This window comes from Rothia sp. 11273D007AR, from assembly GCF_053547255.1.
Map to the genome: position 1 here is coordinate 1 of NZ_JBPPWJ010000011.1, position 57671 is coordinate 57671.

Annotated in this window: 53 protein-coding genes (1 of these 53 running past the window's edge); 46 read left to right on the forward strand and 7 right to left on the reverse strand. The window is 60.4% G+C overall.

What is annotated here, in order from left to right; translation table 11 throughout:
- Nucleotides 1-361: 361 nt before the first annotated feature.
- Nucleotides 362-859, reverse strand: coding sequence for an N-acetyltransferase family protein (locus ACED88_RS07355; RefSeq protein ID WP_449109214.1), 498 nt, complete (start codon nt 857-859; stop codon nt 362-364).
- Complete coding sequence (locus ACED88_RS07360; protein ID WP_449109215.1) at nt 856-1350, reverse strand: FBP domain-containing protein; 495 nt, start codon at nt 1348-1350, stop codon at nt 856-858. Before ACED88_RS07360 ends, ACED88_RS07355 begins: the two co-directional genes overlap by 4 nt.
- 90 nt (nt 1351-1440) lie before the next feature.
- Here ACED88_RS07360 and ACED88_RS07365 point away from each other — a divergent pair, with 90 nt between their 5' ends.
- The 4 genes from ACED88_RS07365 to ACED88_RS07380 all read left to right on the forward strand — a co-directional run bounded on the left by ACED88_RS07365 (nt 1441) and on the right by ACED88_RS07380 (nt 4310).
- Nucleotides 1441-2526 carry an NADH:flavin oxidoreductase/NADH oxidase gene (locus ACED88_RS07365; RefSeq protein WP_449109216.1) on the forward strand — a complete coding sequence of 362 codons (1086 nt, stop codon included), beginning with the start codon at nt 1441-1443 and terminating at the stop codon, nt 2524-2526.
- 76 nt (nt 2527-2602) lie between these two features.
- Nucleotides 2603-3127 (forward strand): hypothetical protein, encoded by a 525-nt coding sequence (locus ACED88_RS07370; RefSeq protein ID WP_449109217.1) that lies wholly within the window; start codon nt 2603-2605, stop codon nt 3125-3127.
- Nucleotides 3124-3753: an RES family NAD+ phosphorylase gene (locus ACED88_RS07375; RefSeq protein WP_449109218.1), complete on the forward strand. Its 630-nt coding sequence runs from the start codon at nt 3124-3126 to the stop codon at nt 3751-3753. The genes ACED88_RS07370 and ACED88_RS07375 overlap by 4 nt, the downstream gene beginning before the upstream one ends.
- Before the next feature lie 2 nt (nt 3754-3755).
- Nucleotides 3756-4310, forward strand: a complete 555-nt coding sequence (locus tag ACED88_RS07380; RefSeq protein WP_449109219.1) for an HIT family protein — start codon at nt 3756-3758, stop codon at nt 4308-4310.
- Nucleotides 4311-4414: 104 nt separating this feature from the next.
- Here ACED88_RS07380 and ACED88_RS07385 read toward each other — a convergent pair whose 3' ends face one another.
- Nucleotides 4415-5392 carry a hypothetical protein gene (locus ACED88_RS07385; RefSeq protein WP_449109220.1) on the reverse strand — a complete coding sequence of 326 codons (978 nt, stop codon included), beginning with the start codon at nt 5390-5392 and terminating at the stop codon, nt 4415-4417.
- A 44-nt stretch (nt 5393-5436) separates the two neighbouring features.
- On the opposite strand from ACED88_RS07385, the gene ACED88_RS07390 reads away from it, so the two are divergent.
- From ACED88_RS07390 to ACED88_RS07435, 10 genes are all read left to right on the forward strand, one after another.
- Nucleotides 5437-6744, forward strand: a complete 1308-nt coding sequence (locus ACED88_RS07390) for a MurT ligase domain-containing protein (RefSeq protein ID WP_449109253.1) — start codon at nt 5437-5439, stop codon at nt 6742-6744.
- Nucleotides 6744-7523 (forward strand): type 1 glutamine amidotransferase, encoded by a 780-nt coding sequence (locus ACED88_RS07395; protein WP_272878463.1) that lies wholly within the window; start codon nt 6744-6746, stop codon nt 7521-7523. Before ACED88_RS07390 ends, ACED88_RS07395 begins: the two co-directional genes overlap by 1 nt.
- 61 nt (nt 7524-7584) lie before the next feature.
- Entirely contained in the window at nt 7585-8343 is a 759-nt protein-coding gene (locus ACED88_RS07400; RefSeq protein WP_237199417.1) for a YebC/PmpR family DNA-binding transcriptional regulator, read from the forward strand.
- A gap of 22 nt (nt 8344-8365) precedes the next feature.
- On the forward strand, nt 8366-9037 hold the full coding sequence (ruvC, locus tag ACED88_RS07405; RefSeq protein ID WP_449107125.1) for a crossover junction endodeoxyribonuclease RuvC: 672 nt from the start codon (nt 8366-8368) through the stop codon (nt 9035-9037).
- A gap of 237 nt (nt 9038-9274) precedes the next feature.
- Nucleotides 9275-9892 (forward strand): Holliday junction branch migration protein RuvA, encoded by a 618-nt coding sequence (ruvA, locus tag ACED88_RS07410; protein WP_449109221.1) that lies wholly within the window; start codon nt 9275-9277, stop codon nt 9890-9892.
- Nucleotides 9893-9899: 7 nt separating this feature from the next.
- Entirely contained in the window at nt 9900-10937 is a 1038-nt protein-coding gene (gene ruvB / locus ACED88_RS07415) for a Holliday junction branch migration DNA helicase RuvB (protein WP_237193873.1), read from the forward strand.
- Between the two features lie 112 nt (nt 10938-11049).
- On the forward strand, nt 11050-11397 hold the full coding sequence (locus ACED88_RS07420) for a preprotein translocase subunit YajC (RefSeq protein WP_237185745.1): 348 nt from the start codon (nt 11050-11052) through the stop codon (nt 11395-11397).
- A gap of 86 nt (nt 11398-11483) precedes the next feature.
- Nucleotides 11484-13229: a protein translocase subunit SecD gene (gene secD / locus ACED88_RS07425; protein ID WP_449109222.1), complete on the forward strand. Its 1746-nt coding sequence runs from the start codon at nt 11484-11486 to the stop codon at nt 13227-13229.
- The gene (gene secF / locus ACED88_RS07430; RefSeq protein ID WP_449109223.1) at nt 13222-14298 is read left to right on the forward strand and encodes a protein translocase subunit SecF; all 1077 of its coding nucleotides are present in this window, start codon (nt 13222-13224) and stop codon (nt 14296-14298) included. The genes secD and secF overlap by 8 nt, the downstream gene beginning before the upstream one ends.
- Before the next feature lie 130 nt (nt 14299-14428).
- Entirely contained in the window at nt 14429-16807 is a 2379-nt protein-coding gene (locus ACED88_RS07435) for a RelA/SpoT family protein (RefSeq protein ID WP_449107130.1), read from the forward strand.
- On the opposite strand, the gene ACED88_RS07440 is transcribed toward ACED88_RS07435, so the two are convergent.
- Complete coding sequence (locus ACED88_RS07440) at nt 16788-17558, reverse strand: hypothetical protein (protein WP_449107131.1); 771 nt, start codon at nt 17556-17558, stop codon at nt 16788-16790. The two genes, ACED88_RS07435 and ACED88_RS07440, sit on opposite strands and share 20 nt — an antisense overlap.
- A gap of 159 nt (nt 17559-17717) precedes the next feature.
- Nucleotides 17718-19007: a DUF349 domain-containing protein gene (locus ACED88_RS07445; protein ID WP_237242207.1), complete on the reverse strand. Its 1290-nt coding sequence runs from the start codon at nt 19005-19007 to the stop codon at nt 17718-17720.
- Nucleotides 19008-19306: 299 nt separating this feature from the next.
- Here ACED88_RS07445 and hisS point away from each other — a divergent pair, with 299 nt between their 5' ends.
- The 31 genes from hisS to ACED88_RS07600 all read left to right on the forward strand — a co-directional run bounded on the left by hisS (nt 19307) and on the right by ACED88_RS07600 (nt 53067).
- Nucleotides 19307-20659, forward strand: coding sequence for a histidine--tRNA ligase (gene hisS / locus ACED88_RS07450; protein WP_449107132.1), 1353 nt, complete (start codon nt 19307-19309; stop codon nt 20657-20659).
- A gap of 108 nt (nt 20660-20767) precedes the next feature.
- A complete protein-coding gene (aspS, locus tag ACED88_RS07455) occupies nt 20768-22540 on the forward strand; it encodes an aspartate--tRNA ligase (protein ID WP_449107133.1) in 1773 nt (590 codons plus the stop codon).
- Between the two features lie 134 nt (nt 22541-22674).
- Nucleotides 22675-23109, forward strand: a complete 435-nt coding sequence (gene dtd, locus ACED88_RS07460) for a D-aminoacyl-tRNA deacylase (protein WP_449107134.1) — start codon at nt 22675-22677, stop codon at nt 23107-23109.
- A 69-nt stretch (nt 23110-23178) separates the two neighbouring features.
- Nucleotides 23179-24528, forward strand: a complete 1350-nt coding sequence (locus ACED88_RS07465) for a replication-associated recombination protein A (protein WP_449109254.1) — start codon at nt 23179-23181, stop codon at nt 24526-24528.
- Nucleotides 24529-24903: 375 nt separating this feature from the next.
- Nucleotides 24904-25518 carry a hypothetical protein gene (locus ACED88_RS07470; RefSeq protein WP_449109224.1) on the forward strand — a complete coding sequence of 205 codons (615 nt, stop codon included), beginning with the start codon at nt 24904-24906 and terminating at the stop codon, nt 25516-25518.
- 304 nt (nt 25519-25822) lie between these two features.
- Entirely contained in the window at nt 25823-26026 is a 204-nt protein-coding gene (locus ACED88_RS07475) for a hypothetical protein (protein WP_449109225.1), read from the forward strand.
- Between the two features lie 397 nt (nt 26027-26423).
- Nucleotides 26424-27056, forward strand: a complete 633-nt coding sequence (rpsD, locus tag ACED88_RS07480; protein ID WP_083091092.1) for a 30S ribosomal protein S4 — start codon at nt 26424-26426, stop codon at nt 27054-27056.
- 143 nt (nt 27057-27199) lie between these two features.
- Nucleotides 27200-27625 carry a DUF948 domain-containing protein gene (locus tag ACED88_RS07485; protein ID WP_449109226.1) on the forward strand — a complete coding sequence of 142 codons (426 nt, stop codon included), beginning with the start codon at nt 27200-27202 and terminating at the stop codon, nt 27623-27625.
- Nucleotides 27626-28096, forward strand: coding sequence for a peptide chain release factor 4 (locus tag ACED88_RS07490; RefSeq protein WP_449106839.1), 471 nt, complete (start codon nt 27626-27628; stop codon nt 28094-28096).
- A 46-nt stretch (nt 28097-28142) separates the two neighbouring features.
- The gene (gene alaS, locus ACED88_RS07495; protein WP_449109227.1) at nt 28143-30830 is read left to right on the forward strand and encodes an alanine--tRNA ligase; all 2688 of its coding nucleotides are present in this window, start codon (nt 28143-28145) and stop codon (nt 30828-30830) included.
- Nucleotides 30831-30858: 28 nt separating this feature from the next.
- Entirely contained in the window at nt 30859-31377 is a 519-nt protein-coding gene (ruvX, locus tag ACED88_RS07500) for a Holliday junction resolvase RuvX (protein ID WP_185174790.1), read from the forward strand.
- Complete coding sequence (gene mltG / locus ACED88_RS07505) at nt 31370-32587, forward strand: endolytic transglycosylase MltG (protein ID WP_449109228.1); 1218 nt, start codon at nt 31370-31372, stop codon at nt 32585-32587. Before ruvX ends, mltG begins: the two co-directional genes overlap by 8 nt.
- Complete coding sequence (locus tag ACED88_RS07510) at nt 32587-33516, forward strand: shikimate dehydrogenase (protein WP_449109229.1); 930 nt, start codon at nt 32587-32589, stop codon at nt 33514-33516. The genes mltG and ACED88_RS07510 overlap by 1 nt, the downstream gene beginning before the upstream one ends.
- A gap of 101 nt (nt 33517-33617) precedes the next feature.
- On the forward strand, nt 33618-34832 hold the full coding sequence (gene aroC, locus ACED88_RS07515) for a chorismate synthase (RefSeq protein WP_449106843.1): 1215 nt from the start codon (nt 33618-33620) through the stop codon (nt 34830-34832).
- Between the two features lie 2 nt (nt 34833-34834).
- A complete protein-coding gene (locus tag ACED88_RS07520; protein ID WP_237199007.1) occupies nt 34835-35455 on the forward strand; it encodes a shikimate kinase in 621 nt (206 codons plus the stop codon).
- The gene (gene aroB, locus ACED88_RS07525; protein WP_449106844.1) at nt 35452-36546 is read left to right on the forward strand and encodes a 3-dehydroquinate synthase; all 1095 of its coding nucleotides are present in this window, start codon (nt 35452-35454) and stop codon (nt 36544-36546) included. Before ACED88_RS07520 ends, aroB begins: the two co-directional genes overlap by 4 nt.
- Nucleotides 36547-36749: 203 nt before the next feature.
- Nucleotides 36750-37313: an elongation factor P gene (gene efp, locus ACED88_RS07530; protein WP_237205265.1), complete on the forward strand. Its 564-nt coding sequence runs from the start codon at nt 36750-36752 to the stop codon at nt 37311-37313.
- Nucleotides 37314-37318: 5 nt separating this feature from the next.
- Entirely contained in the window at nt 37319-37729 is a 411-nt protein-coding gene (gene nusB / locus ACED88_RS07535) for a transcription antitermination factor NusB (RefSeq protein ID WP_135012288.1), read from the forward strand.
- Nucleotides 37730-37904: 175 nt separating this feature from the next.
- Nucleotides 37905-38525, forward strand: coding sequence for a bifunctional pyr operon transcriptional regulator/uracil phosphoribosyltransferase PyrR (pyrR, locus tag ACED88_RS07540; RefSeq protein ID WP_449109230.1), 621 nt, complete (start codon nt 37905-37907; stop codon nt 38523-38525).
- Between the two features lie 2 nt (nt 38526-38527).
- On the forward strand, nt 38528-39511 hold the full coding sequence (locus ACED88_RS07545; RefSeq protein ID WP_237185721.1) for an aspartate carbamoyltransferase catalytic subunit: 984 nt from the start codon (nt 38528-38530) through the stop codon (nt 39509-39511).
- Between the two features lie 21 nt (nt 39512-39532).
- Nucleotides 39533-40840 (forward strand): dihydroorotase, encoded by a 1308-nt coding sequence (locus ACED88_RS07550; protein WP_449109231.1) that lies wholly within the window; start codon nt 39533-39535, stop codon nt 40838-40840.
- Nucleotides 40841-40858: 18 nt separating this feature from the next.
- Nucleotides 40859-41389, forward strand: coding sequence for a PH-like domain-containing protein (locus tag ACED88_RS07555; protein ID WP_449109232.1), 531 nt, complete (start codon nt 40859-40861; stop codon nt 41387-41389).
- A 52-nt stretch (nt 41390-41441) separates the two neighbouring features.
- Nucleotides 41442-42605: a glutamine-hydrolyzing carbamoyl-phosphate synthase small subunit gene (carA, locus tag ACED88_RS07560; protein ID WP_449109233.1), complete on the forward strand. Its 1164-nt coding sequence runs from the start codon at nt 41442-41444 to the stop codon at nt 42603-42605.
- A gap of 12 nt (nt 42606-42617) precedes the next feature.
- Nucleotides 42618-45923 (forward strand): carbamoyl-phosphate synthase large subunit, encoded by a 3306-nt coding sequence (gene carB / locus ACED88_RS07565; protein WP_449109234.1) that lies wholly within the window; start codon nt 42618-42620, stop codon nt 45921-45923.
- On the forward strand, nt 45923-46765 hold the full coding sequence (gene pyrF, locus ACED88_RS07570) for an orotidine-5'-phosphate decarboxylase (RefSeq protein ID WP_449109235.1): 843 nt from the start codon (nt 45923-45925) through the stop codon (nt 46763-46765). The genes carB and pyrF overlap by 1 nt, the downstream gene beginning before the upstream one ends.
- Before the next feature lie 239 nt (nt 46766-47004).
- Nucleotides 47005-47319, forward strand: coding sequence for an integration host factor, actinobacterial type (mihF, locus tag ACED88_RS07575; protein WP_237193816.1), 315 nt, complete (start codon nt 47005-47007; stop codon nt 47317-47319).
- A gap of 8 nt (nt 47320-47327) precedes the next feature.
- Nucleotides 47328-47903, forward strand: coding sequence for a guanylate kinase (gmk, locus tag ACED88_RS07580; protein ID WP_449109236.1), 576 nt, complete (start codon nt 47328-47330; stop codon nt 47901-47903).
- Between the two features lie 155 nt (nt 47904-48058).
- Nucleotides 48059-48445: a DNA-directed RNA polymerase subunit omega gene (rpoZ, locus tag ACED88_RS07585; protein ID WP_377129350.1), complete on the forward strand. Its 387-nt coding sequence runs from the start codon at nt 48059-48061 to the stop codon at nt 48443-48445.
- 13 nt (nt 48446-48458) lie between these two features.
- Nucleotides 48459-49757: a bifunctional phosphopantothenoylcysteine decarboxylase/phosphopantothenate--cysteine ligase CoaBC gene (coaBC, locus tag ACED88_RS07590; protein ID WP_449109237.1), complete on the forward strand. Its 1299-nt coding sequence runs from the start codon at nt 48459-48461 to the stop codon at nt 49755-49757.
- A gap of 5 nt (nt 49758-49762) precedes the next feature.
- Nucleotides 49763-50968, forward strand: a complete 1206-nt coding sequence (gene metK / locus ACED88_RS07595; RefSeq protein ID WP_449109238.1) for a methionine adenosyltransferase — start codon at nt 49763-49765, stop codon at nt 50966-50968.
- Between the two features lie 14 nt (nt 50969-50982).
- On the forward strand, nt 50983-53067 hold the full coding sequence (locus ACED88_RS07600) for a primosomal protein N' (RefSeq protein ID WP_449109239.1): 2085 nt from the start codon (nt 50983-50985) through the stop codon (nt 53065-53067).
- Nucleotides 53068-53118: 51 nt separating this feature from the next.
- Here the strand turns inward: ACED88_RS07600 and ACED88_RS07605 are convergent, their stop codons facing one another.
- Both ACED88_RS07605 and ACED88_RS07610 read right to left on the reverse strand, forming a co-directional pair.
- Nucleotides 53119-54231: a glycosyltransferase family 4 protein gene (locus ACED88_RS07605; protein WP_449109240.1), complete on the reverse strand. Its 1113-nt coding sequence runs from the start codon at nt 54229-54231 to the stop codon at nt 53119-53121.
- Nucleotides 54228-55151 (reverse strand): alpha/beta fold hydrolase, encoded by a 924-nt coding sequence (locus tag ACED88_RS07610; protein ID WP_237193806.1) that lies wholly within the window; start codon nt 55149-55151, stop codon nt 54228-54230. Before ACED88_RS07610 ends, ACED88_RS07605 begins: the two co-directional genes overlap by 4 nt.
- A gap of 232 nt (nt 55152-55383) precedes the next feature.
- Here ACED88_RS07610 and leuS point away from each other — a divergent pair, with 232 nt between their 5' ends.
- On the forward strand, nt 55384-57671 hold the 5' portion of the coding sequence (gene leuS, locus ACED88_RS07615) for a leucine--tRNA ligase (protein ID WP_237206658.1). It continues 151 nt past the right edge of the window; the window shows 2288 of its 2439 coding nt (coding positions 1-2288); it begins with the start codon at nt 55384-55386; its stop codon lies beyond the right edge, outside the window.

Consider the following 57671-nt stretch of genomic DNA (forward strand, 5'->3'; position numbering starts at 1 on the left):
ATCGGACTCCGCAGGAGGTGGTTGATGGTGCTTTAGTGGTCTTATAATTGTCGGAACTAAAGCCAGTACATATCAGTAAACTCAACCATCGTTATCTCAACGATGGCCATGAAGCTACCAGAGGGGATGAGCATAGAAGATCTGGCAGTAATCATGAGAGGCTACCGAGATAGAGCTTTGAACCAACCCACAGTAGAAGGGCCTGAAAACCAAGAGGCTGATACTGAGTGCTAAGTTTGGGAAAACTACCATTCTGGCCGCGTCCGTTCGGCCTCAACTTCGAGTCGCGATCTGTGAACAACCCTGCATTGCAGCGATGGCCTAAGAAACAGTACTCCGACCAGCTTTTTATGAGGTCATGCTAGTTGGCCGGCCGAGTAAAAACCTCCACCGTTGAAACCACATCACCCTGGGAAAAGTCCTTGACCTGACCACTGGGGGTATAGCCTAGGGCCCTCCAGAAAGGTTCGGCGACCTCGGCGTTAGTTGCCACAATTCCCAAACGTAAAGTGCTGATATTTGGGTGCTGCCGAACCCCACCCAAGTAAGCGTCGTGCAGGGCCCTACCCACCCCGCGTCCTTGCGTCTGCCCATCAACCAGGGCCAGGGCCACATGGGCAAACTCCTCGCTTGGAAAACCCATCACAGCAATCAAAACCCCAACCAGGCGTCCGCCCTCAAAAGCTCCCAGCAAAACAGGGGAGTGGGATAAACCGGGTGGGAAGACCGTCAGGTTTTCCAACGCAGAACCGGGCTCGGCGGGGTGGCCAGAAATCCGCAGGAAGTAATCGGGGTTCTGATCATAGAGCTCCTGAACCAGATCAGCCTGGGTGGGTGCGAGCGTCGCAACCTGAATCATGCGGCTCCCTCCACCAGTCGCTCAACAAACCTGACCGCATTATCGCGGGTGCGAGCTATACGCTCTTCGAGGGATAGGGTCTCGTCCATCTGACGGATACCCGCCGGCTTTTTCTTGCCCCGCACATAGTCGGTGCAGGCCAGGTTGGAGCACAGGTAGGTGCCGATGGTGTTGCCGCGGCGCCCCGACTCGCCCGGCCGGGCCGCCGTATACAGCGAGATCCCCGACCCTGGGTGCAGAGTTAGGCAGAACTGGCACATCTGAGCGGCTTTACTCTGTGCCTTAGACTTTTGCAGCAGCACGCCCTGCACCTGCCCCTCGTGTTCCACGACCAGGCAGCCCTTGAGCGGGCTTTTCGGGTCAAGCCAGGACAGGAAAATTAGGTCGCCCCAGTTCTGCTCCTTGAGACTGGGTAGGTTGAGGCGTTTAGCCTCGCCCTTAGAGCAGTTAATAAAAGATGAGCGGACGGCAGCTTCGGTCAGTTCTTGCATACCTGCAAGTTTACCCTTTAGTGCGGGAATATCCCGGCCCCGCACCCGGTTGAAACAGGTGCACAACACCACCTGAAAGGCCGAATGAACATGACTTCGCCCCTCTTTGAACCCTTCACCTTACGTTCCATGACCACCCGTAACCGTCTTTGGGTTCCGCCCATGTGCCAGTACTCAGTCGAACGGCAGGACGGCAAGCCCACCGCCTACCACGTTTCCCACTACGGGGCTCTAGCCAGGGGTGGGGCCGGGGCCGTTATCGTCGAAATGACAGGTGTTGAACCAGCCGCCCGCATCAGCCCCTACTGCCTGGGCCTGTGGAGCGATGACCATGTCGAAGCTTTCAAGCCGGTCGTCGACGCCATTCACGCCGGGGGAGCTAAAGCAGGTATCCAGATTGCCCACGCCGGGCGGAAGGCATCGACGCCCGGTGAGCTCGTTCCGCACGATGGCAGATCCCTGGGGGAGGACGAGGGTGGCTGGGTCACGCTGGCCCCGTCCGCTCTTGCCTACCCCGGCTTTAAAGAACCGCAGGCCCTCACCGAAGAGAAAATTGACGACCTAGTGCAGGCCTTCGCCGCGGCTGCCACCCGCGCGGTTGCTGCCGGCTTTGACTTCATCGAGATTCACGGGGCCCACGGCTACCTGATTACCCAATTCCTTTCGCCCCTATCGAATCAGCGAGAAGACTCTTACGGCGGCTCCCTGGAGAACCGGGCCCGCTTTGCCCGCAGGGTCGCCCAGGCCATGCGGGAAGTGATGCCCGCAGAGATGCCGCTGATCGTCCGCCTGTCAGCCACAGAGTACCTGGAAGGCGGCATTACCGTTGAGGAAACCGCGCAGGTGGTGCGCTGGCTAGCTGAGGATGGCGTGGACTTCGCCGATATTTCCACCAGCGGAAACTACCCGGCACAAATTAAGATCTATGCGGGCTACCAGGTACCCATGGCAGCCCAGGTTAAGCGGGAGAGCGGCCTGCCGGTAGGTGCTGTTGGCATGATCAACTCGCCGCGACTTGCCGAGTTCATTGTGAGCTCAGGCCAGGCTGATCTGGTGCTGGTGGGCCGGGAAGCCCTCCGCAACCCAGCCTTTGCCCTGCACTGGGCAGATGAGCTTAAGGCAGATATCGACTATGTGCCCGCCCAGTACCGCCGGGCCTGGCGCACCCGCCGCTAGATAACCTCCATATGGTTGACGCGGTTGACGGTGGCTTTTAGGATTAACAATCATAGAGCCAACCAGGGGGGTTCTCATGTCCCACACCATCGACCGCAAAGACGCCCATGCCCAAGCTGTTATCGACCAGCTCGTTGCTGAGTTCACCCGTGATTTAGAAAGTCTACCCGCTGATTTTTTGGCGTCCATTGACGATCTAGAAGACATTAAAAGCCGCATGAGGTCGTTGGTAGCCCGCGCCAGCGTTAAGGGCTACGGCGACCTCATTGGGCCAGTCTACGACCTTGATAGCACCATGAAACTGCTCAAAGTTACCAGCCGGGCAGCCATCAGCAAGCAGGTCAAGCACCACAAGTTACTGAGACTGACCATCGAAAACAGCGAGTCAATTTTCCCTGTATTTCAGTTCGAGGGCAGAGCTGTAAGGGGAGATATACAACAGGTGCTGCGAGCCTTTGGCGACGCAGACTCATTCGCTGTTGCCCAGTGGTTCAACACACCACTCGACGGGGTAACCCCCTTAGATTTACTTGACCAAGGCTGCCTCGATACAGTTTTGACCGAAGCCCGTGCTCTTGCGGCAGGGTGGCAAACAGTATGACCCGGCAAAAAATAGCCCAGCACGGGCCTATGCCGGGGGCGAATCTCTCACTAGTTCCCTCCGTAGAGTACGAAAAAGGTAGCGAATTTTTCCGCGCCCACAGTCAGCAGTACGGCCCCTGGTATTTCTCTTCATCGATGCAGGGCCGGTTCGACCTACCTGAGCCCCAGGGAACCTGCTATCTCGCAACCAACCCGGGTGCTGCCGTCCGCGAGGTTATAGGTGACAGGCTCAGCCAATCCGGGCGCCTGCCCCAAAGCCTCGCCGAGGGAAAAGTGATTTCGCGGTTACCCCTGCCATATTCTGTACGTTCTGCGCATATTTCCCATGATGATGCGTTCATCCTGGGCATTACCGCAGAACTCACGACGATGCCTAACTATGACATTCCGCAGGCCTGGGCACAGGCCTTTAACAAGGCAGGGTTCGGGGCAATTACCTACCGGCCCCGATTTTCGCCGGGAGACTCTTTAGCTTTAGCTCTCTTTGGTGATGCCGGTGCGGCCCAATTCCCAAGTAGATTTGAGAGTACCCTGGCTGACGCCGCAACCAGTCTTGGCCTGGAGCTTTACGCGACACAGTCCCGAGACCTTTATACTTTTGCTACCTTCACCGAGAGCGATTAGCGATGCAGATTCCCCACTACACCACCGACGATTTTGAGCTGCCGGGGGTTCCGGACGCCTTCCAGCGGCTCTGGACGCCTCACCGCCGCGCCTACGTAAAGGGCGGGCAAAAAGACTACACCGAAAACACCTGCCCCTTTTGCGACGCCCCCACCCACGATGATGCCGAGTCGCTCATTGTGCACCGTGGCGAGCACGCCTACGTCATTCTCAACCTCTACCCCTACAACCCCGGGCACCTACTGGTTTGCCCCTACCGGCATATCCCCAACTACGACGACGCAACACTCGAAGAAACCGCCGAAATTGCTGCCCTCACCCAGAAAGCCATGGGAATTCTGCGAGAGGTCAGCCGGGCAGCCGGCTTCAACATCGGCATGAACCAGGGCAAAGTCGGCGGGGCAGGGGTCGCCGCCCACCTGCACCAGCACATCGTGCCCCGCTGGAGCGGCGACACCAACTTCCTGCCCATCGTGGCAGGCACCAAGACGGTCACACAGACCCTGGACGAGATCCGGGAACTGCTCAGCGATGCCTGGGACAGTCGAGAGCAGTAGGTAAGCCAACCGCCCGCCGACCCTCTGATATCTCGCGCTGGGGCGCTCGATATCATTCACGCCAGCCCCGTGCCAGCGGGCTTATTGGCTTACCTACTGCCCTCCTAGAACAGGGATTCCTGCACAGACGCCGGGGGAGTGAGTTCCCCGTGTTGGCGGCAGGCTCTGTTGGAGAGTTCTGCGGTGTTGATGAGGAAGGTCTGGTCGGGGTCGCCAAAGTGGGCGGTGAGGAACTTCCCGGTTCCACCGGTGATGTAGAAGCCGTGGGTGCCTTCGGTGAGGGTGGGGTAGGCGGTGAGCTGCTCGGGGTTTTCTGCCCGTAAGGACGCGTAGGCTCGTCTCATCGCGACGGACGGCACCCAGCGGTCTGCGGTGATATCGAAACCGTCGATGGTGTCTTGGGCGTCTTCGAGCGCCCAGGTGGCGTTTTCTACGGCCATGTAGTGTTCAGATTTGAGGCGCTCGGTGCTGGCGGGGTCGACCCAGGCCTTGTATTTGGTGGATGCCCGTTTGAACTGGGTGAGGTTGGCTTCTTGCGAGACTAGGTCTTCGAGCTGGCGCACGATGATGCCGGTGTCTGCCCGGGCAACGAAAGTAGCTGCGGCGACGGCCTGGTCGTCGAGACGGCGGGGGTTGGAGTGCAGGGAGGCGGTGCCGACCTTGGAAGTGCCGTCGGGGAAGGTTGCGATGTAGAGGTAGTGCTCAAGATTGACGTAGGCCAGGGCTGCCTCGTTCATTCGCGAACCCAGGTGGATACGGTGGATAGGTGCGAATTCGTCGCGGGCGAAACAGGAGTCACACTGCTTACCCTTGGTGATGATGGTGTGGGTGGGGCAGGGCTCCAGATGAAAGCCAACGCTATCGACGTTGGCCTGTGAGTAACCGCTGCAATAGGTGCCGGCGCCGCGGACGTCCGCCGGGAGGGTAGTAAGACCGAGGAAGCTACCCGGGGTGATAGCAATAGTTTCAATCTCACCGCTAGGTTGACCGTCAAGAAGAGGCTCAACTTTAAGGTAGGGAGCCCTATCGCGCCAGGTGATGTCACGCCAGATAAATTCGGGGAAGGGTACAAGCTGGTTCATGGAAGTAGTCATTACAGGTTCGAAGCATACACAAACCCGGTAAGATAGTCACCATGTCACGACCTGTTGTTCGCCTTGTTGGCCAAGGCATTCGTTATGCGACCAAGTTGCGCGGGGGCGGCTCTGCCTTCCCTGGCTTGGTCATGGAGAAACTGCACCCTAATTTTGTGGCGGAGGAGCTGGCTAAGCTGCCGCGCGGTGTTGTCGTTGTTTCGGGTACAAACGGTAAGACGACCACCACCAAGATGGTGGTGCAGCTGCTGGAAGCCCAGGGCCTGAAGGTCTTTACCAACCGCACCGGGTCGAACTTCGTGCGGGGTGTAGCTGCTGCTCTGCTGGGTGAGATGAACCTGGCGGGTAAGCTCGACGCTGACATTGCGGTACTTGAGCTGGACGAGGCTCACGCGGTGCACTTTGTACGCAAGGTCAAGCCCAACTACGCGCTGCTGCTCAACGTCCTGCGTGATCAGTTAGACCGCTTCGGTGAAATCGATACGACCCGCCGTATGCTGGCTACGGTTGCCGGCGCCACGACGGGCACCGTGGTGCTCAACCGCGAGGACCCGCGTATTCGTTCTCTGGCTGAGAACATTCAGCCCGGCACCCGGGTGAGCTACTTCGGCCTGTCTGAGAAGCTCCGTGCCCTCTTCCCGTCCGATGACGACCTGCGCACCAGCCCCGAGGGGGCCGACCGCGCGGATGCCGGCCTCTTGGCACCAGAGCTGCCGGCGGCGTCCGTCCTGCTCAAGGACTTCAAGGGAACCGCCGCCACCTTCGATGTTGCCGGTAAGGAGCTGGCGGGCACCATCAACCTCTACGGGGTCTACAACATCTTTAACGCCGCTGCGGCAATGGCCCTGACGCGCGAAGTCATGGGGGATTCCCTCAACGAGACTAAACTTCTGGCTGAACTTGAGCATATTGCCCCGGCTTTTGGCCGCGGTGAAACCCTCAACGTTAACGGCCAGACCCTGCAGCTACTTCTGGTGAAGAACCCCAGCGGGTTCCGCCTGTCGCTGGCGTCCGCCGATGCCAAGGACTACGCCACCATGATTACCATCAACGACGCCTACGCCGACGGCCGCGATGTTTCCTGGCTCTGGGACGTTGACTTCCACTCCCTGACTCAGGGCGGCGTCACCATGGTGTCGGGTGTGCGCGCCTACGACATGGCCCTGCGCCTGCAGCACGACGATGTTTATGTAGAGAACATCAGCGAGGACCTCGAAGAAGCCCTCGCCACCTTTATTGCTAAGTCAGAGGGTCGCCCCATGCGCATCTTCTGCACCTACACCGCCATGCTGGCCATCCGTAAGGAACTGGCGAAAATCACCGATGTGGAGGAAATCTAATGAGCGATTTTGAGAACGCACCGGTCGAAGCGGGCGAGCAGATTATCACCCAGACCGGCAACAACAAGAGCCTCAAAATTGTGCAGCTCTACCCCAAAGATATGAACATCTACGGGGACTGGGGCAACACCCTGTCGCTCTCCCGCCGGGCCCAGGCCCACGGTTTCACCACCGAAATCGTTGACTACAACCCCGGTGATGAATTCCCGCTCGATGGCGACATCTTTGTGGGCGGCGGTGGCCAGGATTCAGGCCAGTCTGTAATTCAGGATGACCTGCTCGCCAACGCTGAAACCCTTCGCATGCTGGCTGAAGACGGCACCCCCATGCTGGTAATCTGCGGTCTGTACCAGCTCTTCGGTAGAGAGTTCAAAACCGTCGGCGGCGTCACCCTCAACGGTATTCGCGTCTTTGACGCTAAAACCGTCGGCGGCGAAGAACGCCTGATCGGCAACATCGTTGAGGAATCTGAAGAGTTCGGCACCATCATTGGGTTCGAAAACCACTCGGGGCTTACCTATCTCTCCGGCGACACCAAGCCCCTGGCCACCGTCACCAAGGGCGAGGGCAACAACAAGGAAGATTCCGGCGAGGGCGCCCGCGTCCACAACGTCATCGGAACCTACCTGCACGGCTCCCTGCTGCCCAAGAACCCTGCCATCTCGGACTTCCTCATCAAGCAGGCAGCGATCAAGAAGTACGGTGAGTTCACCCCCGTCGTTATTGACGACACCCTCGTGGAAAAGGCGCGCGCCTCAGCGTCCGCCCGTCCACGCTAGAATAGTACGAGGTACATCGCGCCCGCCCGCGTGCGGGCGCACCAGACGAACAAGGAGAATCATGTCAGGTCACTCCAAATGGGCCACAACCAAGCACAAGAAGGCAGCAATTGACGCCAAGCGCGCCAAGGCCTTCGCTAAGTACATCAAGGCAATTGAAGTTGCAGCTCGCATGGGTGGCCCCGACCCGGCAGGTAACCCCGCCCTCGACCTCGCAGTATCAAAGGCCAAGAAGAACTCTGTTCCCAACGACAACGTTGAGCGCGCTATCAAGCGCGGCGCCGGTCTGACCGGTGAAGCCATCGACTACACCGAAATCATGTACGAGGCTCGCGGCCCCCAGGGTACCGCCCTCTACATCGAGTGTCTGACCGACAACCGCAACCGTGCAGCCGCTGAGGTTCGTACCGCCGTTACCCGCAACGGCGGCACCATGGCAGACTCTGGCTCCGTAGCCTTCCTCTTCGAGCGCAAGGGCGTTGCCGAAGTTGCTAAGACCGAGGGGCTGACCGAGGACGACGTCCTCATGGCCGTGCTCGACGCCGGTGCTGAAGAAGTCATCGACGATGGCGAGATTTTCACCGTTGTCTCTGAGGCAACCGACCTACCCGCCATCCGCAAGGCTCTGGAAGAGGCTGAACTCGAGTACAACAACGACGACCCTGTCTTCCGTCCCACCATGCAGGTAGACCTGGACGCTGAGGGCGCTAAGAAGTTCCTCAAGCTTGCCGACGCCATCGAAGAACTGGACGACGTGCAGAACGTCTACTCCAATGCAGACATCAGCGAAGCCGTCATGGCCGAGCTTGAAGCTGAATAACCAGCAGGGAAAGGGGGAGCGCGTGGCCCCGGCTCACGGCACCTCACACCAGCGCCCGGAACCCGCCCCGCGAGTTCCGGGCGCTGCCCGCATTCTGGGGGTTGACCCGGGCCTCACCAGGTGCGGTTTCGGTTTGGTCGATATGACGGCCAACCGCAAGGCCCACTTTGTCAACGTGGGAGTGGCGGGTACCGCCGCTTCGGAGAGTCTGGATGCCCGTATCCTCAAGATTCTGCGCGCTGCCGAGGCCTGGCTCGACACCTATCAACCCGACGCCCTGGCGATTGAGCGAGTTTTTGCCCAGGAGCAGGTCAATACCGTGATTGGTACTGCCCATGCCTCCGGCGTGGTAATTGCGGCTGCCGCTGCGCGCGGCGTGCCGGTGCACTTCCACACGCCCTCAGAGGTGAAGGCTGCGGTGACAGGTTCAGGACGCGCCGACAAGGCATCGGTGGGGCGCATGGTTACCCGCATTTTGGGGCTTGACGCCATGCCCAAACCGGCGGACGCAGCGGACGCCCTCGCTCTGGCTATCTGCCACGGCTGGCGCGGCGGGGGCATTGGCTCCGGCATCAACATGGCAGCCACCACCCAGACCCACCAGGGCTCCAACCCGGCGGCAGCGCGCCGCAGCGCCCAGCTCACCCCCGCCCAGCGGGCTTGGATAGAGGCGGAGGCAAGGGCACGAAGATAGGGCAGGGCTGTTGGGTAAGCGGCGGACTCACAGCGAAGCTGCTGGCTCGATGTAGTGAGCGGGTGTGGCAGTACGCAAGAGCGAACGGAATCCGCCGTTAGGCGGGGCGTGAATCGCGTAACGAGCGCAGCGAGTCGCGCGAGAGGGTCGGCAGCGAGCGTGAGTCCGCCGCTTGCCCGTAATATACAAGACACACGCTTCTTGTATTAGTACATATATTCGAATAGAATTGGTTTCATGATTAGCTCACTGACCGGTACCGTGACCCATCTGGGGTTGGAGACCGCTGTTATCGACGTTAACGGTTTTGGCATGCTGGTGCATCTCAATGCTCGTACAGCTTCGCAGCTGCGCCTGGGGGAGAAGGCTACTGTTCTGACCACCATGATTGTGCGTGAGGACTCCATGACTCTCTACGGGTTTGCTGAGCCTGCTGAGCGCGAGGTCTTTGACATGATGCTGTCGGTCTCGGGTATCGGCCCGCGTATTGCCCTGGCAGTGCTCGGTGTGCATGCCCCGGCTGAGGTTGAGCGCGCTGTGGCTACCGGTGACGATAAGGCTTTCACCAAGGTACCCGGTATCGGCCCCAAGGGGGCGCGCCGCATCGTCCTGGAGCTTGCTGGCAAGCTGATTTTGGCGGACGGAGCCACCGACCAGCTGCCTATCGACCAGGGTGTGAGCTGGAAGCCCCAGGTGCAGGATGCCCTGACCAGCCTGGGCTGGAACGAGCGGGACGCCGTGAGCGCTATTGAGTCCTTCATTGAGCACAACCCGAAGGCAGAAACCATGGGTGTTGCCGAAGCGCTGCGGGCCGTACTAGCTTCGCTGGGTAACCAGAATACGGTGGGGCGATAGGTAGAGTATGAGTCAGTTCCCTCACGCCGATGGCCAGATTCCCGGTCAGCGCCTGGTTTCGATGGATGAAGAGCCAGAAGAAAAAATGATTGAGGCGGCCCTGCGTCCCAAGTCTCTTGATGACTTTGTGGGGCAGCAGCGCGTGCGTCAGCAGCTGTCGCTGGTGCTTGAGGCATCGAAGATGCGCGGACGCTCGGCCGACCATGTGCTCCTGTCGGGCCCTCCCGGCCTGGGTAAGACCACCCTGGCGATGATTATTGCTGCCGAGATGGACGCGCCCCTGCGTATTACCTCCGGGCCGGCCATTCAACATTCGGGTGACCTGGCTGCGATTCTTTCCTCTCTCACCCCCGGTGAGGTGCTCTTTCTCGATGAAATTCACCGTATGAGCCGCCCGGCTGAAGAGATGCTCTACATGGCCATGGAAGATTTCCGTGTGGATATCGTGGTGGGCAAGGGGGCAGGGGCAACCTCTATTCCCCTGGAGCTGCCGCCCTTTACCCTGGTAGGGGCAACCACCCGCGCGGGTCTGCTACCCGGGCCCCTTCGTGACCGCTTTGGCTTTACCGGCCACCTGGAGTTCTACTCGGTCACCGAGCTAGAGAGCGTGATCCGCCGGTCTGCTGGCCTGATGGAACTCAACATTAGCCCCGAGGGCTTTGCAGAGATTGCGGGTCGGTCCCGGGGCACACCCCGTATCGCTAACCGCCTGCTGCGTCGTGTGCGCGACTGGGCCCTGGTCAACGGCATCGACCGTATCGAGGCCTCGGCGGCAGCAACAGCCCTCAACATGTACGAGGTCGATGAGCGCGGCTTGGACCGCCTAGACCGTGCGGTGCTTGAAGCTCTGATTACCAAGTTTGGCGGGGGGCCGGTGGGCCTCTCTACCCTGGCTATTGCGGTGGGCGAAGAGACCGAAACCGTCGAGACCGTTGCCGAGCCCTACCTGGTGCGCGAGGGTCTGATTGGGCGAACCCCCCGCGGGCGAGTTGCCCTACCCGCTGCCTGGGAGCACCTTGGACTGGAGGCTCCAGACCTGCCCTAGCGGCCGTCCGCCCCTGTAATATCAGGGGGCAACCAGCCAACTGCAAGGAACTTGGCATAGAATGGGGACTTAGTTTGTTCACCCCCCATCAACCACGTTAAGAGGGATTCTCGTGCAGTCAGGCTCACCCCTGTTTATGCTCCTACTTCTGGGCATCATGATGCTGGTGCTCATCGTGCTACCGGCACGCCGCGCCAAGAAGGCCCAGCAGCAGATTAAGGAACGTCAGGACGCCATGGTGCCCGGCACCCAGGTCATGACTAACTTTGGTCTCTACGGCTCTGTTGTCTCTATCGACAAGGAAGCCAATACCGCCCACCTGGAAATCGCTCCGGGTACCGTGGCCAAGGTTCACCTCATGACCGTCACCAGCATCGAGGAAGACACCGCTGCCGCGCCGGTAGCCGACGCCGAGCGTCCTGTCATCCAGGGTGAAGTCGCAGACGATCCCAAAAACTAAACCACAGCTTAGGGTGCGCTACCTCTAGATTCAGAGGTGGCGCGCCTTTTCATGTTTCACGAACCCACTCACCTGAAGGGGTACCGATGGCTCAACCATCCCACGTCACCAAAGCCAGAGGCGCACTTGCCTCGATGGCCCTGGTGTTGCTCTTACTGGCCGGAGGTATCTTCGGCACGACCTTTGCCGGGGGCACCTGGCTTCCCAAGCTGGCCCTAGATCTCTCTGGCGGCACCCAGCTCATTCTCTCGCCCGAAACCAACGATTCCTCTGGCGAGGCAATTACCGCTGAACAGCTTGACCAGGCTGTTGAAATTATCCGCCAGCGCGTCGATGGCGCGGGCGTGGCAGAAGCTGAAGTGACCACCCAGTCGGGCCAGAACGTCGTTGTTTCTGTGCCCGGTACCTTGAGCTCAGAAACCCGCGATCTGATTCAGACCTCGGCGCAAATGAGCTTCCGTGCGGTCATTAACGCTGGCACCCCGCAGGCGGTTGCGGCGGACGCTGCCGCTGCCGAGGACGCCCTACCCTCGCCGACGGCTGAACCCACCGACGGATCCGACTACAACTGGGTGACAGGCGATCTCTGGCGCCAGTACGAGCAGCTGGACTGCACCGTCCCCGCTAACGTGGATACCTCCAACCAAGACCCCAATGCCGCTATTGTGGCCTGTGCTTCCGATGGCAGTGAGAAATACATCCTGGGCCCCATCGAAATTGAGGGTACCGACATTGACACCGCCTCCTACTCCCAGGTAGCTAGCTCAACCGGCTTCGCCACCGGCCAGTGGGGCGTGAACATTGTCTTCAATGAGGCCGCTACCCAGACCTTCAAGGACGTCACTACCCGCCTGAACGCAATTCGCGGTGCCAACGCGTCCGACCCCCGCGCCCGTTTCGCCATCATGCTGGATGGCCAGGTCCTTTCTTCCCCCGTCACCCAGGCGGTCATTACCAACGGCCAGCCCCAAATTACCGGTAATTTCACCGAGCAGGACGCCGCAAACCTGGCTGAGCAGCTCAAGTACGGTGCCCTGCCCATTAGCTTCACTATTCAGTCTGAGCAGCAGATTTCAGCGACCCTGGGTTCTGACCAGCTCAAGATGGGCTTAATCGCCGGTCTGATTGGTCTGCTTCTGGTGTTTATCTACTCCCTCTTCCAGTACCGTCTGGTCGGCCTGGTTAACATCACCTCGATTATCGTTGCGGGCCTGCTCTCCTACGGTGTGATTGTGCTGCTGGGTCACCTGATGAACTACCGTCTGTCACTGGCGGGTGTTGCCGGTCTGATTGTCTCCATCGGTCTGATGGCTGACTCCTTCATCGTCTATTTCGAGCGTATCCGTGATGAGATTCGTGCCGGCCGCACCATCCCTGCCGCTATCGACCACGGCTGGCTCCGTGCCAAGCGCACCATCCTGGCTTCCAAGGCCGTGAACCTGTTAGCTGCTGTGGTGCTCTACTTCGCCTCGGTCGGTAACGTGCGCGGCTTTGCCTTCACCCTGGGCCTGACCGCGGTATCTGACTTGATTATCACCTTCCTCTTCATCCACCCGCTCATGGTCCTCTTAGGCCGTAAGGACTACTTCCGCAACGGCGGACGCTTCTCGGGTATGGACCCGGTAGCACTCGGCTCAACCCCGCTCTACCGGGGTGCGGGGCGCGTCCGCACTCCCGAAGAAGCTGAAGGCGCCCTATCCCTAGCTGAGCGGAAGCGCCGCGAGCGCTTGGCCGCTGAGGCGGCTGAAGCTGAAGCGGCACAGGGGAGTGTTGATGTGGAGCCCCTGCCTGCCGCAGATTCCACCACTACAGAGGAGGCCCGCCGTGGCTAATAAACTCGCTCAGTTCGGTAATGAACTGCATTCTGGTCAGCGGTCGTTTGGGTTTGTGCCTAAGCGTCGCCTGTGGCTGACGATTGCCCTGGCTCTGGTTGTGCTGGCGGCCCTGGTGCCGGTGGTGCGCGGTGGCTTCAATCTGGGTATTGAGTTCCGCGGTGGTTCAGAGTTCACCGTGTCGCAGGTGGCCGATACCGATATTTCTATCGGTCAGCAGGCGATTGCGGACGCCGCCCCCGAGGCGACCGACGTGCGCGTCACTAATATCGCTGCGGGTACCGTACGTGCTCAGATGAGTGAGCTGACCGACGATGAGACTCTGGCTGTGGGGCAGGCCCTGCAGTCAGCCTACGGCGTGAGCTCTGACCAGGTGACCTCGTCCTTCGTGGGCCCCACCTGGGGCGCTGGGGTGACCCAGCAGGCTCTGGTGGGTCTGGTCTGGTTTATTCTGCTGGTGATGATCGGTATGGCCCTGTACTTCCGTACCTGGAAGATGTCGGTCTCGGCAATTGCTGGCCTGATTTTTACCATCGTGACTACCGTGGGCCTGTACGCTCTCATCGGTTTTGAGATTACTCCCAGTGCGATTATCGGCTTCCTGACCGTGTTGAGCTACTCTCTCTACGACACCGTGGTGGTTTTCGATAAGATTCGTGAGAACACCGAGGGGCTTGAGAAGCGCCGCGACACTACCTTCGCTGAGCAGGTGAATTTGGCGGTCAACCAGACCCTGGTGCGCTCTATCAACACCTCGATTGTGGGTATTTTGCCGGTGGGCTCGATTCTCTTCATCGGCGCCCTGCTCCTGGGTGCGGGCACCCTCAAGGACCTCTCCCTGGCCCTCTTCGTCGGTATCATCATCGGTACCCTGGGAACGCTTTTTGTTGCGGCTCCCGCCTACGCTGCCCTGCGCCTGGGTGAGAAGGGCGTGCGTGAGCATACCGAGCTCGTCTGCCGTGCCCGCCAGGGGCAGGTTGAAGCGGGCGAAGAGCGTGAGGACGCCAGCGGGCAGCAGGATGCCCCGGTGATGGTCACCGTGCATTCGGTTAACCTCGATAGCAAGTAGACCAAACAGCTAGGCGTTTTACCCTAGAAACGGGAGCGGATGACTGTCCGCTCCCGTTTTTGTTACGCGCAGTGTGGAATTAATCTAAGATAGTCCCACACGAGTATTTCAGTTTGAGGGGGAATTGGGCATGAGCCGGTCAGAAGAGAGCAGCCAGAAGGATTCTCGCGCAGAGGGTAAGCGGCCGGTTCGCGGGTCGCACCGGGTCATGTCTGCTTCGGGGCGTGTGCCAACCCGCCTGGTATTTGGGCGTGAGCAGCAAGAGGGCCCCGCCCCTCGTTTTTCTCCGGTGCTGGCACCGGTGATTCGCACCGTCAAGAAGTACCACCCCGATGAAGACCTTGAGGTGCTGCAGCGGGCCTTCCAGGTCGCGAACCACTACCACCGGGGGCAGAAGCGCAAGAGCGGGGACCCCTACATCACCCACCCGGTAGCCGTGACGACCATTCTGGCTGAGATAGGTGCTACCGGCCCCGTGCTGGTCGCTGGTCTGCTGCACGATACGGTCGAAGATACCGAGTACACCCAGGAGCAGCTCACTGCTGATTTCGGCTCTGAGGTCGCCTACCTGGTAGACGGTGTGACCAAGCTTGATAAGGTCAGCTACGGCGATAACGCCCCCATTGAGACAATTCGCAAGCTGGTTATCTCGATGTCGCAGGATGTGCGCGTGCTGCTCATCAAGCTGGCTGACCGTCTGCACAATGCCCGTACCTGGCGGTTTGTCTCCGGTGCCTCTGCTGCGCGTAAGGCCGAAGAGACCCTGCAGATTTATGCCCCGCTGGCCCACCGCCTGGGCTTGAACACCATCAAGTGGGAGCTGGAAGACCTCTCCTTTGCCGCTATGAGCCCCGATATCTACGCCGAGATTGTGCGGATGGTGGGCGAGCGTACCCCCAAGCTCGAAAAGTACCTGGCCGAGGCCCGCGTGACGATTGAGGATCGCCTGGCCCAGGTAGGTATTGAGGCCACTGTAACGGGCCGCCCCAAGCACTATTACTCTATTCATCAGAAGATGAAGACCAAGGGTAAGAGCTTCGACGATATCAACGATATTCTGGCCGTGCGCATCATGGTCGAGGACGAGAACGATTGCTACACCGCCCTGGGGCACGTGATGTCCCTGTGGATGGCGGTTCCTGGGCGCTTCAAGGACTACATCAAGCAGCCCAAGCACAACCACTACCAGTCACTGCACATGACGGTGCACGGGCCCGGCGGTCTGCCCCTGGAAATCCAGATCCGCACCTACAAGATGCACGAAGAGGCTGAGTACGGTGTGGCTGCCCACTGGCGCTATAAGGCTGCCTCCCGCGGTGAAAAGGTAGACCTTTCACCCAAGGAACCTAGCACCCAGACCGCTGCCTTCAACATCGGTATTTTGCAGTCGATTTCTGAGATTTCGAACTCCAACCCCGAGTCTGAGCAGTTCTACCAGCAGCTGTCTGAGCGGCTTGAGACCGATGAGATTGTGGTGCTGACTCCGCAGGGTAAGCCCATTAGCCTGCCAGTGGGCTCAACCCCGGTTGACTTTGCCTACGCTATCCACACCGAGGTGGGGGACCGCACCATTGGGGCTAAGGTCAACGGCAAGCTGGTTCCCCTGCACACCGAGCTCGAGACCGCCTCAACGGTTGAGATTCAGACAACCAAGGACGAGAACCACGCCCCGAGCGAGGACTGGCTCAAGTTCGTGCGCACCAGCAAGGCCCGCACCAAGATTCGCCAGCACTACGCCAAGGGCCGCCGCATCGAGGCCATGAACCGTGGCAAAGAACGCGTGGTCAAGGCTATGCGTCAGCACGAGCTGCCCCTGACCAAGATGATGACACCCGAGCTCATGCTGCAGGTCGCCCAGGATCTTCACAAGCACGATGTTGCCACCCTCTACCACGCTGTGGGCGAGAACGAAGTGGAGACCCAGGCCGTCATTACCTCCCTGGTCAACCTCTACTACGGTGAGGACGACGTCGACCAGACCGTTGAACTCGATAGCTTCGACGCCTCCCTGGTATCTAACCGCCGCTCGGTGGGCGATGACAACGGTGTGGTGGTACCCGGTGCCGAGGGTATTCTGACTAAGATTGCCCGTTGCTGCACCCCCGTACCGCCCGACGACATTGTCGGCATCGTCACCCGCTTGCAGGGTATCTCGGTGCACCGTACCGACTGCCCCAACGTACTAAGCCAGGCTGACGACCCCCGCCAGACCGCGGTGGAATGGGCTTCCCACGGTAACTCCGTCTATCGGGTATCGATTCAGGTGGAGGGTATTGACCGTAAGTCCTTGCTCTCCGACACTATCCGAGTCATTTCCGAGGCCGGCTGCAACATCGTGGACGCCAAGGTTCATACCAGCGACGAACGTTTTGTAGTCAACCGTTACACCGTAGAGCTCTCTGACCGCTTTATGCTGGAGCACTTGCTGAACCAGATTCGCAACGTCCCCGGCATCTATAACGCCTACCGTCTGACCGGTTCCCGTCCGCTCATGAACCAACAGGGCTAGGTCCCAGTCGCAAGGGCCCCGCCATGAGCTGGTGGGCCAGATGCTGAGCCCTGAGTAGGGCTGTAGCTTTCAGGTTGATGTGTTCTCGGGCGCTCTGGAGCAGAAGCTCAGGCGTGACGCTGTTGTGGCTATCGAGCAGGATGGCCCTGACGATGGCCAGGTCGCTCTCATCGAGAGAATGGGTGATGATATCCAGGGCTGTCTTGAGGGGCGTGGTGAGGCGAATGGGCCCGATAGTCATGGTGTCGTAGGGGCGTAACTGGGCCTGATGGCTTGCAAAGTTCGCTCGGCAGGGGCGGGGCAGATTGAAGCGGTTATCCCGGTCGTAATCAACGTGCAGGCGCCCCTCCGGTAGCTCGGGCAGGTAGCCCAGAACCCAGGCTGCGGTGGCCCGAGAGTAGCGGATGCGATGGTGGTAGCCTGCCGGGGTGAACAGCCCCAAGCTGGCTGCCCGCATGAGCGGGGTGGGTTCGTCCTCTGGCTCCCGGTAGATGCCGTGATGGAGGTGGACAAGCTGACGTTCCTTGATGAAGGCTCGCCACTGATCTGCGGAAAGTTGCGTGGTTTCTTGGCTATAGAGGCGGACGAGCGCAAGTGGCTCCTGCTGCTGCGGCGCCTCTTCTGCCCCTCGTGGCAGGTAGGAATGGTTGTCGCGGGCGATGAGGTGCAGGGAGCTTGCTGGCTTGTGCGGCACCGGCGCTAAGGGGAAGGGAAGCTCTGAGAGGGCCGTGACTACGTTGATTTGTTCCATGACTACGTTCTAGCACATCAGCGCCGGGTGCAAGAGAAAAATCTGTCAGGCTGTGGATAAGTAGGCTAGCCAGGTAGGCTTATCCACAAAAATCCCCCGTCTACCGGCCGGTAGACGGGGGATTCTGCGTCACAAAGACGTCACAGACAAGTCTGGGGGTTAGGCGCCAAACTCAGCAGAAGAAGCCTTGAGGGTCTCAAGCCACTGCTTGCGGGCGTCCAGGGCTTCCTGGGCCTTCTTGATCTTCTGGGCGTTGCCGCTGGCCTCGGCCTTGGCCAGGTCTGCTTCAAGACCGGCGATGGCGTCCTCCAGCTGGGTCAGCATGGAGTTAGCGCGAGCCTGCTTAGCCGGGTCGGTCTTCTGCCACTTGGCGTTCTCGGCGCGGTGGATTTCGTCCTGAACCTTACGCAGCTCCTGCTCAACGCGGCGCACCGAGTTGCGGGGCACGCGTCCGATGGCTTCCCAGCGATCCAGAATGCCCTCAAGGGCCTTCTTAGCCGCAGCGATATCGGTAACTGGCAGAATGCCGCGGGCCTCTTCCAGCAGGGCTTCCTTAGCCTTCAGGTTCGCCTCAAATTCCTTATCCAGCTCAGCGTTCACCGCGGTGCGGGCATCGAAGAAGACGTCCTGGGCTGCACGGAAGCGGGCCCACAGGGCGTCATCTTCCTTGCGGGTGCCGCGGGGGGCTGCCTTCCACTGGTCCATCAGATCGCGGTACTTAGCGGCGGTTGCTGCCCAGTCGGTGGAGTTCTGCAGAGCCTCAGCCTCAGCGATGAGGGCTTCCTTCACGCGCTTAGCCTTGGCATTAGCCTCATCGAGCTGGGAGAAGTGGGCACGGCGGCGGCGGTCAAAGCTGGTGCGGGCAGCGCGGAAACGCTTCCACAGCTCGTCCTCGATGCTCTTGGCCAGGTGGTGTTCCTTCTGGGTCTTCTTCCACTCTTCGAAGAGCTCGTTCATGCGGGCGTGGGAGTTCTTCCAGTGAATAGCGGAGTCGTCCTTAGCCACGATAGCCTCAGCCTCAGAAACGATAGCTTCACGGGCTTCAAGGGCTGCCTGGCGAGCTTCGGCGCTCTCGGTCTTCTCTGCTTCCTCACGCTCATTGATTTTGCCAACCAGGGCAACCAGGCGTTCCTGCAGGGCGGCGTAGTCGCCCACCATGTTGCGCACAGCAACCTGCTGACCCAGGTGGGCAGCTGCCTTCTGCAGGTCAGCGGCCTTGGCCTTGCGCTCTACGCGCTCTTCGAGCAGGGCAACCTGGGCTTCAAAGTTCTCAAACTTGCGGGCAAAGTAGCCAAGGGCTTCGTCGGCAGATGCGCCGGGTACCTGGCCTACTGCGTATTCTTCACCGTCAACGATAACGAAAACGTGACCGTCCTCGTCCACGCGGCCGAACTTACGGGCCTTGTCGAGGTCTACGTTGAGGGTGGTGTCGTCGGATTGGGTAGTCACCGCTATAACTCTTTTCGCATCAGTAGTGGGGGCGAACCCCCGTTTAAGTAATGAAAAGTGCACCAGACCGGGCCGTATCGATAGGGCTGGTTGCCGATTCGCGAAGAGGCGGCAATAATCTATCGGGCGCAGGTGGCGCAGTTACCAGCATAGCGTGTTTAGGGCGAAAGCGGGTGCAATTACCCGGCAGGTGCGCCTTCGGTCTAGTATTAAAGGGACTGTGCTCTGCTGTGAGACCGCTTGTTTCCCGGGGGCACGTTACCTACTTCGACCGTTTTCAACCGATAAAAGGGGAGCACATGGCTCGCAAACAATCGCTTTCTGGTTTTCCGGAGCACCTGCCCGAGGAACGCCTGGTAGAGAATTTTGTTCTCGATACTTTGCGAGAGACCTTTGAGCTTCACGGTTTTTCGTCGATTGAGACCCGTTCGGTAGAGACCATTGAGCAGCTTCTGCGCAAGGGCGATATTGATAAAGAGGTCTACGCGGTCTCCCGCCTGCTTGACGATGCGGACGAAGCCCGGGGCGGCAAGAAGGAAAAGCTGGCCCTGCACTTTGACCTGACCGTGCCCTTTGCCCGCTACGTGGTAGAGAACGCCGGTTACCTTTCCTTCCCCTTCATGCGCTACCAGATTCAGAAGGTCTGGCGCGGTGAGCGCCCCCAGGAGGGTCGTGCCCGCGAGTTCACCCAGGCCGACGTGGACGTCGTTGGTGACGGTGTCCTGCCCTTCCGCTACGACGTGGAACTGGCCCTGGTCATCGTCGATGCGCTCTCCAAGCTGCCGATTCCCGACTTTAAGCTGCGCGTCAACAACCGCAAGCTCTCCGAGGGCTTCTACCTGGGTCTGGGCCTGACCGACACCGCCGGGGTACTGCGCAATATCGATAAGCTTGAAAAGATCGGTGCGGACGCCGTCGCCCAGCTTCTTAAGGACGAGGTCGGCGCTACCGACGAGCAGGCCGCTGCCGCCCTGAAGCTTGCCAGCATCCGTGCTGAAGATACTTCCTTTGCTGATCAGGTGCGCGCCCTGGGCGTCACCCACGACCTGCTCGAAGAGGGCCTAGCTGAACTGACCGAGGTTATCGGTGAGGCAGCTAAGCGCGCCCCCGGCAAGGTAGTAGCTGACCTTTCCATCGCCCGCGGTCTGGACTACTACACCGGCACCGTCTATGAAACCGTGCTGGTAGGCCACGAACAGCTGGGCTCTATCTGCTCCGGTGGCCGCTACGAGTCCCTGGCCTCAAACGGCAAGAAGACCTACCCCGGTGTGGGCCTGTCCATCGGCGTCACCCGTCTGGTGGCCCGCATCCTGTCCCAGGGCTTTGCCGAAGCAACCCGCAAGGTGCCCACCGCCGTCCTCATCGCCCTCACCAACGACGACATGTGGTCAGGTGCCCAGGACGTCGCCGACGCCCTGCGCACCCGCGGTATCGCCTGCGAGGTCTCAGCCACCGCCGCAAAGTTCGGTAAGCAGATTAAGTACGCCGAGAAGCGCGGCATCCCATTCGTCTGGTTCACCTCAGCGGGGGAGAACGGCGAACTCACCCACGAGGTGAAAGACATCCGCACTGGCGAGCAGGTAGCTGCAGACCCCGGCACCTGGGCCCCGCCCGCCGACGACCTGCACGTGCGCGTGCTCCCTACCGCCTAATTCACACCCGTCCAACCGGTGCCAGGCGCACCACAACACGGTAAAATCGGGAGCAAACTGAACTTAAGACAGTGCCACCCGGTACCGTGCCCCATCGAAAGGAACTCAGTGCTACGCACTCACACCCTCGGCGAGCTAACCGCCGAGAACATCGGAGAAACCGTTACCCTCTCTGGCTGGGTAGCCCGCCGCCGCGACCACGGTGGCGTGGCCTTCGTTGACCTGCGTGACCGCGAAGGCGTCACCCAGGTTGTCTTCCACAACGAAGCCGACTTCGAGCACCTGCGCAACGAGTACGTCCTCAAGGTCGTGGGTGAAGTAACCCGCCGCCCCGAGGGCAACGAAAACCCCAACCTCACCACCGGTGAAATCGAGGTTATGGTCAAGGAGACCGAGGTGCTCAACACCTCAGCCCCCCTGCCCTTCCAGATTGATGAGCACGTTGAAGTGGGCGAAGAAGCCCGCCTCAAGTACCGCTACCTCGACCTGCGCCGCCCCGAGCCTGCCCGCCTGATGCGCCTGCGCTCAGAAGCAAACCGCGCCGCCCGCGAGGTGCTGCACGGCCAGAACTTCACCGAGGTCGAGACCCCCACCCTGACCCGCTCCACCCCCGAAGGTGCCCGCGACTTCCTGGTGCCCGCACGCCTGGCACCCGGCTCCTGGTACGCCCTGCCCCAGTCACCCCAGCTCTTCAAGCAGCTGCTGCAGGTGGGCGGTATCGAGAAGTACTACCAGATCGCCCGCTGCTACCGTGACGAGGACTTCCGTGCCGACCGTCAGCCCGAATTCACCCAGCTGGATATCGAAGCTTCCTTCGTCGACCAGGAAGACATCATCGATCTGGGCGAGCGTATCGTTGAGGCCGTCTGGAACCTGATTGACGTCAAGGTGCCCCGCCCCATCGAGCGCATTACCTACAAGGACGCCATGGAGAAGTACGGTTCGGATAAGCCCGACCTGCGCTTCGGCCTGGAACTCACCGAGTTGACCGACTACTTCAAGGACACCACCTTCCGCGTCTTCAAGGCACCCTACGTCGGTGCCGTTGTGATGCCCGGTGGCGCCTCCCAGGCCCGCCGCACCCTGGACGCCTGGCAGGAATGGGCCAAGCAGCGCGGTGCTAAGGGTCTTGCCTACGTGCTGATCCAGGAGGACGGCGAGCTGACCGGCCCCGTTGCTAAGAACATCACCGACGCTGAGCGCGAGGGCCTGGCTGAGGCTACCGGCGCCAAGCCCGGCGACTGCATCTTCTTCGCAGCCGGTGAGGCCAAGGCCTCTCGTGCCCTGCTGGGTGCAGCCCGCGTTGAGATTGGTCACCGCACCGGCCTGATTAAGGACGGCGACTGGTCCTTCGTCTGGGTGGTGGATGCCCCCATGTTCGAGTCAGCAGCTGATGCAACCGCGTCCGGCGACGTTGCCCTGGGCCACTCAGCCTGGACCGCCGTGCACCACGCCTTCACCTCACCCAAGCCCGAGTACCTGGACTCCTTCGACGAGAACCCCGGCGAGGCCCTGGCCTACGCTTACGACATCGTCTGCAACGGTAACGAAATCGGTGGCGGTTCAATCCGTATCCACCAGCGTGACGTGCAGGAGCGTGTTTTCAAGGTTATGGGTATTACCGAGGAAGAGGCTGCTGAGAAGTTCGGCTTCCTGCTGGAGGCCTTTAGCTTCGGTGCGCCCCCCATGGGCGGTATCGCCTTCGGTTGGGACCGCGTGCTGCAGCTGATCGGTGGCACCGACTCTATCCGCGACGTCATTGCCTTCCCCAAGACCGGTGGCGGCTACGACCCGCTGACCGCAGCACCTGCTCCTATCACTGCCCAGCAGCGTAAGGAAGCCGGCGTTGACTTCAAGCCCAAGAAGGACGACGAGAAGTAACCGCCCTTTCCCGGTAGGTACCATTTAAACCAGAAATACCCACGAACTAGGTGGGTATTTCTGGTTTTTCTGGTCTTTTCGAGGGCAGTTGATAGGCTAGAACCGTCAGCCACCCTCCACACAAAGGAGCACCCATGCGCGCAGTTCTTCAACGGGTTACCTCAGCGGCCGTCACCGTTGATGGCGAAACGGTGGGCGCAATCGACCGGCCCGGCCTGCTGGTTCTAGTGGGTATAACACATACGGATGGCCCCGCCCAGGTTGCCAAGCTCGCAGAAAAGACCGCCAACCTGCGGCTTTTAGCGGGGGAGCGGTCTGTGCTTGATGAGGGTGCCCCGGTGCTGGCAGTAAGCCAGTTTACCCTCTACGGGGATGCGAAGAAGGGGCGGCGTCCGTCCTGGTCTGCGGCAGCGCCCGGCCCCGCGAGCGAGCCCCTCTTTAATGACTACGTTCAGGCCCTGCGCAACCTGGGGGTAACCGTTGAGACCGGCAGGTTTGGCGCCGATATGCAGGTGAGCCTGACCAACGACGGCCCCGTTACCCTGATTCTCGACACCGATTCCCTCTAAGGTAAGTTGACCGTGGAACCCTCCCTCTTCTTTTTTGACGATTCTCAGCCCGACACCGACAGCGAGAAAATGACGCGCAGCCGGGAGCGGGCTCCGCTGGCGGTGCGTATGCGCCCCCGAAATCTCAATGAGGTGGTGGGGCAGAAGCATCTTCTGGGGCCGGGCTCACCCCTGCGAGTGCTGGCAGGTGAGGGCGGTGGGCCAGCAGGGCCCAGTTCGGTGATTCTGTGGGGCCCTCCGGGTACGGGCAAGACCACCCTGGCAAATGTGATTGCCGGGGGAGTCGGGCGCAAGTTTGTGGAGCTCTCTGCCATTACGGCCGGGGTGAAGGACGTTCGCGCCGTCATGGACCAGGCCCTTGAGGACCGCGATTTTCGCGGGCTCACCACCGTGCTATTTCTGGACGAGATTCACCGTTTTACGAAGGCCCAGCAGGACGCCCTGCTGCCGGGGGTAGAGAACCGCTGGGTGGTTCTGGTGGCAGCAACCACCGAGAACCCCTCCTTTTCGGTCATTTCGCCCCTGCTGTCGCGCTCTATTCTGTTGACCCTGCAGGGGCTGACCGACGCCGATATAGCTGAGTTGCTCCAGCGTGCGGTCACGGACCCACGTGGTTTCGCCGGTGTGATTGACCTCGAGGATGAGGCATCCGAGCACCTGGTCAAGATGGCAAACGGGGATGCCCGTAAGGCTCTAACCTCTTTAGAGGCGGCTGCCGCGGTGGCTTTTGGTGAGGCGGCGGACGCCGGGGTTGAGTATTCGGTTAACCAGCCCCTGTCGGTGACGGCTGAGCACGCGAGCTTGGCGGTCAACCGGTCGGTGGTGCGCTATGACAAGCAGGGGGACCAGCACTACGACGTCACCAGCGCCTTTATTAAGTCGATTCGCGGCTCAGATGTTGATGCCGCCCTTCACTATCTGGCGCGTATGATTGAGGCGGGGGAGGACCCCCGGTTTATTGCCCGCCGCCTGATCGTTCATGCCAGTGAGGATATCGGAATGGCTGACCCCACGGCCCTGACCGCTGCGGTGAATGCTGCCCAGGCTGTTCAGCTGGTGGGGCTGCCTGAGGCTCGTTTGAATCTGGCGCAGGCGACGATTCATTTGGCGTCTGCCCCTAAGTCCAACGCCGTGTATAGGGCTATTGATGGGGCATTGGCGGACGTCCGCGCCGGCCTGGCAGGGCCGGTTCCGCTGCACTTGCGCGATGGGCACTACCCGGGGGCTGCTGCGCTGGGGCACGGCAAGGGCTATATCTACCCCCACGACCAAAAGAACGGGGTAGCCCGCCAGCAGTATGCCCCCGACGCTCTGATAGGGAGGGCTTATTACAGCCCGACTGTCTTTGGCGCAGAGAAGGAACTGGGGGAGAGACTTCGAAGAGTGGAGCTTCTACGCGATCCTGAAAATAATTGGTAGACAGGCAGGCGTTTTGAGCTAAGTGTTGATTAAATTTACGAGTGACTGTAGGTGAATTGCCGCACACAAATTGGGTTTGTGGGCTAAAAGGGGAAAAACAACTTTAAGCGAAAATCAAGAGTGGGATTAGAAATCTTCACTCTGGCTAGCAGGAATGTGTGTAGTCTGGGTCTATCTAATGAGCTGTTCGGCAAAATCGGATATTTTGCTTTGATAGTTAGGCCTGCCTAAATATGCGTGCGTTGGTTTAAAGACCTGCACTCCCTGTCTTTCTTCTCTGATAATAAATTTAGTTTCCATTGCGAACGGCGGTTCGCACTAGGCTGCTGCAGTGGTAACACGTCTTTTTCACCCCCTTATATGAGGAAAACATACATGACTCACAATGTTTCTCGCCGTACCCTTGCTAAGGGTGCCGCTTGGGCAGCTCCTGCAGTCGTTGCTACCACTGCAATTCCTGCTTACGCTGCTTCACCCGCAACCTGCGATGAGACCAAGGCAGCCGTCACCAAGGCATTTGCTGACTTTGCAACCGCAAACGTGCCCGACCTGAGCGACGTTAGCCTGCGCTACGTCTTCGTGGGACCCTCCCACTACAATGGCGCTCAAAACAACAGCGCTCTGCGCGCCCAGTTCCAGGGCCCTGAATCGAAGCTTGCAGAACTTGCAAAGCTTGGTGTGGAGTTTGGTGTGAAGGCTGTTGATAGCTCACCAGCCATCACTAACACTTTTGCTGGCACCACTGGTCCTTACTCTCGCTACAACAACGTGACTATGCCTGACGTTTTCCCCGCATCAGCAAACTGGGACACTCGTAATGGCACTGTTCGCGGTGATGCTCCCCGTCTGGTAGGCGTTGCTGACAACAAGCGTTCAGGTTACTATGGCTCTTCCTTTATGCGCTGGACCGGTGCTGCTGATGGCTCTCTGGCCCAGATGGATGAATTCTCTGTAATCAATCGGTTCAGACTATGTCGCTTACACCGCTAATTTCATTACCACTGGTAACTTCGGCAAGGGTGGCCTCGAAGATCTCGTTGCTTTCAACCTGATGGATGGCGGCCATGACGGTGGTCGTATTTACAATGCTTACGCATTCCGTGTAGTTCCCATTGCAGCTCCCACCATGGATGAAGCTCGCGCACTTATTTCCGTTACCGTTGATGAAGCCTGCTTTGTCGAGGCTTACAACACAGAGGTTCTCAACTGGGATGCCAACAAGACCGGTCTGGGTGGTCTGACTGCTTCTTACGCACAGTTTGGTACCACTGGTGGTAAGATTTAGGACATCGTAGTGGGTGCTGACGAGTTTGCTTGGTCTAATGAGCTTGGTAACTTCCACTCCGGCACCACTGCAGACGAGGGGCGCGGCCTCTCAATCAGCGCAGTAAACTACACTGACGCCTTCGAATTCTTCGATGCTCAGTCAGGCGGACTTTGGAACGCGGCTGACACCGAGTACGGTTCACAGATTCGTTTCCGCGACGGTGTCTACTAAGCCATATCGCTGTTCCTAGCTTTATGCTAGATTGATATAGCTATGAACCGCCCCCAGAGATAACATCTGGGGGCGGTTTGTTGTGCACAAAACCACATCATTTACTGAGCCGATACTGGTGTTGCCAAACCATTGAGCGCGGTAAGCTTAAACCTTGGCTGGCAGACTACCCAAAACGCAGCGTCCGCCCAGTAAAAGGTGCAGAAACTGATCACCGGGTAGCTCGTAGTACCGAGAGTGCGGCTGCTCTCTACTCTCCACCGCCCAAACCGTGGGCGGCCCACCGGAGGCCAGACCACCAGAACAATGGCACACCCACACCCGTGGGAAATGCTCAGCACACCACCGTATATGCGTTACGAGCCGTGCCAACCGCTAAAGAAAAGGAATACGAACTGTGGCAAACCACAACCGTACCCGCCGTACCGTGCGTCAGTCACGTGCCCTCGGCATCGCACTGACCCCCAAGGCAGAAAAGTACCTCGAGCGCCGTCCTTACGGCCCCGGCCAGCACGGCCGCAGCCGCAAGAAGGCTGACTCAAACTACGCCGTACAGCTGCGCGAGAAGCAGCGTCTGCGCGCACAGTACAACATCCGTGAAGCACAGATGCGCCGCGCCTACCTCGAAGCAAAGCGCATCGAAGGCCAGACCGGTAAGAACCTGGTCGAGATCCTCGAAACCCGCCTCGACGCCCTCGTCCTGCGCTCAGGTTTCGCTCGCACCATCGCACAGGCACGTCAGCTCGTCGTACACCGCCACATCATGGTAGACGGCATCCGCGTTGACCGCCCCTCCTTCCGCGTCAAGCCCGGCCAGCTCATCCACGTTCACCCCAAGTCAGAGAAGATGGCACCCTTCCAGGTTGCAGCCACCGGCGCACACCAGGACGTCCTGCCCGACACCCCTGCCTACCTGAACGTAGAGATCGAGAAGCTCCACGCAAAGCTCGAGCGCGCACCCAAGCGTGAAGAAATCCCCGTGACCTGCGAAGAGCAGCTCGTGGTTGAATACTACTCACGCCTGGCCTAATCACGCCAAGCTTAACCAGCCCGCCCACCTGCACCCACAAGGGAACAGGGGAGCGGGCTGGCTCCTTAATGCCGTGTAAAGTAAGATTGTTATCAAATCGTGTCCTTTAACAGCCGGGTGACTCGGCAGAAAGCAGGAAAGCCATGAGCGGAGCAGATATCGCAGGCCTCATAGCCGCAGGCGTATTCGCAATCCTCGTAGCCCTGCTAGCCCTGCCCATCATCAAACTCGGCAAGGTCTTCGACGAACTCACCGCAACTATTCGGTCTCTCAATAACGAAACCACCCCCCTGATCGGTGAAGTCACTAAAACCGTCGCCAGCACCAACGCCCAGATCGAAAAGGTCGATAACATCACCAGCAACGTTTCTGACGCCTCAGCAAACGTTTCTTCCCTCTCATCACTGGTCACCTCAACCGTAGGCCAACCCCTCATCAAGGTTGCAGCCTTCTCTCACGGTATCCGCAAGGCAGTCAAGGGGGACGGCGCCGCTGCAACCGGTTCACGCCCGGCACCCTCAACCACCGCAGGGCAGGAGCGCCCCGGAACCTCACCCGAAGGCCACTAAATGGGACTGCTCAAAAACGTACTCCTCATAGCGGGCGGAGCCGCCGCAGGCTACCTTGCCTCACGCTCCCGCACCTCAGCACCGGCGTCCACCGACCTTGAAGTCTCAGCGAATCATCCCCTGCAGCGCTTCACAGCAGAAGGTAGCACCATGGCTCAATTCTTTGACTCAAAATACGGCGCCCCCTTCAAGGGTGCAGCCCTCAAGGCCATCGGCTTCGCCGCGACCGTCAAAGCGGGCATGGACGAAAAAGAAGCAGAACTCAAAGACCGCTTCGACGCCCAGACCAAGGACGACCGCCCTGGCTCCCTCGACACCTGGCAGCAGGACAGCGAGCCCCAGCATCTAGAGGGCGACCAGCTCATCGAATCTGTTGCCCTGCCCCCGGCCGGAAACCTGGCAGAACAAGAAGCCGATATCAGGCGCCGCCTAGAGCGCGATGCCGAACTCGGCAAAGACTTCTTCGCCTAAGCGAACCACCCCAAGATTTACTACCAACCGAAGGAAGAAAGCCTCGATGCTCTCACAGGAAATCTCAAAGCGCTGGATCGAATTCTTCGAAAAGCGCGGGCACACCGTAGTACCCTCTGCGTCACTGGTCTCACACGAACCCGGTGCAATGTTCACCATCGCGGGCATGGTGCCCTTCATTCCCTACTTCCTGGGCCGTGAAACCCCCAAGTTCTCCCGTGCAGTGAGCGTGCAGAAGTGCATCCGCACCCTCGACATTGAAGAGGTGGGTAAGACCGCCCGTCACGGTACCTTCTTCCAGATGGCCGGTAACTTCTCCTTCGGTGACTACTTCAAGAAAGAAGTCATCCCCTGGGCCTACGAGCTGCTGACCTCATCCATCGAAGACGGCGGTTACGGCCTTGACCCCGAGCGCCTCTGGGTTACCGTCTACGAGGGCGACGACGAAGCCTACGATATCTGGGTCAACGACGTAAAGTTCCCCGCTGAGCGCATCCAGAAGATGGGCATGGCCGAGAACTACTGGTCCACCGGTCAGCCCGGCCCCGCAGGCCCCGACTCTGAAATCTTCTACGATCGTGGCCCCGAGTACGGTAAAGAAGGCGGCCCCGCAGCCGACGACGACCGCTACATCGAAATCTGGAACCTGGTCTTCATGCAGTACCAGCGCGGTGAGGGTACAGGCAAGGATAGCTTTGAGATTCTTGGCGACCTGCCCAAGAAGAACATCGATACCGGCCTGGGCGTAGAACGTCTGGCCATGCTCCTGCAGGGTGTTGAGAACTTCTACGAGACCGACCAGGTACGCCCCGTCCTCGACGCCGCAGCTAAGCTCTCCGGTAAGAAGTACCACGGCTCTGAAAACGCTAATGACGAGGGCTACGAAGACGATGTGCGTATGCGCGTGGTTGCCGACCACATCCGCTCCTCCCTCATGCTCATTGCTGACGGCGTCACCCCCTCAAATGAGGGCCGCGGCTACATCCTGCGCCGTCTCATGCGCCGCGCTATCCGCGCTATGCGCCTGCTGGGCGTGACCGAGCCCTGTCTGCCCGTCCTTTTCCCCGCCTCCAAGGACGCCATGTCCGGCGCCTACCCCTACGTAGCCGAAGACTTCGAGCGCATCTTCCGCATCGCCTACGCCGAAGAGAAGGCCTTCCTCAAGACCATCGAATCAGGCACCACCCGCCTGGAAGAGGCTGTTGCCTCAGCCAAGGCCTCCGGTAAGGGCGAAGTCTCAGGTGCAGACGCCTTCGCCCTGCACGACACCTACGGTTTCCCCATCGACCTGACCCTCGAAATGGCTGAAGAAGCTGGCGTGAAGGTGGACGAAGCCCAGTTCCGTGCCCTCATGGAAGAACAGCGCCACCGCGCCCAGGCCGATGCTAAGGCCAAGAAGGGCGGCATGGCCGACCTCTCCGTCTTCCGCGAACTGGCCGACGAACGCGGCTCCATCTTCACCGGCTACGATGAGCTGCGCACCGAAACCACCCTGCGCGCTATCCTGGTCGACGGTGTTTCTGTACCCGCGGCGTCCGCAGGTCAGAAGGTTGAAATCGTACTCGACGAAACCCCCTTCTACGCTGAGGCTGGCGGCCAGGCCGCTGACACCGGCGTCATCACCGGTAACGGCTTCACCATTGACGTTTCAGACGTTCAGCAGCCCGTCAAGGGTCTCTCAGTGCACCGCGCGGTTGTGCGCGAGGGTGAAGTTGTCGCAGGTACCCCCGTTGTTGCCCAGGTTGACGTACAGCGTCGCCGGGACGGCGAAAAGGCCCACTCCGGTACCCACATCATCCACGCAGCCCTGCACCAGGTACTCGGTAACGAGGCAACCCAGCGCGGCTCCTTCAACAAGGAAGGCTACCTGCGCTTCGACTTCGCCTGGGGCGAGGGTCTCTCCGATGCTGCCAAGCAGGAAGTCGAAGAGGTAGCTAACACCGCTATCCGCGACAACTTCCAGACCATCACCCGCGAAATGCCGCTGGACGAAGCCAAGAAGCTCGGCGCCATGAGCCTCTTCGGCGAAAAGTACGGCGACACCGTGCGCGTAGTCGAGATGGGCGGAGACTTCTCCCGCGAACTCTGCGGCGGTACCCACGTCGGTTCAACCGCTCAGATTGGCTCCTTGACCCTGCTCACCGAGCAGTCTGTCGGTTCAGGTAACCGTCGCGTTGAAGCTCTAGTCGGCCTAGACTCCTTCAACCACCTGGCTGCCGAGCGTACCCTGGTCAACCAGCTGACCGGTCTGATGAAGGTACAGTCCTCCACCGAACTGCCCGAGAAGATCAACCAGACCCTGACCAAGCTCAAGGAAACCGAGAAGGAACTGGCTAAGCTTCGCAAGGAAAAGCTGCAGGCTGAGGCCGGTAAGCTGACCGAAACCGCCCAGATGGTGGGCTCCATCCGCACCCTTCTGCACAACGCAGGGGAGCTTGACGCCAACGCCGTGCGCGAGCTCGCTCTTGACCTGCGCTCACGCCTGGGTGAGGACGCTGCTACCGTAGCAGTTGCCGGTGTTAACAACGGCCGTCCGGTTATTCTGGTTGCCACCAACCAGGCTGCCCGCGACGCAGGTGTTAAGGCAGGTGCTCTCGTCCGCGTCGCTGCCGGTGTGCTCGGCGGCGGTGGCGGTGGTAAGGACGACGTCGCCCAGGGCGGCGGTCAGGACGCCACCAAGATCGACGAAGCTTTCACCGCTATCCGATCCACCATTTCAGAGCTGGGGGCCTAACCCGGTGACCTTCACCAGAGGCCGCCGCATGGGAGTCGACGTTGGCAATGCCCGCGTCGGCCTTGCCCTGTGCGACCCCGACGGCATACTCGCTACGCCCCTCAAAACCCTACGCCGTGACCTGAAAAAGAACTCAGACCGGCGGGTGCTTCGTAAACTCATCGAGGTTAACGAAGTTACCGAAGTCTTTGTGGGGCTGCCCAAGACCATGCGCGGGGGAGAGAGCCCCTCAACCCTCATGGCCCGCGAGTATGCCGAGGCTCTGGTGCAGGAACTTGCTGCTGACGATGCCTCCGTGCCCGTGTGGCTGGTCGATGAGCGACTCACCACGGTGAGCGCCCACCGCTCGCTCCACGAGGCCGGAGTATCGAGCAGAGAATTCAAGACCATGGTCGACCAGGTTGCTGCCGTCAACATCCTGCAGCATGCCGTTGACACCCTCAAAGCCGGCCAACACCTGGCTGGCTACCGCGTTGAGCTTACGCCCCCTCACGATGAGCCTGCCCCCAGAACCTCCAACGACGAAACGGAGAACCCGAATGTCTGAGAACTCGAGTTCTAGCCGCCCGCCGCATCGCCCTACCAAGAACCAGCAGACCGACCTTGATGGTCTGCTGGGCTCAACCGAAGACGGGGCTAACGGTGGGTTCTTCACCGCCGTTGAAGAAGACGAATATTCGCGTGACGACCGGGACCGCACCCGCCGCCGCTCCCGCAACTTCGTGATATCAGCTGGCCTGGTATTTGCGGTAGCTCTGGTGCTGGTCGTGTCTATTCTGGCTCCCCAGTATGGCTGGTTTGAGCGTAAGGATTACTCCGGTGAGGGTAACGGTACCGAAGTGACCTTTACTATCCCTGAGGGTGCCTCGGCTATTAGCATTGCTAACTCACTGGAAGAACAGGGAATCATCGCCAACGCCGACCGTTTCTTGCAGGAGTACTCCGATAAAGGCCAGGACCAGTTCTTCCAGCCCGGTGAGTACACAATGCAAGAAGAAATGAGCAGCGCTGCTGCTCTGGGTGAGCTCCTGCGTTTTGACGAAGCCAACACCAACTACGTGGCGGTTGCCCGTACCTGGCGTATGGATAAGACCTTTGAAGCTCTTGCTACGGGCACCGGTATTAGCGCCCAAGAGTTCAAGGCATTATCAACCGACCCCACCCGCTTCGGTATTCCTTCGCAGTTCCCCACCATTGAGGGCTTCCTCTTCCCGGGTGAATACCGCTTCCCCAAGGACGCCGGTGCTGAAGAAATCATGCAAATGATGGTTGATAACACCTTCAACGCTCTAGAAGAGGCCGGTGTTTCTGGCGATGACCGAATCTTCCACGTGATTACCGTTGCCTCAATCCTGGAGTTCGAAGGTCGCGAGGCTGACTACTACCCAATTGCCGGTGCTATCGAGAACCGCCTGAATAACCCAGACGGTGAGACTAGCGGCTACCTACAGTCAGACGCAACCGTAGCCTACGGTCTGGGCATTCAGAGCTACCATATCTCTAATGAGCAGAAGCAGGACGCCAGTAACAAGTACAACACTTTCTACTACAAGGGCCTACCCGAAGGTCCTATCGGTTCACCAGGTCTAGCGGCTATTAAGGCAGCTGCCAACCCTGAGAAGAACGATTACTACTTCTGGGTCACCGTTGATCTCTTCACCGGTGAGACTCTCTTCGCTAAGACCTACGAAGAGCACCTGAAGAATGTTGAAGTATACGATGAATTCTGTAAAGCTCACGAGGGTGTCTGCTCCTAATGAGTAAGCAGGTTACCGAGTGCCCCAAGGCTTATGTCTTGGGGCACCCCATTAAGCACAGTAAATCACCCCTACTACATCTGGCCGCTTACCGAGCTATGGGGCTTGAGATGGGCTACGACCGGCTAGATACTCGCGAGGACCAGCTGGCCGACGTTTTTGCCCGCTACACTCCTGAGCGGGGCACCCGCGGCTTTTCTGTCACCATGCCGCTGAAATCAGCGGTCAAAGAGCAGCTGGACTATCTGACCCCGTTTGCCCAAGCGGTAGGTGTGGTCAATACCGTCTACTGGAAGCACGAAACTGATGGCCGGCTGGTCTCCTGGGGCGATAACACCGATGTATCGGGTATCGTCAATGCCCTGCGCCAGGCCGGTTTCGTCGGCAAGCCCGCTCGTGCTGCGATTATTGGTGGCGGTGGTACCGCTACCGCAGCTCTCGCCGCCCTGCGCGCGATGGGGGCGGACGGCGTCCGCGTCTTTGTGCGCGATGCTGGCCGGGCTCAGGGGGTTGCGGACGCCGCCACCCGTCTGGGCCTGCACCTTGACTTCCTGCCCATCGATAGCTTCGCTAAGAGCTACGCGGAATTCGATGTGACCGTCTGTACCCTTCCTGCAGGAGCAGCCGACGGACTGCTGGCTACCGCAGAACAGGGTGAATCTGCGGGTTACCTGCTGGATGTCTCCTATGACCCCTGGCCCTCGGTTCTAGCGGGGGAGTGGGAATCTCGCGGGGGTGCCGTGACCAGCGGCCTTGAGATGCTGATGTACCAGGCGGTAGACCAGGTCAAGCTCTTTACCGGCCACGATAGGAGCCGCCCCCTACCCCGGCAGGAAGAAGTGCTCACCGCCATGCGTCAGGCGGTAGGGCTACCCATTACAGGCTTTGATCCCGAATCGGTAAACGAGTCAGCTTGGCTCACTCGCTGAGACTATTCGTACCGAATCGTGAAGTAGCGGTTTGCTATCGACCGCTATTTTTGGAAATCTTAGAACACAAGACCCACAGGCAAACGTAAAGAAGGTTAGAGATGCTGCGTTGGCTCACAGCCGGTGAATCCCACGGCGAAGCCCTGGTAGGAATTATTGAAGGCGTACCGGCAGGTGTTGAACTCACCAGCGAGATGGTGCGCGACGCTCTAGCCCGCCGCCGCCTCGGCTACGGCCGTGGTGCCCGTATGAAGTTTGAAGAGGATCGCGTGCGCATCCTTGGCGGTGTGCGCCACGGTAAAACCCAGGGCGGCCCCGTAGCCATTGAAATCGCCAACACTGAATGGCCCAAGTGGGCTGATGTAATGTCATCAGACCCCGTTGACCCCGCCCTGATCGAGGGGCGCGCCCGCAACGCGGCCCTCACCCGACCCCGCCCCGGCCACGCAGACTTCGCCGGCATGCAGAAGTACGGCTTCGACGAGTCCCGCCCCGTCCTTGAACGTGCCAGCGCCCGCGAAACCGCAACCCGCGTAGCCCTGGGCGTCGTTGCAGCTCAGATTCTTAAGACTCTCGGCGTAGAGCTGGTCAGCCACACCACCGCTATCGCCGAGGTAGCAGCCCCCGCCGACGCCCCGCGTCCTACCCCTCGCGATGTTGCTGCCCTCGACGCCGACCCCCTGCGCTGCTTCGACGCCGCAACCTCCGAAGCCATGGTCGCTACCGTCGATAAGGCCCACAAGGACGGCGAGACCCTGGGCGGCGTGGTAGAAGTTCTGGCCTACGGTCTTCCCCCGGGACTCGGCTCCTACGTGCACTGGGATCGCCGCCTCGATGCCCGCCTGGCTGCAGCCCTCATGGGCATTCAGGCCATTAAGGGCGTAGAAGTAGGCGACGGCTTCGAAACCGCAAAGCGCCCCGGCACCCGCGCCCACGACGAAATCGTACCCGGTGAGCACGGCGTCCAGCGCGTCTCAAACCGCGCAGGCGGTATCGAAGGTGGCATGACCATCGGTGACCTGCTTCGTGTACGCGCTGCCATGAAGCCCATCGCCACCGTGCCCAAGGCACTGGCCACCATCGACACCTCCACCGGTGAAGTTGCTCGCGCTCACCACCAGCGCTCAGACGTCTGTGCTGTGCCCGCAGCCGGCGTCGTAGCAGAAGCCATGGTCGCCCTGGTGCTGGCAGAAGCAGCCCTCGAAAAGTTCGGCGGCGACTCCATCACCGAAACCCGCCGCAACATGGACTCCTACCTGGCAGCTATCCCCGAATCCCTGGCCTGGGAATCCAACGTAGCAGGGTGGGACGCCTAACCATGACCCCCCGATCACGTGACCACGCGATCGACATGACCGAGGTGCTCGCACCTAACCAGGTGCGCGAGGTGCAAGAAACCTATATCGAAAAATCCCGCCCGGTCGTGATCATCGGCCCCATGGCGGCGGGCAAGTCCTATATAGGCACGCACCTCGCGCGCTTCTACGGCTACGAGTTCCTCGACTCTGACCACCTCATCGTCGAAAAATACGGTGAGGTGTCACAAATCTTTGCTGACTACGGCGAAGCTGAGTTCCGCCGTATCGAGGCTGAAGTAATCCGTGAGGTGCTCACTTCACCTGCCCGGCGCAACACCATCTTCTCCCTGGGCGGGGGAGCACCCATGACGCCGGAGGTAGCCGACGTCCTCAAAGACGAGACCGTTATCTACATCAAGGTTGACGCCGAAACCGTAGCCCCGCGCATCCAAAATAGCAAAACCCGGCCCCTGCTCCAGCCCAACCCGGTGCAAAAATGGACCGAAATATTTGAGGCCCGGCGGGACCGCTACGAAGAGCTCGCCAGCTACACCCTGGACGCCTGTGGAGGCCGGGGAATAGCCGACATGGCAGCAGAAATTCAGAACTTCATCATTAAGAACCGAAAGGGTCAAGCGTGAGCGACCAGGCCACCACCGTCATACCCGTCACCGGCACCCAGCCTTCAGAAAACTACGACGTTTACGTAGGCCACAACCTGCTCGGTACCATCCCCGAGATCCTGGGCAACCGCACTCAGCGCATTCTCGTCATCCACCCCCGAGCCCTGCGCTCCACCGGTGAGCTGGTGATGGAGCAGATGCGCACAGCGGGTTTTGAGGCCTACTCGGCTGAAATTCCGGACGCCGAAGAAGGCAAGCACATCCAGGTCGCCGCTTTCTGCTGGCAGGTACTGGGCCAAAACGACTTCACTCGCACCGACGCAATTATTTCCGTAGGTGGCGGCGCCGTCACCGATCTTGCTGGCTTTGTGGCAGCGACCTGGCTGCGCGGCGTCCGCGTCATCCACATCCCCACCACCCTGCTGGGTATGGTGGACGCCGCAGTCGGCGGCAAGACCGGCATCAACACCGCAGAGGGCAAGAACCTGGTGGGGGCCTTCCACCCGCCCGCAGCCGTCCTCTGTGAACTGGGTGTGCTGCGCACCCTGCCGCAGCACGAGCTGCTCACCGGTATGGCCGAAGTGATTAAGTGCGGCTTCATCGCAGACCCGGTGATTCTCGACCTTATTGAAGCGAACCCCGGCAAGATTCGGGACTCCCAGTCTGAGGTAGTGCGAGAGCTCATCGAGCGCTCTATCCGGGTTAAGGCTGAGGTGGTGTCTGAAGACCTGAAGGAGTCGGGCCGCCGCGAATTCCTGAACTACGGGCACACCCTGGGCCATGCCATCGAGCACGCAGAACGCTACCAGTGGCGCCACGGGGCTGCCGTAGCTGTGGGCATGGTCTTCGCTGCAGAACTGTCCCTCGCCGCTGGCTACCTTGATGAGGCAACCGTCGAGCGAACCCGTGCCATCTGCACCGCCCTCGACCTACCCACCACCTACCCGGCAGACCGCTGGCCCAAGCTGCTTGAAACCATGCGCCGCGACAAGAAGGCCCGCGGCAACATGCTGCGCTTCGTCGTTCTGGAAAGCCTGGGCAAGCCCCGTATTTACGAGGTACCCGACGACTCGATCCTGTTTATGACCTACCAGGAAATCGCCGCCTAACCAGTAGGGACCAGATTCCTCCCAAAGTACTTCACCCCGTGACATACCATTGAGAGTAATCTGGTCCCTCTGTATAAAGCTGGTCCCTAATATCTCGTGTGAGTCTCACCAAGAAACTCCTCAAACCCGCAGAGCACACGGTAGACTGGTCTACGGTTTACCCCGCAACGCTTATTGAAAATTTCAGTTTAGAGGAGAGTCTGTTGGCTACTACCGCAGATATCAAGAACGGTGTCGTTCTCAAGATTGACGGCAACCTCTGGTCCGTCATCGAATTCCAGCACGTCAAGCCCGGCAAGGGTGGCGCTTTCGTCCGTACCAAGCTGCGCAACGTCACCTCAGGCAAGGTAGTTGATAAGACCTTCAACGCCGGCGCCAAGGTTGAGACCGCAACCGTCGACCGCTCCGACTACCAGTACCTCTACCAGGACGGCACCGACTACGTCTTCATGGATATGAAGACCTACGACCAGATCAACGTATCAGAGGTCACCGTTGGCGACGCCGCCAAGTTCATGCTCGAAAACCAGACCGCAACCATCGCCATGCACGAAGGTTCACCCCTCTACATCGAGCTTCCCGCCTCAGTCGTCCTCGAAATCACCTACACCGAGCCCGGCCTGCAGGGTGACCGCTCCACCGGCGGCACCAAGCCCGCAACCGTTGAGACCGGCGCCGAGATTCAGGTGCCCCTCTTCCTCGAAACCGGCACCAAGGTCAAGGTCGACACCCGCACCGGTGACTACCTCGGCCGCGTCAACGACTAAGTACCGTGAATTCAAGAACCAAAGCTAGACTTCGCGCCCTCGAAGTCCTGTTTGAGGCCGATCAGCGTGGCGATGACGTCATTGACGTTTTGATTCGTCGCCGCACCTACACCTCAGCGCAGATTTCTCTCTACTCCGAGCAGATTGTTCGTGGCGTGCGTGACCACGACGAAGAGATTCGCGAGTACATCGAAACCTACGCCCAGGACTGGACTATGGACCGCATGCCCAGCGTGGATCGCGTGGCCCTGCGGCTCGGCGCTTGGGAGCTCCTCTTCAACGATGAGATTCCCGATGCCGTAGCTATCTCGGAGGCTACCGGCCTGGTTCGCCTGCTGTCGACTGACGATTCACCCAAGTTTGTGAATGGCCTGCTCGACCGCCTGCGCCAGGTGAAGCCCACCCTGCTGGCCTAGGCCTATAGGTACCATTTAAATCAGAAAAACCCACCTCATTGGTGGGTTTTTCTGATTTAAACGGTACCTACTGAAATCTGTCTCAAATTTAGCCGCCGTGAGGGCGGACGTGATACATTGAGGTGTGACAGCAACCTTTAAGTCCGTCCTGTGAGGCGGGGAAGGAGGCCGGCACATGACCGATACCACCGGTGTACCCACCGACGTATCTGCAGGAGCCCACCGGGTCATCCTGGAGTCAGCCGACATTGAGCGAGCTCTTACTCGCATCGCCCACGAAATTCTTGAAGCCAACAAGGGTAGCGAGAACCTGGTTCTTCTAGGTATTCCGCGCCGAGGCTTCCCCCTAGCCCAGCGTCTGGCCGATAAAATTGCCCAGACCGATTCTGACTTCAACCCCGCTTTTTCTTTAGGGCAGCTCGACATCACCATGTACCGTGATGACCTGCTTTCAAAACCGGGGCGGACGCCTGAGCCCACCCGCCTGCCCGCAGCGGGGATTGAGGGGCGCACCGTCGTCCTCGTTGACGATGTACTTTTTTCAGGGCGCACTATCCGCGCCGCCCTCGATGCCCTCAAGGACTACGGCCGCCCCGACGCCGTCCGCCTCGCTGTGCTGGTTGACCGCGGCCACCGCCAGCTCCCCATCCGCGCAGATCACGTGGGCAAGAACCTTCCCACCAGCACCCATGAATCGGTTAAGGTGCTGCTCTCATCCATCGACGGTGAGGACGACAAGGTAATTATTTCCCAGCCCGCCCACTCCACCACCTCAGCCCAGGAAGGAGGGGAGTAGCCGTGCGTCACCTGCTCGATACCAAGGATCTCTCCCTTGACGACGCCCTCAACATTCTCGATACCGCCGACTACATGGGCGAGGTCGGCCAGCGCGAAGTCAAGAAACTCCCCGTGCTCCAGGGGCGCACCGTGGTCAACCTCTTCTTTGAAGACTCGACCCGCACCCGCCTGTCCTTCGAAGCTGCCGAAAAGCGTCTGTCTGCCGACATCATCAACTTCTCAGCCAAGGGCTCATCCGTCTCTAAGGGGGAGTCACTCAAAGACACCGCCCAGACCCTGGCAGCTATCAACGCCGACGCCGTGGTGATTCGCCACAGCGCATCGGGTGCCCCCCAGCGTCTGGCTGAAGCCGGCTGGATTGACGTGCCGGTGCTCAACGCCGGTGACGGCACCCACGCCCACCCCACCCAGGCCCTGCTGGACGCCATGACCCTGCGCCAGTTCAAGGCCCAGGTTGAGGGGGTAACAACCCGCGGCCTTACCCTAGAGGGTCTGCGGGTAGCGATTGTGGGCGATATCCTGCACTCCCGTGTGGCCCGCTCCAACCTCTGGCTGCTTCACACCCTGGGAGCAACCGTCAAGTTCGTTGCCCCGCCCACCTTGCTTCCGGTAGATATCGAAAACTGGCCGGCAGAGATTTACTACAACCTCGACGACGCCATTGAGTCGGGGGTTGACGCGGTGATGATGCTGCGTATCCAGAAAGAACGCATGAACGCGGCTTTCTTCCCCTCGTCCGAGGAATACTCCCGCCTGTGGGGGCTTACCCCCGAGCGCTTTGCCCGCCTCGACGCGTCCGCCCACGAAACCGCTATCCTGCACCCCGGGCCCATGAACCGCGGCCTCGAAATCTGCGCCGAAGCAGCAGATTCGCCGCGCTCCTGGGTGCTGCGCCAGGTGACTAACGGCGTGTCTGTACGTATGGCGGTACTCTACCTGCTTATGACCGGCGGCTCCGCCAACGACTTCTACCCCGGCTCCTAAGCCCTGGACGAAAGAGAAACAATGACTGAATCTGTTTACCTCATCAAGGGCGCCTCACTGCTAGGTGAGAAAACCGCCGATATTCTGATCAAGGACGGCCTCATCGCTGAAATTGGCGAGAACCTTGCGGACGCTGACGCCCAGGTCGTCGAGGCCCAGGGGCTTATCGCCCTGCCCGGCCTGGTCGACCTACACACCCACCTGCGTGAACCCGGCCAGGAGGACGCCGAAACCGTCGAAACCGGTACCCGTGCCGCAGCCCTGGGCGGCTACACCGCCGTTTTCGCTATGGCCAACTCTAACCCCGTTGCAGATACTGCTGGCGTGGTTGAGCAGGTCTTTGAACTGGGTAAAAACTCCGGCTGGGTTAAGGTGCAGCCCATTGGCGCTGTCACCGTTGGTCTGGCGGGGGAGCGCCTCTCAGATATCGGGGCCATGGCTGAATCCCGCGCCCAGGTTCGTGTTTTCTCAGATGACGGCATGTGTGTCTGGGACCCCGCCCTGATGCGCCGAGCCCTTGAATACGTCAAGACCTTCAACGGTGTCATCGCCCAGCACGCCCAGGAACCCCGGCTGACCGAGGGTGCGCAGATGAACGAGGGCAAGGTTTCTGCCGAGCTCGGTCTGGCTGGCTGGCCCGCTGTTGCTGAAGAATCCATCATCGCCCGCGACGTGCTGCTGGCTGAACACGTTGGCTCCCGTCTGCATATCTGCCACCTGTCAACCAAGGGTTCGGTTGAGATCGTGCGCTGGGCTAAGGAGCGCGGTATCAAGGTAACTGCCGAAGTTACCCCCCACCACCTGCTGCTGACCGATGAGCTGGTACGAACCTACGACCCCGTCTACAAGGTCAACCCGCCCCTGCGCACCGAAGAGGACGTACTGGCCCTGCGCCAGGCTGTTGCCGACGGCATCATCGACATCATTGGTACCGACCACGCACCCCACCCCGCAGAATCCAAGGATTGTGAGTGGGCCTGCGCTGCCAACGGTATGACCGGCCTTGAGCAGGCACTGTCCATCATCCAGAAGACCCTGGTTGATACCGGCTACATTACCTGGGCCGACGTTGCCCGCATCATGAGTACCAAGCCCGCCGAAATCGGTCTGGCAGCCGACCAGGGGCGTCCGCTCGAAGCGGGGGAGCCCGCCCACCTGGTGCTGGTCGACCCTGCCGCAACCCGCGTCATCGACCCCGCCGCCCAGGCCACCAAGGGCAAGAACAACCCCTACCGGGGCCTGGAAGTGCCCGGCGCGGTCGTAGCCACCTTCTTCGGCGGTCACCCCACCGTTCTCAACGGTGCACTGAACACCCCGTCCGCTAAGTAACCCGCTAGGAGAGTGCCCGTGTCTGACAAGCTGATTCCCACCCTCATCTTGGCCCTCATTGCCGTTCTCATTTTCTGGGCTATGTGGCAGGGCTGGAAGAACAGGAAACAGCGTCAGATCCACACGGGCACCCTACTCGATGTGCCCGAACGCTACGACGACGCCGAATCCCTGCTCGCGGTACCCGGCACCTATGTTGCCACCACCGTCATGGGGGACTGGCTCGACCGTATCGCCACCAACACCCTGGGCGTGAAATCAACAGGTGTCTTCTTTGTCTACGAGGACGCAGTTATCATCATGCGCAACGGCTCTCAAGATATCTGGATTCCCGCCAGCGACATTATTGGTGTGCGCACCGAAGCCGGTATGAACGGTAAGTTCGTCGAGAAAGACGGCCTGGCTGTGCTGTCCTGGTCGCTCAACGGCAACCCCGTCGATACCGGCTTCCGCACCCGCTATGCGGCTGACAAAAAATCAATCCTGGATGCCGTTGCAGCTATCGCGCCCCAGGCAACCGTCGGCCACGACACTCTGGCCCGCCCCTAAGTTTCCACCTGCTGATTGCAGGTGCCTACACCAACCAACAGGAAGTGTGTGAATGTCCCACCCAGCACCCACCCCACGTGCAGCAGTACTCGTCCTTGAAGACGGTACCTTCTACCGCGGCGAAAGCTACGGCGCCACCGGCAAGACCCTTGGCGAAGCGGTCTTCTCAACCGGCATGACCGGCTACCAGGAAACCCTGACCGACCCCTCCTACGCGGGGCAGATCGTGGTTCAGACCGCCCCCCACATCGGCAACACCGGCGTCAACACCGAGGACGCCGAATCCCGTAAAATCTGGGTTGCAGGCTATGCTGTTCGCGACGCCGCCCGACGCCCCTCCAACTGGCGCTCAGAGCGCTCTCTCGATGAAGAGCTGGTAGAGCAGGGCATCGTGGGTATTCAGGGCATCGACACCCGCGCCCTGACCCGCCACCTGCGTAGCGCAGGTTCCATGAGAGCCGGTATTTTCACCGGTGCTGACGCAGAGCTTCCCCTGGCCGATTTGGTTGCCCAGGTACAGGCGGCAGCCGAAATGAAGGGCCAGAAACTGGCTGACTCCGTTTCTATCGAAGAGGCCTACACCGTAGAACCAGCTGACCTCGGCTGGGACGGGGACGTTAAGGCAACCCTGGTTGCCCTCGACCTGGGTATCAAGGCCATGACTCCCAAGCGTTTTGTCGAGCGTGGCGTCCGCGTGCACGTACTGCCCGCAACCGCCACCTTAGAGGACATCACCGCCCTCAACCCCGACGGCGTCTTCTTCTCCAACGGGCCCGGTGACCCCGCAACTGCGGACGACCAGGTTCAGCTCCTCCAGTCCGTGCTGCGTACCGGCACCCCCTTCTTCGGTATCTGCTTCGGCAACCAGCTCTTGGGCCGGGCCCTGGGCTTTGGCACCTACAAGCTGCCCTTCGGCCACCGCGGCATCAACCAGCCCGTCATGGATCGCACCACCGGCAAGGTAGAAATCACCGCCCAGAACCACGGCTTCGCCGTAGATGCACCGCTGGACGGCGCCGTCACTGCCCCCAACGAAGAATTCGGCCGAGTCGAGGTCTCCCACGTGGGCCTCAACGACCAGGTAGTCGAGGGCCTGCGCTGCCTCGACATCCCCGCCTTCTCGGTGCAGTACCACCCCGAAGCAGCAGCTGGCCCCCACGACGCTGCCTACCTCTTTGACCGTTTCATCGATCTCATGCTCGAGAAGAAGAACTAAGGACACCGAACCATGCCGAAGCGTAACGATCTCAACTCAATCCTCGTCATCGGTTCTGGCCCGATCGTCATTGGTCAGGCCGCCGAATTCGACTACTCGGGCACCCAGGCCCTGCGCGTTCTCAAAGAAGAAGGCGTGCGCGTCATTCTGGTCAACTCCAACCCGGCCACCATCATGACCGACCCAGAGTTCGCCGACGCCACCTACATCGAACCGATCACCCCCGAGGTCATCGAAAAGATTATTGCCAAGGAAAAGCCCGACGCCATTCTGCCCACCCTCGGTGGTCAGACCGCCCTCAACGCGGCTATCTCCCTCGATGAGCAGGGCATTCTCGACAAGTACGGCGTAGAGCTCATCGGCGCCAACATCGAAGCCATCAACCTGGGCGAAGACCGCGAGGCCTTCAAGGGCGTCGTCGAGCGTGCCGGCGGCGAATCTGCCCGCTCCGTCATCGTGCACACCATGGAAGAAGCCCTAGAAGCCGCCAAGGAACTGGGCTACCCCATGGTCGTGCGCCCCTCCTTCACCATGGGCGGCCTGGGCTCGGGCATGGCCTACAACGAAGAAGACCTGCACCGCATCGCCGGTGCCGGCATCCAGTACAGCCCCACCAGCGAGGTCCTGCTCGAAGAATCCATCCTGGGCTGGAAGGAATACGAGCTGGAAATGATGCGAGATAAGAACGATAACGTGGTTGTTGTCTGCTCCATCGAAAACTTCGACCCCGTGGGCGTCCACACCGGTGACTCCATCACCGTAGCCCCCGCCCTCACCCTCACTGACCGCGAGTACCAGAAGCTTCGCGACATCGCCATCAACGTGATTCGCGAGGTCGGCGTTGACACCGGTGGCTGTAACATCCAGTTCGCCATCGACCCGGCAACCGGCCGCGTCATCGTCATCGAAATGAACCCCCGAGTGTCCCGCTCGTCCGCTCTGGCATCAAAGGCAACCGGCTTCCCGATTGCCAAGATCGCCACCAAGCTCTCCCTGGGCTACACCCTGGACGAGATCCCCAACGACATCACCCAGAAGACCCCGGCATCCTTCGAACCCACCCTCGACTACGTCGTGGTCAAGGTTCCCCGCTTTGCCTTCGAGAAGTTCCCGGCAGCGGACCCCACCCTGACCACCACCATGAAGTCAGTGGGCGAGGCCATGGCCCTGGGTCGCAACTTCACCGAAGCCCTGCAGAAGGCCATGCGCTCCATGGAGCAGAAGGGCTCAACCTTCCGCTTCGATAACCCCGAACTCGGTGCGGACGAACTGGCTGCCCTGATTGAACAGACCAAGACCGCTACCACAGACCGTATTTTCCAGGTCCAGCGGGCCCTACTGGCCGGTGCCACTGTTGAACAGATGTACGAGGCAACCGCCATCGACCCCTGGTTCCTGGACCAGCTGGTGCTGCTCAACGAGGTAGCCGTAGAAATCGCTGCCTCCAAGACCCTGGACGAGCGGACTCTGCGCCTGGCCAAGCGTCACGGTTTCTCCGATGCCCAGATTGGTGAGATTCTGGGCATGAACGAGGCAGTAGTGCGCGGTATCCGACACGCCCTGAACATCCGCCCCGTTTTCAAGACCGTTGATACCTGCGCCGCCGAGTTTGAGGCCTTCACCCCCTACCACTACTCCTCCTACGACCAGGAGGACGAGGTAGCCCACCATGAGAAGCCTTCCATCATGATTCTGGGTTCCGGCCCCAACCGAATTGGCCAGGGTATTGAATTTGACTACTCCTGTGTTCACGCCTCCATGGTGCTGCGTGAAGCTGGCTACGAGACCGTCATGGTCAACTGCAACCCCGAGACCGTATCTACCGACTACGACATCTCAACTCGCCTCTATTTTGAGCCCCTGACCCTAGAAGATGTGCTTGAAATTGTTGAGGCCGAGCGCCGTACCGGTGGTCTGCTGGGCGTCTTCGTTCAGCTCGGCGGCCAGACCCCGCTCAAGCTTGCTCAGGAACTTAAGGCAGCCGGTATCCCGATTCTGGGTACCTCACCCGAGGCTATCGACCTGGCCGAGGACCGCGGCGAATTCTCCCGTGTGCTGGAAGAAGCTGGTTTGCTTTCCCCCAAGAACGGCACTGCCTACACCTTCGAGAACGCCAAGAAGATTGCGGACGAGATCGGCTACCCCGTGCTGGTGCGCCCCTCTTACGTACTGGGTGGCCGTGGCATGGAAATTGTCTACTCAGAGGCCCAGCTGGCCCGCTACCTAGAGAACGCCACCGAGGTTTCCCCCTCCCAGCCCGCTCTGATTGACAAGTTCCTTGAAGATGCTGTCGAAATCGACGTCGATGCCCTCTTTGACGGTGAAGAGCTTTACCTGGGCGGCGTCATGGAGCACATCGAAGAGGCCGGTATTCACTCGGGTGACTCTGCCTGCACCCTGCCCCCCATTACCCTGGGGCCGGACGTCATTCAGCAGGTCAAGGAGGCAACCTACAAGATTGCCGCCGGCGTGGGCGTGCGCGGTCTAATCAACATTCAGTTCGCCGTAGCTTCTGAGATTCTCTACGTCATCGAGGCTAACCCCCGCGCCTCTCGCACCGTCCCCTTTGTTTCAAAGGCAACCGGTGTGCAGATGGCGAAGGCAGCGGCCCTGATTGGAACCGGCAAGACCATTGCCGACCTCAAGGCCGAAGGCTACCTGCCCGCAAATATGGACGGCGCCTCCCTGCCCGCCGAGACTGCGATTGCTGTCAAGGAAGCTGTGCTGCCCTTTAGCCGCTTCCGCACCCCCGAGGGCATCGTGGTTGACTCCCTGCTCGGCCCCGAAATGCGCTCAACCGGTGAGGTCATGGGCCTGGATCGCCACTTCGATACCGCTTTCGCCAAGGCTGAAGCATCTGCAGGTTCTAAGCTGCCGACCGAGGGTAAGGTCTTCGTCTCTGTAGCTAACCGCGACAAGCGCAACTCCATCATCTACGTGAAGATGCTGCAGCAGCTGGGCTTCGAGATTGTCTCCACCGGCGGTACCGCAGACGTTCTGCGCCGCAACGGGGTGGAGTCCCTGGTTGTTCCCAAGATTGCAGAAACCAAGGACGGGGAGCGCTCCATCGTTGATATGGTGCGCGATGGCGACATCGACCTGATTTTCAACACCCCCTCCGGCGGACAGGCTCGCGGCGATGGCTACGAGATCCGCGCTGCTGCCACCTCGGTAGGCTGCCCCGTGATGACCACCGTCTCTGAATTCGGTGCAGCCGTTCAGGGTATTAACGCCCTGCGCGAATACAGCTGGGACGTCATGAGCCTGCAGGAACACGGCGCCTCCATTGAGGCTGCCCTGAAAGCTCGGGAGGCCTAATGTCACGCGGTTTTGGTGATCGCCTGGCTGCGGCCATGGGGGAGAAGGGGCCCCTCTGTGTGGGCATTGACCCCCACCCCGCCCTGCTCGATGCCTGGGGGCTGCCCGACACCGCGGCGTCCTTAACCACCTTTGCCTCGACCGTGCTTGAGGCCTGCGGTCGGGTAGCCGCAGCCCTCAAGCCCCAGGTGGCGCTCTTTGAGCGCCACGGTTCGGCGGGTCTGGCTGCCCTCGAGCAGCTGCAGCGGGATGCTGCGGACGCCGGTGTTCTGGTTGTTGCCGACGCCAAGCGCGGCGATATCGGCTCGACCATGGCAGCCTATGCGGACGCCTGGCTGGGGGAGACCTCACCGTTGGGCACCGATTCAGTGACCCTGAGCCCCTACCTGGGTTTTGAGTCCCTGCGCCCAGCCCTTGACCTGGCTGACCGCAATGACCGGGGCACCTTCGTGCTGGCGCTGACCTCGAACCCCGAGGGGCAGACCGTGCAGCATGTGGGCGGTACCTCATCTGTTGCCGCATCGATCATCGCCTCAGCCCGTGCCGAGAACGACCAGCGTCACTGGGAGGCCATGGGGCCCTGCGGTCTGGTGGTGGGAGCGACCGTAGCAGACGCCTTGAAGAAGCTAGAGATTGACCTCTCGACCTTCAACGGGCCCATTCTGGCACCGGGCTTCGGCGCCCAAGGAGCTACGGCCCAGGACCTCTATACCGTTTTTGCCGGTATCGAGAACCAGGTGCTGGTGAACTCGAGTCGAGGCGTGCTGGCGGCGGGGCCGTCGGTTCAGGGTCTGCGTCAGGCCGCTGAAAAGGCTCGTGACGAGCTTGTAAACGCCCGGTAGAGTCTAGACCAACAAAAATGGTGGGAATCTGTTTCAAATTCCCACCATTTTTGTTTAAAACAAGGTTACCGACGGGTAACTATCTTCCATAACCGTTTCTGACATGCTATTTTGTAATTGTTGGTTCGCAAATAGATAAGCAACAACCCCCAAGAACGAGCAAAGCTGCTCGGTTGCTTGTTTATTCCAACACACCCCACCCCTGCCCTATAGGCATCTCGCACAGAAGGACAACGATTATGCCTCTTCAGCCCCTCACCGAAGAACAGCGCGCCGCCGCCCGCGAAAAGGCCAAGAAGGCCCGCGTCACCCGCGCCGAAATCAAGGACGCTGTAAAGAACAAGCAGATTACTATTGCAGAAGTTCTTAAGCGCGCCGAAACTGACGAAGCAGTCGCTAGACTGAAGGTAACCGACCTGCTCACCTCCCTGCCGGGTGTGGGCGAGGTACGGACCGAGAATATTTTGAACGAACTGAACATTGCTGCGTCCCGCCGTCTGCGTGGTCTTGGTATCCACCAGCGTAAGGCACTCATCAATCTTCTCGACCGATAAGGGAAACCATGGCTGAACAGAACGCCGCACCTAAACTGACCGTGCTAGCTGGCCCAACCGCCGTTGGCAAGGGAACCGTTTCTGCTTACATTCGTGAGCACTACCCCGAGGTGTGGTTCTCTGTCTCCGCCACTACCCGCGACCCCCGCCCGGGCGAAGAGGACGGCGTGCACTACTACTTCGTCTCAGACGAAGAGTTTGAGTCGATGGTAGAGAACCGCCAGATGCTGGAATGGGCCACCGTGCACAACTCCTACAAGTACGGCACGATTCGCTCTATGGTGCAGAAGCAGATGGATGCCGGTAAGCACGTGCTACTTGAAATCGATTTGCAGGGCGCCCGCCAGGTGCGCAACGCCATGCCCGAAGCGCAGCTCATTTTCTTGGCTCCTCCCAGCTGGGACGAACTGGTATCCCGCCTCATTGGTCGGGGAACTGAGTCGCCGCAGGAGCAGGAGGCCCGCCTCGATACCGCCAAGATTGAGCTGGCTGCTGAGCCCGAGTTTGATTACACCGTCATCAACGAAACCGTGGCAGAAGCGGCGGAAGAAATCGTGCGCCTCATGGGTGCTCACCGCAAGTAAGCCAGGGAGTCGCTAGGGCGGCGGTTTAGGGGAATATCACCCCTGTACCGCCGCCCTTTTGCGTGACAAAAAAACGGTTGACCGATAGTATAGGTAGAGTTTTATGCCACCGGTAGCCCCGGTGGTGAGCAAGCACAGTCAAGATGGAGTCTTACGTGGCAAACGCACACAACGATGAAGGTATCATCAATCCCAGCGCAGACGCTCTGATCCAAAAAGCTGAGTCGAAGTACGGTCTGGTGATTTTTGGTGCTCGCCGTGCTCGCCAGATTAACGCCTACTACTCGCAGCTTCACGAGAACCTGTACGATCACGTAGGCCCCCTGGTAGATTCTGAGCCCAACGAGAAGTCGCTCTCTGTGGCTATGCGTGAAATCAACGAAGGCCTGATTGAGGCCCGCCATATTACTGATGGTCAGTTCGATGAAAACGGCACCCTGCTGCACGAGGATGAGCCCAGCGCATTCCTGGCCGGTGGCGACTTCTACATCGACGAGCCCTTCGTTGAATACGTCGACGCTGAAGATGCAGATCAGGCCTAATCTGCAGTAGCTCATGCGAGTCGTTATTGGCATTGGAGGGGGCATTGCTGCCTATAAGGCGGCAATGCTCCTTCGTCTTTTTGGTAAGGCCGGGCACGAGGTTATTGCGGTGCCCACCGAGGCTGCCCTCAAGTTTGTGGGGCAGCCTACTCTTGAAGCCCTGAGTGGCAACCCGGTGTCGGTGGACGTCTTTGAGCGGGTTCCCGAGGTCAATCACGTGCGGCAGGCTGAGCAGGCTGACGCTGTGATCGTCGCCCCGGCGACAGCTGACCTCATGGCTCGTTTAGCGGCTGGGCGGGCTAACGACCTGCTGACCGCAACCGTGCTGACCACTCATGCCCCGGTCATTTTAGCGCCGGCGATGCACACCCAGATGTGGGAGCACCCGGCTACCCAGGCCAACGTAGCGACCCTGAAATCCTACGGCTACTACGTCATCGAGCCTGCCGTGGGCCGTCTGACCGGCCCCGACTCCGGTGTGGGGCGCCTACCTGAACCCGAGGATATATATGCCCAGGCTCTAGCCCTTTTGGGCTGGGATCAGGACGCCGCGGGGGAGGGCCAACCGGTTGAGTCAGGTGAGCTCCCCCTAGCTGGGCAGCGCCTGCTCATTACAGCCGGCGGTACCCGTGAAGCCCTTGACCCGGTACGCTTCTTGGGCAACCGGTCCTCGGGCAAGCAGGGCATCGCCCTTGCTACTGCAGCTACCGAACTCGGCGCCCAGGTACACCTCATTGCAGCCCATGTGGAGGTCGAGATACCGGGTAACCTGCACCGGGTCACCCGGGTATCAAGTGCCCTGCAGCTGCGCGAAGCCGTGTTTGAGCACCTGGCAGCTACCGACGTCCTGATTATGACCGCGGCGGTGGCCGACTTCAGGCCGGCAGAGTACGCGGACGCCAAGATTAAAAAGACGGACGACCCCGGCCAGGACCCCGTGATTAGGCTGGTGCGTAACCCCGACGTCCTCAAAGAAGCCGTGCTCTACCGCGAGGAAAACCCGCAGCGAGCACCCCACACCATCGTTGGTTTTGCCGCCGAGACCGGGGATGCCACCACCAGCCCACTCGCCTACGGCCGCGCCAAGCTGGCGCGCAAGGGCTGCGACTACCTGGCGGTGAACACCGTGAGCGAAACACAGGGATTTGGGGCAGATAGCAACACTATTACCCTGCTCTCGGGCCAGAATGACCGCGAGGTAACCCTCCAGGGCAGCAAGCTCGACGTCTCCCGCGCAATACTTCGTCATATAGCGCAAGAATTCAACAATCATTCACCAAGTAGCCCTACCGGGCTGAGAGAAGTACAGTAAAAACCGTGACAGAAAAAAACCATCTTCGTTTATTCACCAGTGAGTCCGTCACCGAGGGCCACCCCGACAAGATCTGTGACCAGATCTCGGACTCCATTCTGGATGCCCTGCTGACCGTAGACCCCCTCTCTAACGTGGCAGTTGAGACCCTGGTAACCACCGGCCAGGTCCACGTAGCTGGCGAGGTAACCACCAACGGCTACGTTGATATTCCCAGCATTGTTCGCAAGACCATCTTGAACATCGGCTATAACTCCTCAACCCACGGCTTCGACGGCGAATTCTGTGGTGTTTCGGTTTCGATTGGCGAGCAGTCACCCGACATTAACTCGGGTGTTTACAACTCCCTTGAAGCCCGCCAGGGCACCGCAGCCGACGATCTGGACCGCCAGGGCGCAGGCGACCAGGGCATCATGTTCGGTTACGCCACCAATGAGACCGAAGTGCTCATGCCCGCCCCCATTTACGTTGCGCACCGCCTGGCTGAACAGCTGACCAAGGTGCGTAAGGACGGTACCCTGCCCAACCTGCGCCCCGACGGCAAGACCCAGGTAACCCTGGGCTACGACGAGAACTTCAAGCCCGTCATGATCGATACCGTGGTTGTCTCAACCCAGCACACCGCTGATTACGACCTGGACCAGCTTGCTGCCGATATCAAGCAGTACGTGATTGAACCTGTTCTAGCCAGCTTCGACTTCGACTCGTCCCAGGCTAAGTTCATCATCAACCCCGCAGGTCGCTTCGTTCAGGGTGGCCCTGTAGGTGACGCTGGCCTGACCGGACGCAAGATTATTGTGGATACCTACGGCGGCATGGCCCGCCACGGTGGTGGCGCCTTCTCGGGCAAGGACCCTTCAAAGGTAGACCGCTCCGCTGCCTACGCGATGCGCTGGGTTGCCAAGAACATCGTTGCTGCCGGCCTTGCCGACCGGGCAGAGGTCCAGGTTGCCTACGCTATCGGCCAGGCTGCTCCCGTGGGTATCTACGTTGAGACCTTTGGCACCGAAAAGGTTGAGATCTACAAGATTGAACAGGCTATCCGTGAGGTCTTTGACCTGCGCCCGCTGGCCATTATCCGTGACCTGGAGCTCCGCCGTCCTATCTACGCCAAGACCGCAGCTAACGGGCACTTCGGACGTGAAGACCGCGAGTTCACCTGGGAACGCACCAACCGTGTGAGCGAACTCAAGGCGGCCGTAGGCCTCTAAGCTAAAATGTCTGTATGACAACGGCACCCACCCCCGAATCCCTGCAACCAGATTTGTTGCAGGGATTCGACATACCCGATGCGCACCTGGTCGGCTCTACAGCAGCCGAGGACGCCGCGGTGCAACTACCGGTTGCCCGGGTGCACATCGATACCCATGTGCCCCACCTAGACCGCCTCTTCGACTACCGGGTGCCAGCGGCTCTCGATGAAGAGGCTCAGCCCGGGGTGCGGGTGAGGGTGAAATTCGGGGGACGGGAGGTGACCGGTTGGTTACGGGAGCGCGTAGAGCATTCGGACGCCCCCGCCCGCCTGGTACCCCTGCACAAGGTGATTTCGCCCCTGCCTGTTGTTACCCCTGAAGTCTTTGAGTTAGCTGATGCCCTAGCGGAGCGCTACGCGGGGCTGGTTTCCGATGTGCTTCGCCTGGCTGTACCCCCGCGGGTCGCTAGCGTTGAGAAAGCTTTTATAGAGTCCGAAGACCCGGCCGAAGCGCCCATTCCAGACTGCCCCGACCTCACCGGCTTCTCCGACTACGCCCATGGGGCAGAGTTCTGTGAGGACCTGCTTGCCGGCCATCAGGCCCGGGCGGTGATGGCCGTGCTACCCTCCCACCCTGAACGGAGCTGGGAGCAGCTGCTGGCGTCCGCCCTGGTAGCTACCGCCTCCACCGGCAGGGGAGCCCTAGCCGTGGTGCCAGACCATAAGAGCCTTGACCGGCTCACAGCCGCCCTCGAAGAGCTCGTAGACGAGAGCGCCTTCGTGCGGTTGACCGCCAACGATAAGCCCACCCCCCGCTACCGCAGTTATCTGAAAGCCCAAAGCGGCCAGGTGCGTATCGTGATCGGTACTCGTTCAGCCGCCTACGCTCCCGTAGCCAACCTGGGGCTGGTTGCCTGCTGGGACGACGGGGACTCTTCCCTGGTTGAGCAGCGGGCCCCCTACTGCCAGGCCCGTGACGTTCTTCTACTGCGGGCCACCCTCGAAAAGGCAGCGGCCCTCTTCATGGGCTATGCGGTCTCTAGCGAGGCTGCCCGCCTGGTCCGCACCCGCTGGGCTAGCTTCCTGGGGGCGGACAGAGCCCTGGTCAGGTCTTTTACTCCCCGGGTCATGCCCACCGGCGACGACTATCAGCTTGCCCGCGACCCCCTGGCAGCTATTGCCCGCATACCCCACCAGGCTTTCGTCGTAGCCAAGGACGCCCTCGCTACGGGGCCCGTGCTGATTCAGGTAGCCCGCGCGGGCTATATTCCCGCTCTGGCCTGCCAGCGCTGCCGCATGCCCGCCCGCTGCGATAACTGTCGCGGCCCCCTGACCCAGCCCGCCGGGGGAAGTACCCCCCAGTGCGGCTGGTGCGGCCACCTGGCCCACCACTGGCACTGTCTTGACTGCGGGTATAACCGCTGGCGTACCGGTATCGCCGGTGCCCTGCGAACCGCAGAAGAACTGGGTCGGGCATTCCCAGGCGTCCCGGTGATCACCTCCAGCGGCGAGAACATCAAAACCAGTATCGGCTCAGAACCTGCCCTGGTCATCGCCACCCCCGGCGGCGAACCGGTAGCTGAGGGTGGTTATGCGGCCGCCCTGCTGCTTGATGCCGACCGGATGCTCCAGTTCGACTCCCTACGTGCCCCCGAAACCGCCCTCCGGCGCTGGCTCAACGCGGCAGCCCTGGTGCGCTCCTTTGCCGTGGGCGGCCGCGTCGTCACCACGGCCAGCCCCTCCGCAGCTCTTGAAGCGCTGGTGCGCTGGGACCCCATGGGTTTTGCCCTCTGGGAAATGGACGAGCGGGCCGAGATTGGCCTGCCCCCGGCCGTCCGCACCGCCGCCATTACCGGTAGTGAGCGTGCCGTGCAGGTCTTTTTGGAGGCTATTACCCTGCCCGATGAGGCCCGCGTCAACGGCCCCATGCCCCTGGCCGATTCAACCGGCTACTACGAGGGGGAGGCCGACAGCGACCTCTACCGCGCCATTATCTTCTTCCCCTATGCCGTGGGAGCCAAACTCACCCACCACCTGCGCTCCATCAAGGCATCCCTAGCTGCCCTGAAAAAGAGCGAGCCCGTGCAGATACGCTGCGACGGGCTCGATATTCTCTAGGTCTGCCCGATGCCTGGGGTAGCTGGGCGAGCGCCTGAGGCAGCTAGGCTTCTACTGCCGATGAAGGGAAGAGGCCAGCTCCAGCAGGGTGAGGGCGCTCTGTTCCCAGGTGTAGCGGGCGGCGTCCGCAAGACCGTTCACAATGCTGGTCTGCTGGACTTGCCGGTCTTCTAGGTCGCGTACCGCCTGCGCAAAGGCGAAGGGAGAGCTGGTCTCAGCAAAGCGGGCTGAGGGGGCAATTTCCCGGAAAATCGGGATATCCGACAGCACCACGGGGCAGCCCGCCGACTGGGCCTCTACCACTGGCAGCCCGTAGCCTTCTTCCCGCGAGGCGGTGAGCAGGGCAGCGGCGGTGCCTAGCAGCTGGCGGTAGTCTTCATCGCTGGTTCCCCCGTGGAACACCACGTTTTCTCCCGCGAGAGGGGCAAGTTCCTCCAGGCGCGCCGGGGCTGCCTTAGAGAGTAGGTGCAGACGGTAATCTGGCAGGAACTTCATGGCCTGCAGCAGGGTTTCAACATTTTTGTAGGGCATGAAGGAGCCCATGTAAATTAGGTCTTTAGTGCGCACCGGGGCCAATTCGAGAGCCTGCTCCTGGGCCACAAAGTCCTTAGCCTGGGGGGCATTGGGTATCACCGTAATGGGGTTGGTGGTCAGCTCGTGCTCCCGCATCAAAGCCGCCGTGGTCTGCGAGACCGTAGCGACGGCGTCCGCTCGGTTCAGCAGGTAGCGCTGGGGCGCGTAGGTGGTGTGGAAGGCCCGCCAGCCCAGCCGAACCGGCAGGGGGAGGAAGCCCGGCGGCGTGGGGTGGGAGTAGTAAATCAAATCGTGCAGGGTCAGGATCAGCTTGAACTGCCTGCCCAGCCCACCCAGCCCGATGGTTTGCATGGGCGAGAAGACCACGTCGGGGGAGTAGCGGTTAAGCTGCAGGGCGGCGGCGGGTTCCAGGGCGGACGTCGGTGCACAGATCTGCACGGACGGCAGGTCGGGGAGCATCTCAAGCTGACGTTCATCGCTCACCACCATGGTGAGCTCTAGGCCTTCCGGCAGACGCCGGTCACCGGCGTCCGCTAGCTCCTTGAGGGCAAAGAGTAAGGACGCGGTGTAGCGGCTAATACCGTCGTGAAAACCGATGCGGGTATAGCGGGCATCAATAAAGAGTTTCATGCTACCTGCCCCTCCTCTAGGTCTTGGGAATGAAAGCCGGCAATCAGGGAGGCCGCCCGCAGGGGAGTCTCGTAGTGAATCAGGTGGCCGACCTCGGGAATGATATCGAGCCGCCCCCGCTGGAGCTTACGGGCCATAGCCTGCTGAAGTTCTAGGGTACCCAGATCGTCCTTTTCTGCCACAATGAGCTGGACCGGCATCGGCAGAGCCGGGGTGAAATCAGCTGCGGTGGAACTGATAGATGCCCGGTAGGCCTGTAGAACCGCCTCGCGGGAGGCAAAGGCACCGAAGTAGGCATCGTGCTGGCCGTTGATGAACCGGCGCAGGGCGGGGTCGTGATTTTTCATCATGAACTCACTGCTCAATCTGGTGACCAGGCGGGAGCGCAGCAGAGCAAAACCCAGGGAAGCAGGTAGGGCAGCTCCCGCACCATAATAGAGCTCAGCCAGGCGGCTCATCACCTTTTGGTCCCCCTCAAGGGCAGGCTGACAGATGGGGTTAATCAGGGTCAAACGCTCTACCAGATGGGGGCGCACCAGGGCAGTATAAGAGCTCACGATCGACCCAAAAGAGTGACCCACCAGGTGCACCGGGCTGCCCACAGCAGTCTCAATGAAATCAACCAACCAGGCAGCATAGGTGCTCACCGCATGCTCAGCCCCCTCAATCGGGGCAGTTTTACCAAAGCCCGGCAGATCAGGGATATAAACACAAAAATCCTTCAGGCCGGTGGCAATGATTTCGAGGCCGTGGTGATCGCCCCTAAAGCCGTGCACCAAAACCAGGGGAGTGGCGTCCGCATTTCCATACACCCACCAGCGGCTGTAGGTGCCGCCAACCCAGCCCTCGTAGCGCGTCCCGGCAGGAACCTGCTGAGGTACCGGCTCAAAAACACCGGCCGAGTGGGGGCTTGCAGACATAGTGACTCCTTCTCTCTACCCCCACCACTGTACCGCCTCACCCCCACTTCTCAGTGGGCAAACTGCCACCGGGCAAAGCAAGCCCAAGCGCGGTACACTAGGAAGCAAACTATTGACAGCTCAGATTCGTGCGCGCCCAAAAAGCGCAAGCACCACTCGACAGACAGGAAACACGGTGACTGCTGAGGTAGAACCTACCGAACAGAACGAAACCACCTGGGACTTCCGCTCCATGGAAGCCAAGTGGCAGCCCTACTGGGAAGAAACCAAGGTTTTTGAACCCACCAACGAAGAAGGCAAGGAAACCCGCTACGTTGCGGACATGTTCCCTTACCCCTCCGGCGACCTCCACATGGGCCACGCCGAAGCCTTCGCCATTGGCGACGTCACCGCCCGCTTCTGGAAGCAAAAGGGCTACGATGTGCTGCACCCCATCGGCTGGGACTCCTTCGGCCTGCCCGCAGAAAACGCAGCCATCAAGAACAACACCCACCCCAAAGAGTGGACCTACAAGAACATCGAGACCCAGGCCGGCTCTTTCAAGCGCTACGGCATTATGACCGACTGGTCCCGCCGCCTGCACACCTCTGACCCCGAATACTACAAGTGGACCCAGTGGCTCTTCCAGCAGTTCTACAAGAAGGGCCTGGCCTACCGTAAGTACTCCCAGGTCAACTGGTGCCCCAAGGACCAGACCGTGCTGGCCAACGAGCAGGTTGTCAACGGCGAGTGCGAACGCTGCCACACCCCCGTGACCAAGAAGTCTCTGAACCAGTGGTACTTTAAGATCACCGACTACGCCCAGGAACTGCTGGACGATATGAAGGAGCTGGAGGGTCACTGGCCCGACCGCGTGCTGGCTATGCAGCGCAACTGGATCGGCCGCTCCGAGGGTGCCGAGGTTACTTTTGAGGTTGAGGCTGCCGGCAACAAGCCCGCCACCACCGTAGACGTCTTCACCACCCGCCCCGATACCCTCTACGGCGCAACCTTCTTCATCGTGGCAGCCGACGCCGACCTGGCCCTCGATCTGGTAACCGACGACCAGCGGGAAGCCCTGGAAGCCTACCGCGAAGAGATCAAGGTTCTGTCGGATATCGACCGCCAGTCCACCGACCGCGAGAAGACCGGTGTCTTCCTGGGCCGTTACGCCATCAACCCCCTGACCGGCGATAAGCTGCCCCTGTGGGCCTCTGACTACGCCCTGGCCGACTACGGAACCGGCGCACTGATGGCTGTTCCCGCCCACGACCAGCGCGACCTGGACTTCGCCCGCAAGTTCGACATCCCCGTCATCACCGTTCTCGATACCGGTGAGGACGACCCGGCAGAAACCGGCGTCGCTACCACCGGCGATGGCGTGCACATCAATTCCGGCCCGCTGGATGGCCTGAACAAGGCTGACGGCATCTCAAAGGCTATTGAGATTCTTGAAGAGAAGGGTGTAGGCACCGGCAAGGTCAACTTCCGCCTGCGCGACTGGCTGCTCTCCCGCCAGCGCTTCTGGGGCTGCCCCATCCCCGTCATCCACTGTGAAGAGCACGGTGAACAGCTGGTTCCGGAAGAGCAGCTGCCCGTCCTGCTCCCCGACAACCTGGCCGGGGAAGACCTGGCACCCAAGGGCCAATCACCCCTGGCAGCTGCTACCGACTGGAACACCGTTCCCTGCCCCGTCTGCGGTAAGGACGCCAAGCGCGACTCAGACACCATGGACACCTTCGTGGATTCCTCCTGGTACTTCCTGCGCTACGTCTCACCGAATTACGACCAGGCTATCTTCGACCCCGAGCAGATGAAGAAGTGGAACCAGGTCGACATGTACGTCGGCGGCGTTGAGCACGCGATTCTACACCTGCTCTACGCCCGCTTCTTCACCAAGGTCATCCGCGACCTGGGCCTGATTGAACACTCTGAGCCTTTTAAGGCCCTGATGAACCAAGGCCAGGTGCTCAACCAGGGTAAGGCTATGTCCAAGTCACTGGGTAACGGTGTTGACCTGGGCCAGCAGCTCGATAAGTTCGGCGTCGATGCCGTCCGCACCGTCATGGTCTTCGCCTCCCCACCCGAGGACGATGTCGACTGGGCCGACGTTTCCCCCGCAGGTATGCAGAAGTTCCTGGCCCGCGCCTGGCGCGTTGCCCAGGACGTCACCAGTGAGGTGGGGGCGGACGGCGCAACCGGCGACGCTGCCCTGCACAAGCTGGTGCACCGCACCGTCCACGACGTCGATGCCCTGGTAGAGAACGGCAAGTTCAACGTTGCCGTGGCCAAGACCATGGAGCTGGTCAACGCTACCCGCAAGGTCATTGACTCCGGTGCAGGTGCTGCTGACCCGGCCGTCCGCGAAGCTGCTGAGACCATCGCCATCCTGCTCTCCCTCTACGCCCCCTACACCGCAGAGGACGCCTGGCATCTGCTCGGCCACGATACCCCGGTACTGACTGCGGGCTGGCCCGAGGTCGACCCGGCCCAGCTGGTAGACGATACCGTCACCGCAATCGTGCAGGTCAAGGGCAAGGT

What these genes read in the sequence shown, in the direction of transcription:
- ACED88_RS07355 (WP_449109214.1), bottom strand. Translation starts at nt 859, where the DNA reads ATGATTCAGGTTGCGACGCTCGCACCCACCCAGGCTGATCTGGTTCAG.
- ACED88_RS07360 (WP_449109215.1), bottom strand. Translation starts at nt 1,350, where the DNA reads ATGCAAGAACTGACCGAAGCTGCCGTCCGCTCATCTTTTATTAACTGC.
- ACED88_RS07365 (WP_449109216.1), top strand. Translation starts at nt 1,441, where the DNA reads ATGACTTCGCCCCTCTTTGAACCCTTCACCTTACGTTCCATGACCACC.
- ACED88_RS07370 (WP_449109217.1), top strand. Translation starts at nt 2,603, where the DNA reads ATGTCCCACACCATCGACCGCAAAGACGCCCATGCCCAAGCTGTTATC.
- ACED88_RS07375 (WP_449109218.1), top strand. Translation starts at nt 3,124, where the DNA reads ATGACCCGGCAAAAAATAGCCCAGCACGGGCCTATGCCGGGGGCGAAT.
- ACED88_RS07380 (WP_449109219.1), top strand. Translation starts at nt 3,756, where the DNA reads ATGCAGATTCCCCACTACACCACCGACGATTTTGAGCTGCCGGGGGTT.
- ACED88_RS07385 (WP_449109220.1), bottom strand. Translation starts at nt 5,392, where the DNA reads ATGAACCAGCTTGTACCCTTCCCCGAATTTATCTGGCGTGACATCACC.
- ACED88_RS07395 (WP_272878463.1), top strand. Translation starts at nt 6,744, where the DNA reads ATGAGCGATTTTGAGAACGCACCGGTCGAAGCGGGCGAGCAGATTATC.
- ACED88_RS07400 (WP_237199417.1), top strand. Translation starts at nt 7,585, where the DNA reads ATGTCAGGTCACTCCAAATGGGCCACAACCAAGCACAAGAAGGCAGCA.
- ruvA (WP_449109221.1), top strand. Translation starts at nt 9,275, where the DNA reads ATGATTAGCTCACTGACCGGTACCGTGACCCATCTGGGGTTGGAGACC.
- ruvB (WP_237193873.1), top strand. Translation starts at nt 9,900, where the DNA reads ATGAGTCAGTTCCCTCACGCCGATGGCCAGATTCCCGGTCAGCGCCTG.
- secD (WP_449109222.1), top strand. Translation starts at nt 11,484, where the DNA reads ATGGCTCAACCATCCCACGTCACCAAAGCCAGAGGCGCACTTGCCTCG.
- ACED88_RS07435 (WP_449107130.1), top strand. Translation starts at nt 14,429, where the DNA reads ATGAGCCGGTCAGAAGAGAGCAGCCAGAAGGATTCTCGCGCAGAGGGT.
- ACED88_RS07440 (WP_449107131.1), bottom strand. Translation starts at nt 17,558, where the DNA reads ATGGAACAAATCAACGTAGTCACGGCCCTCTCAGAGCTTCCCTTCCCC.
- hisS (WP_449107132.1), top strand. Translation starts at nt 19,307, where the DNA reads ATGGCTCGCAAACAATCGCTTTCTGGTTTTCCGGAGCACCTGCCCGAG.
- dtd (WP_449107134.1), top strand. Translation starts at nt 22,675, where the DNA reads ATGCGCGCAGTTCTTCAACGGGTTACCTCAGCGGCCGTCACCGTTGAT.
- ACED88_RS07465 (WP_449109254.1), top strand. Translation starts at nt 23,179, where the DNA reads ATGACGCGCAGCCGGGAGCGGGCTCCGCTGGCGGTGCGTATGCGCCCC.
- ACED88_RS07470 (WP_449109224.1), top strand. Translation starts at nt 24,904, where the DNA reads ATGACTCACAATGTTTCTCGCCGTACCCTTGCTAAGGGTGCCGCTTGG.
- ACED88_RS07485 (WP_449109226.1), top strand. Translation starts at nt 27,200, where the DNA reads ATGAGCGGAGCAGATATCGCAGGCCTCATAGCCGCAGGCGTATTCGCA.
- ACED88_RS07490 (WP_449106839.1), top strand. Translation starts at nt 27,626, where the DNA reads ATGGGACTGCTCAAAAACGTACTCCTCATAGCGGGCGGAGCCGCCGCA.
- alaS (WP_449109227.1), top strand. Translation starts at nt 28,143, where the DNA reads ATGCTCTCACAGGAAATCTCAAAGCGCTGGATCGAATTCTTCGAAAAG.
- ruvX (WP_185174790.1), top strand. Translation starts at nt 30,859, where the DNA reads ATGGGAGTCGACGTTGGCAATGCCCGCGTCGGCCTTGCCCTGTGCGAC.
- mltG (WP_449109228.1), top strand. Translation starts at nt 31,370, where the DNA reads ATGTCTGAGAACTCGAGTTCTAGCCGCCCGCCGCATCGCCCTACCAAG.
- ACED88_RS07510 (WP_449109229.1), top strand. Translation starts at nt 32,587, where the DNA reads ATGAGTAAGCAGGTTACCGAGTGCCCCAAGGCTTATGTCTTGGGGCAC.
- aroC (WP_449106843.1), top strand. Translation starts at nt 33,618, where the DNA reads ATGCTGCGTTGGCTCACAGCCGGTGAATCCCACGGCGAAGCCCTGGTA.
- ACED88_RS07520 (WP_237199007.1), top strand. Translation starts at nt 34,835, where the DNA reads ATGACCCCCCGATCACGTGACCACGCGATCGACATGACCGAGGTGCTC.
- pyrR (WP_449109230.1), top strand. Translation starts at nt 37,905, where the DNA reads ATGACCGATACCACCGGTGTACCCACCGACGTATCTGCAGGAGCCCAC.
- ACED88_RS07550 (WP_449109231.1), top strand. Translation starts at nt 39,533, where the DNA reads ATGACTGAATCTGTTTACCTCATCAAGGGCGCCTCACTGCTAGGTGAG.
- carA (WP_449109233.1), top strand. Translation starts at nt 41,442, where the DNA reads ATGTCCCACCCAGCACCCACCCCACGTGCAGCAGTACTCGTCCTTGAA.
- carB (WP_449109234.1), top strand. Translation starts at nt 42,618, where the DNA reads ATGCCGAAGCGTAACGATCTCAACTCAATCCTCGTCATCGGTTCTGGC.
- pyrF (WP_449109235.1), top strand. Translation starts at nt 45,923, where the DNA reads ATGTCACGCGGTTTTGGTGATCGCCTGGCTGCGGCCATGGGGGAGAAG.
- mihF (WP_237193816.1), top strand. Translation starts at nt 47,005, where the DNA reads ATGCCTCTTCAGCCCCTCACCGAAGAACAGCGCGCCGCCGCCCGCGAA.
- gmk (WP_449109236.1), top strand. Translation starts at nt 47,328, where the DNA reads ATGGCTGAACAGAACGCCGCACCTAAACTGACCGTGCTAGCTGGCCCA.
- coaBC (WP_449109237.1), top strand. Translation starts at nt 48,459, where the DNA reads ATGCGAGTCGTTATTGGCATTGGAGGGGGCATTGCTGCCTATAAGGCG.
- ACED88_RS07600 (WP_449109239.1), top strand. Translation starts at nt 50,983, where the DNA reads ATGACAACGGCACCCACCCCCGAATCCCTGCAACCAGATTTGTTGCAG.
- ACED88_RS07605 (WP_449109240.1), bottom strand. Translation starts at nt 54,231, where the DNA reads ATGAAACTCTTTATTGATGCCCGCTATACCCGCATCGGTTTTCACGAC.
- ACED88_RS07610 (WP_237193806.1), bottom strand. Translation starts at nt 55,151, where the DNA reads ATGTCTGCAAGCCCCCACTCGGCCGGTGTTTTTGAGCCGGTACCTCAG.